Source organism: Sphaerisporangium dianthi (genome assembly GCF_042654065.1).
Lineage (GTDB): Bacteria > Actinomycetota > Actinomycetes > Streptosporangiales > Streptosporangiaceae > Sphaerisporangium > Sphaerisporangium dianthi.
On record NZ_JBHSFP010000031.1, the window covers coordinates 1 to 55,352 of the forward strand.

Sequence of the window (55,352 nt, forward strand, 5' to 3'; positions counted from 1 at the left end):
TCCTTGTGGCGGGTCAGGCGCCGCGGGCCGTCAAGGGCGGCCGCTTGCAGGAAGCGGAAGCGCCCCGGCAGCTTGCTGACCTCCCGATCCCTGTCTTCGGGAACGGCGCCGGGCGCACAGTGGGTCATGCGAGCTCAGTTGCCGAATGAAGGGTTAAGCAATGTCGAACGCACTGGCCTTACCTGTCCGCTCGAACGTCTCCGTCGACCTTGAGACCCTGCCCGACACGGCCGGTCTTTCCTGCGGGCTCGAATGGCCGGCCCGGCCGCCCCTCGTGCCGTTGGGCGCGCCGAGCCCCGCCGAACCTCATATCGCCCTGGAATCCGGCGAACCCGGGATCCGCGGCCTGTTCCGGTTCCGCCCGGAGGCGGCGCTTCCCTTGAACGCCCTCTCGGAGGTGCTGCTGTGCGGCGAGAGCACGCTGACCCGAGGGGAACGCGAGCTGATCGCGGCCTATGTCTCGGCGCTCAACCAGTGCCGGTTCTGTTTCTACACACACGCGGCGTTCGCGGCCGTGCGCACACCTGATGGCATGACGCTGGTGGAACACGTATGCGCCGACCTGTCGACCGCCCCGGTGTCGGAGAAGCTCAGAGCGCTGCTGGTGATCGCCGGGGCGGTGCAGGAGAGCGGGAAGAGCGTGACCGAGCGGCACGTGGCCGACGCCAGGGCCGCGGGCGCGACCGACGTCGAGATCCATGACGCGGTGCTCATCGCGGCGGCCTTCTGCATGTACAACCGCTACGTCGACGGCCTGGCGACGGTCGCGCCCGACGACCCCGCGGTGTACGCGGCGCGGGCGAGAATGGCGAACGGCTATCTCGCCGTGTTCGCCGAGTCGCAGGCCGGGAGTTGACGGTGGCGCCGCGACCACCCGGCCGCGCCGGCACGGCCGGCGAGGACCGGGTGATCGGCGAAGACCGGGTGGCCGGCCGCCAGGACAGGACGCCGGCCGGCGACTCCCCGGCCGGGGAGTCGCTCGGACCGGCGGCCGGGAGTCCGGCTACGCGAAGAACTCGTCGATGACGTGTGTGTCGTAGGGGAAGCTCCACCGCTCGGTTATCTTCCCGCCGGCGACGTGGAACACGTGAACACCGCGCTCGTCCAGCGACCTGCCGTCGCGGTCGCCTCTGATGCGCAGCAGCGCGGCGACGTGGCCGTCGCCGGCCAGGAAGGTGTCAGGATCGTACTGCAGAGAGTTACCGGTGTGCTGGGCGAGTTTCGCCAGGTATCCGAGCACTTCTTCCTTGCCTTTGTAGTCTCCGGCCAGCGGTCCCCGGCCGGGGACGTGGAAGGAGGCGTCGTCGGCGAGCAAGCTGTCACGGATGTGGTCCAGATCGCCCTTGGCGATCGCGTCGTAAATCTCGCGGACCGGGTTGACGTCGGGGTGTTCGGACATGGACGGCCTCCTCATGATGGTGCGGATCGTTTGGGGGCGACGTGGTGACGCTACGCGAGGGTCAACCCGCAAACAAGGGAGTGATGACAGACTCACCGTCAGGCCATACCGGTATGGACAACCGAATTTCAGGGGCGCGGTCAAGCGAGTTAGGGGTGTCCGAAAAGAGCCATTGACAGCGGGGCGGTCGAATGGCGAGCATGAACGTTTGTCGGACGAAAATACGCACGTGGGGCTGCGTGGAAGGCCTCTACTGCACAACGGCGAGGAAATTGCCATGCCCCACATCACCCTTAATGGCGACGAGCCCGGGATCCGGGGCCTGTTCGGGTTCCGGCCCGAGACCGCCCGTCCGCTCAACGAGCTGGTCGAGGTGCTGCTGCGGGCCGACAGCACGCTCACCCCTGGTGAGCGCGAGCTGATCGCCGCGTACGTCTCGGCGCTCAACGAGTGCCGCTACTGCTTCTCCTCGCACGCCGCCTACGCCGCGGCCCAGCTGCCCGAGGGCATGGAACTGGTCGAGCAGGTCCGCGCCGACCTCGCGAGCGCACCCGTCTCCCCCAAGCTGAGGGCCCTGCTGGCCATCGCCGCCGCCGTCCAGCGCGGCGGGCGCGAGGTCACCGACGAGCACGTCGCCGCCGCCCGCGCCGAGGGCGCCACCGACCTGGAGATCCACGACACCGTGCTGATCGCGGCGGCCTTCTGCATGTACAACCGCTACGTCGACGGCCTGGCGACCATCGCCCCCGACGATCCGGCCTCCTACGCGGCGCGGGCCAAGCGCATCGTCGCGGACGGGTACCTCGCTCTGCTGGCCGAAGCGCAGAACCGCTCCTGAACGCCGCGCCGGACGCCGGCGCGAACGGCCCCGACCCCCGCCGTGCGGAGCGCGGAGCGCGACGGTCGCGCCCGGCGGCGCCAACCCGACGACCGCGGAGGCACCATGGCCAGCCACTCGAGCGCCTTACCCCACAGGACCGATCTGCTCACCTCGCTGAACACCGACCACCACCGGCTCGGGCTCAACGTGTTCCTGTTCATCGTGCTCGCCCACTGGGCCGAGCACGTGGCGCAGGCCATCCAGATCTACGTCCTCGGCTGGCCGGTCCCGCAGGCGCGCGGCGTGCTCGGGCTGCCGTTCCCGTGGCTGGTGACCTCCGAGTGGATGCACTACGGCTACGCGCTGCTCATGCTCGTGGGTCTGATCGTGCTGCGGCGCGGCTTCACCGGCCGGGCCCGCACCTGGTGGACGGTCGCGCTCGGCATCCAGGTGTGGCACCACCTGGAGCACCTGCTCCTGCTGCTGCAGGCGCTGACCGGGAACAACCTGCTGGGCAGGCCGGTGCCGACCAGCGTCGTCCAACTGCTGGTGCCCCGTGTGGAGCTGCACCTGTTCTACAACGCGGTGGTGTTCGCGCCCATGGTGGTGGCCATGTGGCTGCACCGCCGTCCCCGTTCCGAAGAGCGCGCGCGGATGAACTGCGACTGCGCCGCCGTCCCGGCCTGACCCCATGACGACCCAAGGACAGGACGAGCCCGTGCACCGCTACCTGATCATCGGAGCCGGCCCGGCGGGACTGCAGCTCAGCTACTACCTCGAGCGCGCCGGAGCCGACTACCTCACGCTCGAGCGTGAGGACGCCCCCGGCGGCTTCTTCAGCCGCTACCCCCGCCACCGCAGGCTCATCTCGCTCAACAAGGTGCACACCGCCGAGAAGGACCCGGAGATCCTGCTGCGCTGGGACTGGAACTCCCTGCTCAACGACTCGCCCGAGCTGATGTTCCCCCGCTACTCGCAGGAGTACTTCCCCTGCGCCGACGACCTGGTGCGCTATCTGGCCGACTTCCAGCGCGAGCACGCGCTCAACGTCCGGTATTCCACGCCGGTCGAGCGCGTCGAGAAGGCGGACGGGGTGTTCCTGGCGCACACCGCGTCGGGCGAGGTGCTGCGCGCCGAATGCCTGATCGTCGCCACCGGCTGGGGCGGCCCGCACATCCCGGACATCCCGGGCATCGAGCTGGCCATGGGCTACGAGGACGTGCCGACCTCCGGCGAGCACTTCACCGGCAAGCGCGTCCTCATCATCGGCAAGGGCAACTCGGCGTTCGAGACCGCCCAGTCCATGCTCGACCGCGCCGCGATCATCCACCTGGCCAGCCCCAGTCCGGTCACGCTGGCATGGAACACCAAGCACCCGGGCAACGTGCGCGGCCAGTACGGCGCCCTGCTCGACAGCTACTGGTTCAAGACCCTGCACGGCGTGCTGGAATGCCGCGTGGACCGCCTCTGGCAGGAGGGCGACGTCTACAAGGCCGCCATCACCTACACCCTCGCCGAGGGCGAGCAGGCGCTGCTGGAGTACGACGCGGTGATCCGCTGCACCGGGTTCACCATGGACACCGGCCTGTTCGACGAGTCCTGCCGGCCGGCCCTCACCCCCAACGGGCGCATGCCGGCCGTCCGCCCCGACTTCCAGTCGGCCAACGTCGACGGCCTGTACTTCGCGGGGACGCTCGCGCAGGCCCGCGACTTCAAGCGCGCCTCGTCGGCGTTCATCGACGGGTTCCGCTACAACCTGCGCACCCTTGCCGCCCTGCTCGCGGAACGGTACGAATCAGCCCCGCTCGACCGGCAGGTGCTGCCACCGTCGGCCGACCGGCTGACCGCCACCATGCTCGAACGGGTGAACTACAGCTCGGCGCTGTGGACCCAGTTCGAGTACCTGTGCGACGCGTACGTCGTCGACGAGGACGCCGGGGTCGTCGTGCAGTACCAGGACCTGCCGGAGGACTACGCCGTCGAGCGGTTCGCCGCCCACCCCTTGTGCTTCACCGTCACCCTGCGCTGGGGACGCGACCGCCACGAGGACGTGTTCGCCATCCAGCGGCATCCGACCCCCGACCGGGCGCACGAGAGCGCCTTCCTGCACCCGGTCATCCGCGTATGGCAGCACGGCGAGCAGGCCGGCGAACGCCATCTGCTGGAAGACCTCCTGGCCCAGTGGCGCGACCCCGTACGCCACGTCGCCCCCCTCGAGGCCTTCCTCGCCCCTTACCTGTGACCACCGGGGAACTCGCCGGCGGAGGAAGGCCGCCGGCGAGGACGGTCATGTGGGGAGAAGGCCGTCGATGAGGTGGTCGACGACGTCGGTGAGGCTGCCGCGGCGCGAGTGGGCGGCGCGCTGGCGCGCGGCGCCCGTACCGACGGCGGCGAGGCGTTCGAGCCGCCGCGTGACCAGCTCCAGGTCGCCGGTGGCCTCCAGCGCGAGGCGCAGGTGGTCGAGCAGCACCCCGGGCAGCTCGGACGCGGGCCGCAGGCGGCCGGTGACGGGGTCGACGCCGTGCCCGTCCAGCCCGTCGCGGGCCGCCCGCCAGTAGGCGACGCGCAGCCGCTCGGCGGCCAGCGGCGGCCCCGGGTCGCCGCGCTCGACTCTTTCCAGCGAGACCACGACCAGGGCCCGCACGACGGCCGCGAGCAGCGCGGACTCCCCGGCGGTGGCCGGGACGTCGGTCACCCTGACCTCCAGCGTCGGCAGCCGCGACGACGGCCGGACGTCCCAGAAGATCGTCCCGGGGTCGACCAGCGCCCCGGCCTCGGTGAGCGCGGCGATCGTCTCGTCGAACTCGCGCAGAGAGCCGAAGTAGGGCGGCGGCCCGGCCACCGGCCACTTCCCCCACGTCAGCGTCCGCCAGCTCGCGTACCCGGTGTCACGACCGGCCCAGTAGGGCGAGTTGGCCATCAGCGCGATGAGCACCGGCAGCCAGGGCCGCAGGTGGTTGCCGACCAGCACGGCCCGCTCGCGGTCGGGCAGGTGGACATGGACGTGGCCGGCGCAGATGCTCTGCTCGTCGTGCAGCGCGCGGTAGTTCGCGATGCCCACCCCGTACCTGGGGTCGTCGGTGATCGGGGGCGGCACGGCCGCGCCGAGCACCGGCGTGCCGGAGGCGACCAGCGCCAGCCCTTCGGCGCCGGCCGCGGCGGCCACCTCGGCCCGCATGCGCCGCAGCTGGCCCTCCAGTTCGGCGACGCCCGCGCACGGGGCGGTCTTGGCCTCCACCTGGAACTTGGTGATCTCGGTGCAGACCCGGTCTCCCATCGCGATGGCGGCGCGCTCGACGATGTGCGTCCCCCAGGGGCTGACCTCCCGGGTCTCCGGGTCGACGACCAGGTACTCCTCCTCCACCCCCATCAGGGGGCAGATCGCGTCGAAGGGAACAGGGTGCGGTGCGTCCACCGTGACCGTCATCGTGTTACTCCATGGGAACTCCGCCCGCCCGGCGGGCACGTGCCGACACTCGCCACGCTACCCATCCAGATCTTCTTCCCGCAGGCTCACTGGGGTGACCCGGCGCGCCGATGGGGGTCACGCGGCCATCGCGGGGAGACCGCCGCGCCGCGAGGCCGGGAGTCACCGGTCAGGACACCACGGTCGTGCCGCCGGAGGCCAGTTCGCGGACGACCTGCGCGAACCCCCGCACGAGGGGCGTGTCCGCGCCGTCCAGCCAGGCCAGGGCCACCCGCAGCGGCTCGACGTCGGTGAGCGGAACCCAGGACAGATCGGGACGGGCGTAGTAGATGGCCATGCTGGCCGGGGCGAAACAGATGGCGGCGCCCTCGGCCACCTGCTCCAGCATCTCCTCCACGTTGTCGTTGGTCGGCCCCCAGCGCGGGGCCGACCCGTCCGGCCGGGGGTTGACCGCCCACCAGTCCACCCAGTCGCGCGGCGCCCGTTCGGTCCACATGAGCGGCTCGTCGTTCACCTCGAGGACCGAGACGCCGTCCCGCCCGGCGAACCGGTGCCCGGACGGCAGCCCGACGACCCGTCCCTCGGTGTGCACGATCTCCGCGCGCAGACCGGCGAGGTCGGCCGGCAGCCAGACGAAGGCCACGTCGACCCGGCCTTCGCGCAGGGCGGCGGCCTCCTGGCCCCAGTCGAACCGCTTGGGCTCCACCCGGACGCCGGGGTTGCGGCGGGCGAACTCGGCCCTGGCACGGGTGGTGAGCCGCCCGGCGCCGCTGGCCTCGAAGCCGACGCGCAGCACGCCGGTCTCGCCGCGCCGGTGCCGCTCGGCGGCGGCCATGACCAGCCCGGCCTGGACCACGGTGCGCCGGGCCTCGGCCACGACGTCCCTTCCGGCGTCCGTCGCGCTCACCCCGCCCGCGTGCCGGTCGAACAGTCGCACGCCGAGCTCGGACTCGAGGTTGCGCAACGCGTAGGACAGCGCGGGCTGGCTCACGTACAGCGCCTCGGCGGCCCGTCCGAGGTTCCCCGCCTCGTCGATCGCGACGAGATAGCGCAGCTGCCGTAGCTCCATCCTGGGATGATAAGTCCTCTTTATCGGGTCGCCGATCTTCTGTCTTGGACGGCCCGCCACGGATCACGGCATAACGGAGACCTTGAGACCCCTGACCGTGGAGTTGGACCTATGACTGTGGACAACGGCGCCCCCGCCCGGCCGGCGGCGGGCAGGGTATGGCTGATCACCGGAGCCTCCTCGGGCTTCGGGCGGGCGATCGCCGAGGCGGCACTGGCGGCCGGCGACACCGTGGTGGCCACGGCGCGCAGGCCGGAGGCGGTCGGCGACCTGGTGGCCGCGCACCCCGGCCGGGCCGCGGCCCTTCAGCTGGACGTCACCGACCCCGCGCGGATCGCGGCCGTGGTCGCGGAGGTCATCCTCTGGTACGGCCGCGTCGACGTCCTGGTGAACAACGCCGGGCGCAGCCAGATCGGCGCGGTCGAGGAGACCACCGACCAGGAGCTGCGCGACCTGATGGAACTGCACCTGTTCGGACCGGTCGCGCTCGTGCGGGCGGTGCTGCCGCACATGCGCCGTCAGGGCTCGGGCGCCATCGTGCAGATGAGCAGCATGGGCGGTCAAATGTCGTTCGCCGGCTTCGGCGCGTACTCGGCGACCAAGTGCGCGCTGGAAGGGCTGTCGGAGGCGCTCGCCGAGGAGGTGGCGCCGTTCGGCGTCAAGGTCCTGATCGTCGAGCCGGGCGCGTTCAGGACCGCCCTGTTCGGCGACGCCCTGTACCGGTCGGACGCCATGGACGTCTACCAGGACACCGTCGGAGCCACCAGGTCGATGGCCTCGGGCGCGGACGGCAAGCAGCCCGGCGACCCGTCCAAGGCGGCCGCGGCCGTCCTCGCCGCCCTGCGGGCGGATCCGGTGCCGTTGCGGCTGCCTCTGGGCGACGACGCGGTGGACGCCCTGGTGTCCCACGCGGACGGCGTCCGCGCGGAACTGCTGGCATGGGAGAGCGTCGCCCGCGACACCGCGTTCGACTGACGGCCGGGCCGTCTCCCGCGATGCGCCGGCGGACGGGGCGTCCTCCTCTTGATCGTATGCCTATATAGGCATACGATGTGGGCATGGCACGAGCGGCGACGACGGCGGACGCGTTCAACGCGGTGGCCGAGCCCCGGCGGCGAGAGATCCTCGACGCCCTCATCGGCGGCGAGAAATCGGTCGGCGGCCTGGCCGGGCTGCTCGGGCTCTCACAACCCCTGGTGTCCAAACACCTGCGGGTGCTCAGAGAGGTCGGGCTGGTCGACGTGCGCGACGAAGGGCGGCAACGCCTGTACCGGCTCAACGGCCACCCGCTCAAATCCATCCACGACTGGGTGAAGAACTACGAACGCACCTGGTCGCAGCGCTTCGACCGGCTGGACGTCGTGCTGGAGGAACTCAAGGAAATGGAGCATCGAGATGGCGACGACGGCAAGTAGCGGCACGGCGGTGGTGACGCTCCCGGCGGCCACGCAGATCCTGATCACGCGGGAGTTCGCCGCGCCCAAGCATCTGGTCTACAAGGCGTGGACCACCCCCGAGCTCATCAAGCGCTGGTGGGGCGGCGACCGGGGGGAGGTCATCCTCGCCGAGGTCGACCTGCGCGTCGGCGGCGCGTGGCGCTACGTGCTGGCCGCGAACGGCGGGTTCGAGGTCGGGTTCCACGGCGAGTTCCGCGAGATCGTCCCCGCCGAGCGCATCGTGTCGACGGAGGTCTTCGAGGGCATGCCCGACGAGGCGGCCCTGACCACCACCGACTTCACCGAGAAGGACGGCCGCACGACGCTCACGACGCTCGTCGAGCACAAGAGCCGGGAGTCCCGCGACGCGCACGTCAACTCGGGCATGGAAGGCGGCATGCAGGAAGCCATGGACCACCTGGAGCAGGTGGCACTCTCCCTGGCCTGACCGGCCCCATCCCCCCTGTGCGCGCGTTCTCACCTGTCCGCCGGCGGCCGGGCGTCGTAGACTGCTCGCATGCATCGTTCGCCGTGCCCGAGCTGGTGGCGCTCCTCGTAGGAGCGGCCACCTCTCGCGCACGTCGGGCCGTTCGGATGGACGGCCCTTCTTCGTGTTCTCCCTGAACCACCCGACAAGGGGCCGGCCCCGAAGCGCGCCGGACCACCTTGCCCATCAGGAGAGACACCATGACGACCAGCCTCGGCGCCACCGCCACCGCCGCTTCCTCCGCCTCCGCGGAACCAGGTCCCAGCACCCCGGCTCCCGCCGACGAACTCGGCGTTCGCGCCGCCCGGATCCGCAGCGCCGAACTGGAGGAGCAGATCCGGACAGACCCCCGTCGCTTCCGGGTGTCGACCGGCGACCGGCCGACGGGCCGGCTGCACCTGGGTCACTACTTCGGCACCCTCCACAACCGCGTCCGCCTCCAGGATCTCGGCACCGAGCTGTTCGTCGTCATCGCCGACTACCAGGTGCTGACCGACCGCGACGTCGCCGACGACCTGCCCGGGCACGTGGAGGAACTCGTGCTCGACCACCTGGCCGCCGGCGTCGACCCGGCCAGGAGCACGATCTTCACCCACAGCGCGATCCCGGCGCTCAACCAGCTCCTCCTGCCGTTCCTCAGCCTGGTCTCGGTCTCGGAGCTCGGCCGCAACCCGACGGTCAAGGACGAGATCGCCCACTCGCGCCAGGCGGCGGTGAGCGGGCTGATGTTCACCTATCCCGCGCACCAGGCCGCCGACATCCTCTTCTGCAAGGCCAACCTCGTCCCGGTCGGCCAGGACCAGCTGCCCCACCTGGAGCTCACCCGGGTCATCGCCCGGCGCCTCAACCACCGCTACGGCTCGGGCGGCGTCCCCGTGCTGCCCGAACCGGAAGCCCTGCTCTCGGCCGCCCCGCTGCTCCTCGGCACCGACGGCACGAAGATGAGCAAGAGCCGCGGCAACGCCATCGCCCTGGCCGCGAGCGCCGACGAGACCGCGAGGCTGATCCGCGGCGCGAAGACCGACTCCGAGCGGCACATCTCCTACGAGCCGGCGACCAGGCCGGAGGTCTCCGGCCTGGTGCTGCTGACCGCGCTGTGCCTCGGCCGCGACCCGCGCCAGGTCGCGGACGACATCGGCGGCGCGGGAGCGGCGGCGCTGAAAGCCGCCGCCACCGAAGCCGTCAACGAGTACCTGGCGCCGCTGCGCGCGCGCCGCGCCATGTACGCCCGCGACCGCGGTCATGTCCGCCAGGTGCTGCGCGAGGGCAACGAACGGGCCTCGGCCATCGCCGAGACGACGCTGAACGAGGTGCGCGCCGCCATGAAGACGCTCTACTGATGCCGAGCGTCACGCTGTCGCGAAGGCCGGTCGAGGCGCCCGGGGGCGCCTCGACCGGCTCTGCGGTGTCGCGGTGTCAGGGTGTGGTCATGGTGAACCGCGGGACGCTCACCGCACCGCCCAGTGACTGGGTGGCGTAGTTGAAGATGGCGTACCGGTGCCCCATGAAGAACTGCCAGGCGTTGCCCATGGTGAAGGCGGGGCCGAGCGTCGTGAAGGTGGTGCCGTTGGTGCTGTAGGAGAAGCGGACCTGCCGGCCGGTGCCGGGCCGGATGTCGGCGTTGGCCCGCAGCCAGATCTTGCCGCCGGAGACCGACGCGCTCGCGGCCTCGGTGCCGGTGCCGGTGGTGTTCCAGTTGGAGTCCATGCTCAGGCCGTTGGTCATGACCACCCGCGTCTGCCCGCTGTCGCGTTTGACGCCGATCCAGGCCGAGGAGTCGCGCAGGATCGCCAGACCGGTCCTGTCACCGTCGCGCATCGCCGAGTAGTCCAGCTCGATCGTCGCGGTGGACGTCGGGCCCTGGATCCTGCGGGTGAGCGTGTTGCGCGCCGAGTACAGGTCATTGGTGACGGTGGCGGTCTGCAGCCGCAGCCCGTCGTTCACGCTGTACTTGGTGGTGTCGGGGTTGTGGTTCCACTCCCACTCCGCGCCCAGGCTGGTGCCGGCGAAGGTGTCGGTCCCGACGGGGGACTTCACCTGGCGCGGCGGGCGGGGGACGTTGGGGTAGGGGTAGGAGGCGCCCCAGGCGCCGTTGACCGTCGTGATGGTGGGCCAGCCGTCGGAGGTCCAGGTGATCGGGGCCAGCACCGGCACCCGGCCGCCGGGGTAGGCGTCCTGGAAGCCCATGTAGTACCACGCGCCGTTCTGGGTCTGCACCAGCCCGCCCTGGTGCGGCACGCCGCCGCCGGAGATCGGGCCCGGCATGTTCAGCAGCACCTGCCGCATCTCATACGGTCCGAACGGGCTGGAGGACTTCAGGATGTACTGGCCGTTGGCCGGGCGGGTGAGGAAGATGTAGTAGGACCCGTTGCGCTTGTACATACGGGACCCTTCCAGGGTGCCGACGCTGGAAGGCGTCTGGAACACCTGCTGGGAACGCACCTCCGACTTCCCGTCGGCCGACAGTTCGGCCACGCTGATGCTGGTGTTGCCGTAGGCGACGTACATCTTGTCGTTGTCGTCGACCAGCAGGCCGGCGTCGTAGTAGCACTTGTTGATCGTGGTGTGCCGGTTCCACGGCCCCTCGACCGAGCCGGCGGTGTAGATGTAGGTCTTGCTGAAGTCGACGCAGCCGCCCCAGTAGAAGGTCTTGTTGCTCTTGCGGTAGTTCAGGAACGACGCCCAGATGCCGTCGACGTAGGCCCGCCCGCCGCTCATGTCGTACTTGGAGCCGAAGTCCAGCTTGGGCACCGAGTGACCGGCGTACTCCCAGTTGACCAGGTCATAGGAGCGCAGGATCGGCGCGCCCGGCGAGTAATGCATCGTCGAGGCCGAGTAGTAATAGGCGTCGTCCACCCGGAAGATGTCGATGTCCGCCAGGTCCTGCCACAACACCGGGTTGGAGTACGTCGACGACGGCGGCCACGGCCCCGTCGGAGTCGGCGTGGGAGTCGGTGTGGGGGTCGGTGTGGGGGTCGGTGTGGGGGTCGGCGTCGGCGTGGGGGTGGGGGTCGGCGACGGGGTGGGAGTAGGCGTGGGAGTAGGCGTAGGGGTCGGCGTCGGCGTCGGCGTGGGGGTCGGCGACGGGGTGGGGGTCGGACTGGCCGTGGTGCCGTCGCAGGTGGTGCCGTTGAGGGCGAAGCTCTCCGGCACCGGGTTGGCGGTGGTCCAGGCCCCGTTGAAGCCGAAGCTGGTGGTGCCGCCCGTGGGGATCGCGCCGTTGTAGGAGGCGTTGGTCACGGTGACCTGGGCGCCCGACTGGGTGTGGGTGCCGTTCCAGAGCTGCGCGATGGTCTGCCCCGCGCCGAAGGACCAGGTGAGTCGCCAGCCGTCGATGGGGTCGCCGAGGTTGGTCACCTCGACGTTGGCGCCGAAGCCGCCCCCCCATTGGTTGGTCACCGTATAGATCACCCGGCATCCGGCGGCGGCCTGAGCCGAGACCGCGGTGATGACGCCGAGGACGCTGAGCACGGCGGCCAGCGCGGCCACGAGCCGGCGCCGATGTCGTGAAAGACGCACGAAAATCCTCCAGAGTGGAGAGCGGGGTCGGGGAGTCGCCGGGGTCCGCGCGCGCGAGCTGTCCTCATCACGGTCCCCGGGCCTTTCAGGTCGCGGCGCAGCTCACCACCGGCACGCCTTTGGCGCCGTTCCAGACGCGGGAAAAGCCGGACCGCGTGCTCGCGGCGGCGCCCAGGGCGCCGTCACGGCTCACGTTCCGGGCGGTGACCCCGGATCCACCGGCGCCGATCCCGGCGAGACCGGCCGGGGGCGGCCGAAAGATCGGCGGCCGGCTTCCGGGCCCGGTGAGGGCTGGGTCGCAGCGTGGCGTCGTCCGGGCTTTACGATCGGCCGGCGAACAAAGAGGATATGTTAACGCTAACATTAAGCACTCCGGGCCGGGCGCTCCTTTTTCAGGTGGCGGAGACGGTGGTGGTGGGCGGAGCAAATACGACGTGGCGAACTCCCGTCAAGCGACCGGCTTCCGCCCGCCCCGGCGACGCCGACGAGCGAGCGGGCGCGATCTGCGCCAACGCGGCGGCGTCGCACTTCCCGGCGGGGACATGGTGCTGAAACGTTCATCGGCCCGGCGAGCACGAAAGGAAGGAGGCAAGGCGGGGCGGAAACCACGGTGAACAGGACGGCGCCGCACCGATCTGCCTGCCATTCGGCCAGCGGAAACGTCCGGAACGCAGCCTTGACAGGTTTCCTCCGGGTTTCCAGCCGTCCCGCACGGCGCCATGAGGGCAGGGGGCGGCCGGACGTTCCCCGGCGGCCACCTCGGCCCCTTCCGCGACTCGCGAGGAGGCGCCGTCTCCCCCGCCCTGCCGCGCGGCCGCGCCATCGGCGGATCCATGTCCGCGTCCACGCCGGCGTCCACCACGAGCACCGCCGGGCTCCGCCTCGGAAACGGCGCGAAGCGCCGCCGCCCCCCATCAAGCGCGCCTTCCGCGGCGCGCTCACAGGGCCGGAAGACCCGGACTCCGGTGCCGTCCCGACGCGCCGGCGATCCTCGCGCCGGGCAATGGCGCGCCCGCCGAGCGGGAAGCACGGCGCCTCGGAAACCCGCAAGGCGGCAGGTCGGAGGGCCAATCCTGGATGCGGCCAAAACCGGATGTAATACATTAACCTCAAAAAGGAATGTCCGGTACATATCCTCTCATCGATGGATCTAAGGCATAGTTGCTCGCATAGACACCAGTACTTAATCGACGACAGACGCAACATCTCGCCTATATCATCGTCGATCGTGGCTAAAGGTGACCTTTCCGTTCCGTCGTTGGCCGACGATCTGTTCTTTGTCATGCACGACGACGTGACGGGGCGTCCCCGGGTCCACCCGCGCCTCGCGAGCCTGGGACTGGCCGGCGCCGTGATCGGTGAGCTGATGCTCGCGGAGCGGGTCTCTTTCGAGGTCGCGCCAGGCCACGACCGTCCGTACGCGATCACGCGGGACGCCACCGGCGACCCGCTCACGCAGAAGGTCCTCGACCACATCGTTGCCGAGCCTCACCATCCGGTGAGCACCTGGCTCGTCTTCTTCGCCAATACGATCTACGCCGACGTCACGGCCAGGATGATCGCCGCGAAACTGCTCAACCCGCCGTCGAGGCACCTGTTGAAAAAGCAGCCGGCGACCCCCGCGGACGTGAACTCGGCGGCGTGGCCGCTCGCCCGCCTCAACCTCGCGGTCCAGCGGCGCGAGCCGCCCGCGGTGAGGGATCGCGTCCTGTACGGGCTCTTCGCCGCCACCGGTGGCGCCCAGCGGACCCTCTGGGACCACGATCCCGCGTTCGTGGCCGCCATGCTCGCAGGGCTTCCCCTGCCGCTGCGGAGACTCATCGTTCAAACCGAGGCTGTCGTCGGCGGAGCCGTCATCAGCCGCCGGTGAGACCCCCTTCCCCCACCTCACGGAGTACGGATGTCCCTCACAGAGCAACGACCCAGCGTCGTGTCCGCCGCACTGGCCAAGGATCGGCTCGGTGTCCCATCGGTCGTGTTCTTCGTCATCTCGGCGGCGGCGCCGCTGATGGTGGTCGCGGGCTCGGTCCCGACGGCGTACGCGGTGACGGGCGTCATCGGCGTGCCGTTCGCCTTCCTGCTGCTCGGCGCCGTCTTCGCCCTCTTCGCCGTCGGGTACGTGACGATGGCCAGGCACGTGGTGAACGCGGGCGCGTTCTACGCCTACGCCGCCCAGGGGCTCGGCCGGACGCAGGGGGTCGCGACCGCCTGGGTGGCCCTGCTGGCCTACAACGCGCTGCAACTCGGCCTCTACGGCATCATCGGCTCGGCCGCCGAACCGCTGCTCCTCGACTGGTTCGGCGGCTCGCCCGCGTGGTGGGTGATCGCGCTGGTGGCGTGGGCGCTGACCGGCCTGCTCGGCCTGCTGCGGGTGGAGGTCAACGGCAAGATCCTCTCCATCCTGCTCGTCAGCGAGATCACCGTCGTGCTGGTGTTCAACGTGGGCGACCTGCTGCACGCGTCTCCGGCCGGCATCGGCTTCGAGGGGTTCACCCCCGGCTCGCTGTTCGTGCCCGGGGTGGGCGCCGCGCTGGCCACCGTCGTCGCGGGTTTCGCCGGCATCGAGTCGTCGGTGGTCTTCGCCGAGGAGTCCAAGGACCGCAACAGGACCGTCCCCATCGCCACCTACGTGGGCATCGGGGTCATCTCGGTGCTGTACGCGGTCTCCGCCTGGGCGCAGACCGTGCCGACCGGGTCGTCCGGAATCGTCAAGGCGGCGACCGAGCAGGGGCCCGTGCTCATCTTCAACCAGGCGGCCGCCCACATGGGCTCGACCGTCGCGACGATCGGATCGGTGCTGTTCGTGACGAGCAGCATCGCCTGCATGATCGCCTTCCACAACACCACGGCCCGCTACATCTTCGCCCTCGGCCGCGAGAACGTGATCCCCTCGGTGTTCGGGCGCACCTCGGCCCGCACCGCGGCTCCGATGGCCGGGTCGCTGCTGCAGACGGCGCTCGGCCTGATCGTGATCGCCGTCTACGCGATCTCCGGCCTCGACCCGGTCACGAAGCTGTTCTTCACCTTCGGCGCGTTCGGCGGCCTCGGGCTGCTGAGCCTGCTCACCATCACCTCGATCGCGGTGATCGTGTTCTTCTCCCGCAACCCCTCGGGGGAGACGATGTGGCGCACCCGCATCGCCCCGGCCCTGGCGACGCTGGCGCTCTGCGTGATCATCGGGATGACGCTGATCAACTTCGACACGGTCCTCGGCGTCGCGCCCGACTCGGTTCTCCGCTGGATCCTGCCCGGCATCTTCGTCGTCGCCATCGTCTTCGGCGTCGTGTGGGGCCGGGTGCTGAAGGCCACCCGGCCGGCGGTGTACGCCAACATCGGCCTCGGCGCCCAGGCCGTCAGCGGAGGCTCCAAGTGACGGCCGAGATCACCCGGGTGACGGACCCGGCCGCGGCCGGCGAGATCATCGCCGGCGCGTTCAGCCACGACGCCATCTCCCGCTGGCTCATCCCGCCGCCCGAGGACCCGCTGCCGATCCAGCGGCGGTTCTTCACCATGCACGCGGAGCACGCGCTCGACCACGGCGACATCTACGGGATCAACGAGGACGGACGGCTCGCCGGGGTCGCGGTCTGGTTCGCCTCCCCGTTCCCCGACATCCCCGGCCAGGAGGAGAGGGTCGCGTCCATCGCCGGGGAGCACGCCGGGCGCTACGGCATCCTCGGCGAGCAGATGGACAAGCTCCATCCGCACGAGCCGCACCACTACCTGGCGTTCATCGCCCTGGTCGGAGGCCGGACCGGCCGCGGCCTCGGCAGCCTGCTGCTGGAGGAGCACCACCGCGTGCTCGACGCCCAGGGCATACCGGCCTACCTGGAGGCCAGCAGCGAGGCGAGCCGCCGACTGTACGTCCGGCACGGCTACGTGGACATGCCCGAGCCGCTCCGGCTGCCGGACGGCCCGGTGATGTACCCGATGTGGCGGGCCCCGCTCCCCGCCACCGGCGGCCGTGCCGAGCGGAGACCGTCCGACCCTGTGAAGTGACCGGCGCGGACGAGCGGGCGGGGACCGGCGAGGTGACCCCGCCCGCTCGTCCGTTCGTCCGTGCGGGTGGCGCCCCGGTCTGGAACTTTCATCACCTTCGACCCGGGCGTGATGTGACGAGCGGGAGTAAGGGCGGACGGCGAACGAGACGCCGGGACCGAGGCTTGACGGGACCCGGCCGCGTCATATTTGCTCCGCCGCACCACCACTATTTCCACAACAGAAGAGAACGCTCTCCTGTTAGCGCCAGCAGCCTCAGCCTTTTCGGAAGACCCCGCCTCCGGTGCCCGCGAGAACGTCACAGCCGGATGTGAGCGCTAACAGCCTCTTCGAGGACGCAGCTCCGGGAGTACTCATGAAGATCGCTAGAGTTCGGCTCTGGCTCGCCACCGGGATGGCCGCCGCGCTCGGCGTGGCCGGCGCGCTGACCGCGCCCGCTGTCCAGGCGGCGGCCGGATGCCGCGTGGACTACACGGTGAGCAGTCAGTGGCAGGGCGGCTTCGGCGCGAACGTGAACATCACCAATCTCGGCGACCCGATCAACGGCTGGCGGCTGACCTGGTCGTTCTCCGCAGGTCAGACCATCACCCAACTGTGGAACGGCTCGGTGGCGCAGTCGGGCGCCCAGGTCACGGTGACCAACGCCTCCTACAACGGGACGATCGGCACCGGGGCGAGCACGGCGTTCGGCTTCAACGGCGCCTGGAACGGCAGCAACCCGGCGCCGGCGGCGTTCGCCCTCAACGGCACGACGTGCACCGGCGGCGTGACCACGTCGCCCAGCCCGTCCACGACTCCCACGCCCAACCCCACCCCGACCCCCACCCCGACGCCCACCCCGTCGCCGTCGCCGACGCCCACGCCCACACCGGGCGCGAACCTGCCGTGTGACATCTACGCCGCGGGCGGCACGCCGTGCGTGGCCGCGCACAGCACGGTGCGCGCGCTCTACCGCTCCTACACCGGCAACCTGTACCAGGTCAGGCGCTCGTCGGACAACACGACCAGGAACATCGGCGTGCTGACCACGGGCGGCCCCGCCAACGCGGCGGCCCAGGACTCCTTCTGCTCCGGCACCTCCTGCGTCATCACGATCCTCTACGACCAGTCCGGACGCGGGAACAACCTCGGCTACCAGGGTTCCGGCGGCGTCGGCGGCGCCGTCTCGCCCGCCAGCGCGACCAGGGAGTCGCTGACGATCGGGAGCAGCAAGGCCTACTCGCTCTTCATCCCCGGGTCGAGCAGCTACTGGAGGGACGGCCACCTGACGGGCATTCCGACCGGTAGCGCGCCCGAGGGCATGTACATGGTGACCAGCGGCACGCACGTCAACAGCGGCTGCTGCTTCGACTACGGCAACAGCGAGACGACCCGGCGAGCCGACGGCGCCGGCGCCATGGACGCGATCTACTTCGGCACGAGCTGCTGGTTCGGCGGATGCTCCGGATCGGGTCCCTGGGTCCAGGCCGACCTCGAATATGGCCTCTACCCCGGAGGCAGCCAGTCCTGGAACCCGAACCAGAGGGCGTTCACCAGCAAGTTCGTCACGGCGACGCTGAAGAACAACGGGACGTCGCGATTCGCGATCAAGGGCGGCAACGCGCAGTCCGGCAACCTGACCACTCTGTGGGACGGCTCGCTTCCCCCCGGATACAGCCCCATGAAGAAGCAGGGCGCGATCATCCTCGGCAGCGGCGGCGACTGCTGCATCGACAACAGGAACCAGAGCGTCGGGACGTTCTACGAAGGAGCCATGGTCGCGGGCTACCCGTCCGACGCCACCGAGAACGCCTTGCACGCCAACATCGTCGCCGCCGGCTACAAGTAGACATCCGTCCTCGTCACCTACCAGGCGACATAGCTTCCCCACGGCTGCCCCGAATTTTCGGTACATGTACGGATGCCACTACGTATGTACTGCGGCTACCTGTGGCCCTACCGTCACGCACAAGTCGGTTCGCCCCCACGAAGTCAGGAGCGTCGTTCCATGTCGTAGCCGCACTGACGGTATAACGTCACTCCCGGCCCTGGGAGTCATGCCGGTGCCGCACGAGTCTTGGCCGCATCGGCGGGCGACCGGCGTATCCGGCGTGTGAGCACTCATTTCTCCACCCCCAGTCCCACATCATCGCGCCGTCCCGCTCTTCGGTGACGGCGCGGTGAACGCTGCCCGCGAACACGGCGAAAGCGCGGCGGTGGGATGCCGAGAAAGGAAAGCACATGAGACGCACGGCTGTCCTCACGGCGACCGTCGCCCTGGCCCTGACGGGCCTGCTCGCCTCCGCGACCCCCGCGAGCGCCCAGGCGCCACCGGAGAGCACCGGGCATCAGGCGCCCGTCAGCGCGCCCCGGGGCGCCCCCATCACCGCACTGGCGGCCCCCGATGTCAGCCTGCAGAACGTCAAGGCCCACCTGAGCCAGTTGCAGAGCATCGCCGACTCCAACGGCGGCACCCGCAGGTCGAGCGGAGCCGGCTACACCGCGTCGGTCGCCTACGTCGAGCAGAGACTGCAGGCCGCCGGCTACACCACGCGGCGCGTGACCTGCTCGCCGGGGTGCAGCAGCGGCGCCGGGCCCAGCCTGGTCGCCGACTGGCCGGGCGGGGACGAGAACCAGGTCATCATGTCCGGCGCCCACCTGGACAGCGTCTCGGCCGGACCCGGCATCAACGACAACGGCTCGGGGTCGTCGATGCTGCTGGAGGTCGCCCTGACCCTGGCCGCGCAGCATCCGACGATGGCCAAGCACGCGCGATTCGGCTGGTGGAGCGACGAGGAGCAGGGCCTTCTCGGCTCGCGCGCCTACGTCAGCTCGCTCGGCTCGTCCGACCGCTCCAAGATCAAGCAGTACCTCAACTTCGACATGGTCGGCTCGACCAACGGCGGCTACTTCATCAACAACATCACCACCACGGCCGCTGCCGACCTGCGCGCGTTCTACACCAACCTCGGCCTGCAGCCGGAGGAGAACACCGAGGGCGCCAACCGCTCCGACGACGCCTCCTTCCGTAATGCGGGCATCGCCACCTCCGGTGTCGCGGCGGGCGCCAGCGCCACCAAGACCTCCTCGCAGGCCGCCAAGTGGGGCGGCACGGCGGGACGGGCGTACGACTCCTGCTACCACCGGTCGTGCGACACCACGGCCAACATCAACGACACCATCCTGGACCGGGCGGGCGACGCCCTGGCGTACGCCCTCTGGACCCAGGCCGTGGGCACCCCCACGGGCCAGGACTTCTCCATCGGCGCCAGCCCCGCGTCCGGCTCCGTGCAGGCGGGCCAGGCGGTCACGACCACGATCAGCACCGCGACGACGTCGGGCGCCGCGCAGACGGTGAACCTCACGGCGTCCGGGCTGCCGAGCGGCGCCACGGCGAGCTTCGCCCCGGCGTCGGTGACCTCGGGCGGCTCCTCGACGCTCACGCTCTCGACCTCGGCGTCGACGCCGGGCGGCACCTACGCCGTCACCGTCACGGGCACCGGCGAGACCACGGCCCACACCACGACATGGACGCTCACGGTCAGCGGCACCGGCGGGAGCCGGACGTTCACCAACGACGCCAACTTCACGATCAACGACTTCGCGGCGATCAACAGCTCGGTCACCTCGACCGCGAGCGGCAGCGCCGTGTCGCCGGTCCGGGTCAGCGTGACGATCTCGCACACCTGCGCGGAGGACCTGCAGATCCGGCTGCGCGGCCCGAGCGGGACGTACTACACCATCGACAGCAGCGGCGGCTCGTCCTGCACCTCCTACGGAACCCGCACCTACTCGGTCGCGGTCAGCCAGGCGGCCTCGGGAACCTGGACGCTGCAGGTGACCGACAACTACCGGCTCGACACCGGCTTCCTCGACAGCTGGAGCGTCACCGTCTGAGCCGGGCCGCGCACGTCCGGACCTGAGCGGCACGGCGAAGGGTCCGCACCCCGACGGCACGACACCCCCGCCGGAAGGTCTCCGGCGGGGGTGTCCCATGTGCGGCGTCGCCGTCGGCGCTCCCCCGCTCAGCCGCCGGCGGGCCGGGGGCCGGTGCCGAAGGCCCGCAGGAACGTGTCCACGCCCGCGATGACGACCTGCTCCACCTCGTCGGGGTGCAGCGGGCGGGTGGTGCTGAGTGCCGGCAGCTCCTCGTAGACCAGGGCGATGAACTGGTTGGCGGCGCGGACCGGGTCTTCGATGCGCAGGTGGCCGGCGTTGGCGAGGCGGGCCAGCCGGCCGGCGAGTGCCTCGATGAACTGGTCGGGCCCGTTGGCGCCTGACCGTGGTCGCGGGCGCGGCGGGCCCGCGGCGCATGGCCCGGGTCATGGGCCTGATCTCCGTCCCGATCACGCTGGGCCCGGTCGTCGGGCCCATCATCGGCGGCCTGATCCTCCAGAACCTCTCCTGGCAGTGGATGTTCCTGGTCAACATCCCCTTCGCGATCGCCGCGATCATCCTGGCGCTCGTCGTGCTCCCCGCCGACCCGCGGGGAAGCGGTCGACCGGCGCCCCTCGACTGGCTGGGCGTCTTTCTACTGTGCCCCGGATTCGCGGCCATCGTCTACGCCCTGTCACGGGCCGGTGGAGACGGCTTCGGCAGCGGCGGAGTGATCGCCGGGCTCGCCGTCGGCCTGCTGCTGTTCGCCTGCTACATCGCCCACGCCCTGCGCACCGCCGGGACTCCGCTGCTCGATGTGCGCCTGTTCCGCGCCAAGGGCTTCACCGCCAGTATGACCACGATGTTCCTGATCGGCGGCGGCCTGCGCGCCCACCGCCGGCTCGTTCGGCGACGCCTTCTGGTGGCCGTTCGCCGCGGCGATCGTGGTGTTCGCCGCCGGGCCGGCAGGCCGCAGCCGCCTGCGGCCGCCCCGGTCGCGGCGCCGTCCGAGCCGGTCGCCGGCGATTATCAGTGAGCCGCTTCGTATTGCTGCACGACGTGTGAGGCGATCCGGCCGCGTTCGCTCACGTTCAGGCCTTGTCCCTTGGCCCAGGCCCTGATTTCCGCGCTCTTGTCGCGGGCTGAGGGTTGGCTACCGCCGCGCTTGCGTCCCCGGGCGGGGGCGCTCTCGCCTCGGCGAGCGCTGGAAACAAAGGGGGTCAGCACCTCGCGGAGCTTCTTGACGTTTTCGCCGCTCAGGTCGATTTCGTAGCTGGTGCCGTCAATTGCGAAGGCGACGGTCTCCTCCGCCGTACTACCGTCGAGGTCGTCGATGAGGAGCTTCTGGATCTGCGTGGCCATCTCATATTCCTTCGTACGAGTGCGTTCAAGGGTCAAAATATACGTCTTGCTCATGTTTGGCAATTCCGTCGCGTTAAACCTCTCTCTGATACCGGGAATGCGTACGTTCCATTCGGCCGGAAGCTTCGGCGTTGCCGGTTGTGAGAGCGTGCCGCCCCTGCTCGCGTACACGATGGCGGGATATGACGGCGCGCCGTTAAGACGTTCGGCGCCCGTCCCGTCCCTCCGCCGGCACGGCATTCGCCGGCCCGGTGCGCTCGCGCCGGTGCCGCACGGAGCCCTCGGATCATGCATGCATAACCTCGCGGCTTCGCGCGATGCGCCGGTTAGGCCGATGTCCCCACCGGCCGCCTGGCGGTCGCAGGTGATGATACAGCGAGCAGAGCGCATAGGGTCGGCAACCGGTAAGGTTGCTTTCCTCTTTTGGGTGTCCGGTCGCGTTGAACCGCGCCCGCCATCGACGGAGACTCCGATGTTCGCCGGTTTACGTGACGCCCTTTGGCCGGCGTGCGCGCCCGGAACAGCCGAGGAGTCAGGGTCTTCCGGGTTGCGGGGCACGTTGTGACGGTGCGGTGGCGCAGCGGATATTCCCGCCCGCGCCCGCGTTCGCATTCGAGCGGGCCGACTTCGCCGAGGGTCGAGTGGCGGCGGCCCGCGGAGCCCTACGCCCCCTGAGCGGTCCGCCAGGGTTGGCCGCGGCTCTGCTGGGTAGCCGCACCGCGCATGACGGAGTATGGAATCCACGCCTCCCACGAGCAGATCCCGCCCGCCGACCTTCTCACCGCGATGGTCGCCGCCGAAAACGCCGGCTTCCAGGCCGCCATGTGTTCCGACCACTTCTCCCCGTGGAGCGAGCGGCAGGGGCAGTCCGCCTTCGCCTGGTCCTGGCTCGGCGCCGCCCTGCAGGCCACCGGGCTCACCTTCGGCGTCGTGAACGCGCCCGGCCAGCGCTACCACCCGGCGATCATCGCCCAGGCGATCGGAACCCTCGGCGCGATGTTCCCGGGCCGCTTCTGGGCCGCGCTGGGCAGCGGCGAGTACAGCAACGAGCACATCACCGGCGGGCCATGGCCGCGCAAGGAGGTCCGCGACGCCCGCCTGCGCGAGTGCGTGGACGTCATCCGCGACCTGCTCGACGGCGAGGAGGTCACCCGTGACGGCCTGGTGACCGTGGACCGCGCCCGGCTGTGGACCCGCCCGGAGACGCCGCCGCCGCTGATCGGCGCGGCGGTGAGCACCGGCACGGCGGCCCGGTGCGCGGAGTGGGCGGACGGTCTGGTCACGGTCAACGGCCCCGAGGACCACCTGCGCGAGATGATCGCGGCGTACCGCGACGCGGGAGGACGCGGACCGCTCTGCCTGCAGGTGCACCTGAGCTGGGCGCCGACGGAGGCCGAGGCGGAGGCGATCGCCCACGACCAGTGGCGCAGCAACGTCTTCCGCCCGCCGATCTGCTGGGACCTTGAGATGGTGGAGCACTTCGACGTGGTCTCCGAGCACGTGACCGTGGAGCAGGTGCGCGGTGTGGTCAACATCTCCTCGGACCTCGACCGGCACACCGACTGGCTGCGCGGCTACGCGGCTCTGGGCTTCGACCGCATCTACCTGCACCACGTGGGCCAGGACCTGCTGCCGTTCATCGAGACCTTCGGCGCCAAGGTCCTGCCCGCGCTGCGCTAGGGCCGGGGGGCCGGTGCCGGCCCCGGCGTCACCGTGACGGCCCCCGGCCCGCGAGCCAGATGCGAGCGACTCGCAATAGCGATCACCCCGCAGGTGTGTCAGACTTCGTTCCGAGTGATGTCGTCGCACCTGCCCGGCGGCACGTCGTCGTCGCTTGGGAGGCACTCATGCGTTCGCCCGCCGAGGACGCCGCGCAGAGTCGCGGCCCGGGTGACCCCACCGCCGGGCCCGACGGCCCGTCGCGGGCGCACCCTCACCGGTCCCGCGGTCATCGCGGAAGCCCTACCCCATGAGCGCGACGCCCGGCTACCGGCCTTCCTCGCCCGGCCGTCCGTCCGGACGGCCGGGCGTGGCACGCACTCGTGTCCGTCTGGTCGGCGCGTCGCAGGCCACGGCCTACCGGGCGGTGCTGGCGGACGTGGGGGGCCGGGTCTTCACCGAACCACCGTGGCACGAACCGTACGGCTTCGCCCGTACCGTGGCGGTCCGCATGCTCATCGACCGCCACCAGCCCGGTTTCGTACTCGCCCTCGCCCTTGAGAGCGAGGGCGAGGGCGAGGGCGGACAGGTGTGCGGGTTCGCCTACGGGCATCTCGCCTCCCGCCTCGCGGCCTGGGCGGGGCAACCGGGCACGGACGACTTCACCCTCAAAGAGATGGCCGTCCTGCCCGAGATGCGCGGACGGGGAACCGGCGCCGCCCTGCACGACGCCCTCCTGACGGCCGCGCGCGGCGGCCCGCGATGGCTGGCCACGCACCCCGCGGCGACGGCCGCCCTCGACCTCTACCGGAAGCGCGGGTGGCGCACGGTAGCCTACCGGCCCGAACGCGCCATGACCCCTCTCATCATGCGAAAGGCGCACGGGTGAACGGTCCACAGGTCACGGTGGAAGTGATCCTCCTCAGGTTCGACGACCGGGGATGGGCCTATCGGCGGTCGACGGCACCGCTCGACGGCACGACCGTCCCGTGCGACCTGGCGAGAACCCTGGCGGGCCGCCCCGCCCTGCTGCACTCCACCAGCTGGCGCCACACCCCCGGGCATGGGCTGATCCTCACCTACGCCGCCTACCCCGACTCCGCGCCCGCCGCGCCCGCCACCCCGCTGGACGAGCTCACCATCGCCTTCGGCGACCGGCCGGACGCGCCCAGCCCCGCCGAGGTGACCACCGACCACGTCGCCGCCCACGCCATCAGGCACCTCGCCCACCTGGCCGGCGGCGACCCGGTGGCCGGCGTCGCGATCGCGAGTGACGAGCCCCTGGCCGCCATGCTCGGCCAGGTGCCGGCGGAGCTCGCCGGCAAGATCTGACACCCGGCGGACCATGGCGGGCGTCCGGTTATCATCGCCCGCGTGGAATCCGTCGACACGTTGCTCGCCGCGCACCGCGCCTACCTCCTGGGCTGGGACATCGGCGCGACCGGGAGCCCTGACCTGGTGACCTACCGCAGCGAGGTGCCGCACGTCTCCCTCAACGGCGTGCTGCGCGTGCGCGGGCGCGCCCCGCGGGATGCGCTCGCCGAGGCCCGCCACCGCCTCGCCGGCCTGCCCCGCATCTGGTGGGCCGGCCCCGACAGTGACGCCGGCACCGCCGAGGCGCTGCTGTCTCTCGGCGCCGTCCAGGTCGCCCGCATGCCGATCATGACCATGGCGATCGACCGGGCGGCCTCCCCGCCCCCGCCCGCCGGGCTGCGCGTCACCGAGACCACCGACCTGGCCGAATTCGTTCCTGCCTACGCCCGGGTGTCCGGAATCGTGCCGGACGGCTTGGCCGCCGCGATCGACCGGGAGAAGGCGTTCTCCGGAGACGGCACGGTGATCAGGCTGGCCGGCCGCCTCGACGACGGCCGCATCGCGGGCACGGCCGTCGCCTGGCTGAGCCACGGCGTGCTCACGCTGTACTTCGTCGGCACCCAGCCCGAGCATCGCCGGCGTGGCATCGGCACGGCCATGACCAGGGCCGCGCTCGACCTGGCCCGCGAAACAGGCGTGCGCACGGCCGCCCTCACCTCGAGCCCCGCCGGCGAATCGATCTACCAGCGCATCGGCTTCCGCACCGTGGGCGCGTTCCAGCTGATGTCGTTCTAGCCCAGAGCCCTGCCGGGCCGCCTCCACGGCATGGGGCCCGCCACCACGTGGTGCGGGAAGCCCACCCCCAGCACGGCGGCGGCGACGGCCGCGGCGAGCACCACGACGGAGGCCAGGATCAGCGCCTGGTGGTAGCCGTGGCGGAGCAGCGGGGCGACCACCAGCGGGCCGAGGATCTGGCCGGCGGAGTATCCGGTGGTGAGCAGGGCGACCGAACGGGGAAACCGCAGGTGGGCGCCCGCGGCCAGCGCCAGGGTGCTGACACCGATGAAGGTCGCGCCGAACAGGACCGCGGAGACCAGGGCGGAGGTCACTCCCCCGGCGAGGGCGGGCAGGGCGATGCCGGCGGCCTGGATGACGAGGGCGGCGAGCAGGAGGCCGGGGCGGGACCAGCGGCGTCCCAGCCAGGCCCACAGCGCCGACGACGGCACGGCCGCCAGACCCACCAGCACCCATGCGCCGCTGCCGGCCCAGCCAGGGGCGCTCTGCCCGATCGCGGCCACGAGGAAGGTGCCGGCGACGATGTAGCCGACGCCCTCAAGCGTGTAGCTGACGAACAGGGCGCCGAACCAGCGGTGCGTGCGCGTCCCGGGCCGAGTGGCCGCCTCGGACGGGCCGGGTGCGGGGGTCTCCTCGGGGCGCAGCGTCCACGAGACGACGCCGAGGAGGGCGCAGAGCGCGGCCGCGACCCACCAGGCGGCCTGCCAGCCGGCGATGCCGCGCAGGACGAGGATCAGCGCCCCGGACAGGGCGATGCCGGCGCCGACGCCGCCGAAGGCCCAGCCGGGCAGGTGGGCCGGGTGCTCCCGCAGATGGCCGAGCAGGGAGTTGACCGCGATGACGAAGATCAGGGCGCTGGCGACTCCGGCCAGCAGTCGCAGCCCGGCCCACGCGGTGGTCGCGTGCGTGGCGGGCATGGCGGCCAGAGTGGCGGTCAGCACGACCAGGGAAGCGCGCAGGACGGCGGGTGAGCGGACCAGCGCCGGGGTGAGGATGCCCACGAGCGCGCCGAGGAGGTAGCCGACGTAGTTGGCGGTCGCCAGGCTCGCGCCGGCGCTCGCGGACAGCCCGGCCTGAGCGTGCATCAGCGGGAGGATCGGGGTGTAGACGAATCGGCCGACTCCCATGCCCGCGGCGAGCGCCGCGGCGACCTGGACGACGTGGCCCCAGGGCGAGTGGAGCGGCCTGCCCGTCCGGGCGGGAGAGGCGTGCCGTGCCCGTGCGCTCATGCCGGAGCCGACGTGGCGTCGTCCTTGCCCGGGTCGTTGGGGTGGGACTCCAGGGCGGTGACGGCGAGGGTCATCCAGGGGCGCAGCGGCAGCGTGCCGAGCACCTTCTCGCGCAGTTCGTCCTCGTCGGCGGCCCGCCAGACGCCGATGCCGCGCTGCTCACCGATCGGGCGCCACAGCCGGGTCAGGTTGCCGGCGGCGGCCAGTTCCCGGGCGCGCACCGCCTCGGCGGCACGCAGCCGGTCGACCTCGTCCTGCCCGGCGCCCTGCGGGACGGTGATGGTGATCTCGACCAGGAACTCTCGCAACGGCCTTGCTCCTTTCGGCGGGATGCCCGGCGGGGGCGTTTCCATGTCCTCCATCGTGTGCCCGCCACCGGAGTCGACGCCACGACCGGTTTCCTCCCTTCTGCGAGGCTTGTCCTCCTACCGCAGGTAGCATGGCGGATGTGGAGCTGCGCCAACTGCGGTACTTCGTCGCGGTCGCAGAGGAACTGAACTTCGGCCGGGCCGCCGCGCGCCTCCTCATCGCGGGCCCCTCCCTGTCTCAGCAGATCAAGGCGCTCGAACGCGACCTTGGTGTGCGGCTGTTCGACCGCGACCGCCGCTCGGTGACCCTCACCCCGGCCGGCGCGGCCCTGCTCCCCGACATCCGCGCCCTGCTGGGCGGGGCCGAGGACCTCCGGCGCCGCGCCGGCCGGCTGTCCGGATCGGAGCCGGTCCGGCTCGGCTACGTCAACTGGCTTCCCGCGGACCTGGCCGCCCGCGTCTCCGCGGTGGCCCGGCTCAACCTCGACGCCTGGATCGCGCCCTCCCACACCCAGGCCGCCCGGGTCGCCGAGGGCGGTCTGGACCTCGCGGTGTGCTGGGTACGGACCGAGGACCTGGAGCGGCGCGGCCTGCGCGCCCGGCTCATCGGCGCCGACCGGCTGTACGCCGTCGCCGCCGGCGACGACACCGGTGACGTGCCCGCCAAGGACACCGCGGTCCTCCTGGAGGAGGACACCACCTCCTGGTCGTCCTGGAACGCCTACGCCGAAGAACTGGTCCGTGACACCGGAGCCCGAGGGGTGCGCGTCTCCGACGGCGGCATCACCGGCCCCGCCTTCTTCGACCATGTCCGCCGCGGCGGGCGCCCGATCGTCAACTCGCCCAAGGGCCAGACCGCCCCGCTCCCGCCCGACCTGGTCAAACGCCGCGTCGTCGCGCCCGAGATCTACTGGACCTGGTCCCTGGTCTGGCGCCGGGACGAGGCGCGCGCCGCGGTCCTCGCCGCCGTCGAGACCCTGTGCGACGGCGTCGGGGACCTCGGCGTCCACGCTCCGGACGCCTGGCTGCCCAGCGGCGACCCGCACCGCGGGTAGACGCCCCGTCCGAGACGTCCTCGCCCTTTCGGGCCGGCGCCTCAGACGAGGTTGGGAAGCCTCCATCGGAGCCGGGTGGACGCGGGGACGTGGAGTGACTCGACGGCGTCGACGAGTGGCACCAGCGCCGGGTTCGCCGCGGCCTCGCCGAGGGCCTCGCGCAGGGCCGCGTCGTTGGTGGGCCTGGCCTCCTCGACCAGCCGGAGGCCGGCCGGGGTGACGTTGGTGTAGATGCCGCGGCGGTCCGTCGGGCAGAGGTAGCGCTCGAGCAGGCCCCGGTCCTCAAGCCGGGTGACCAGGCGCGTGGTGGCGCTCTGGCTCAGGACGACGGCGTCCGCGACCTGCTTCATCTGCAGGTGACCGCCCTCGCCGTCGTGCTGGCGGCTGAGCACGTCGAGCAGGGAGTACTCGCGCACGCTGAGATCGTGCCGGCTCTGCAGGGCGCGCTCGATGTGCGCCTCGATTCTGTCGTGCAGCCAGGAGAGGGCGCACCAGCCCTGGGCCAGGCCGATGAGCGCGGGGTCCGTCGCAGTCATGGGCTTTCCTCCGTCCGCGGGCCGCTCCCCCAAGGATAGACCAGCACCGCGAAAGCCGGTTTCCGCACATAGACGGCGTCGACCTTCAAGCTGCGAGCACCAGCATCACGCGTATGCAACGAGAGTCGGCAGGTCGTCCGTCAGCGCGGGCATGGCAGATGCTTCCTCGTGCGTCCGGAAGGCCGGCCTGCAGAGATCACGGCCGGGTGAGGCGTCCCCAGCTAGGGCGTGTCTCCTGGATCACGACCTAGATGTCCTGTGGATCCTGATATGCATCCAAGGAACGTCGCCGTCGTCGCGGTTCATTCGGGGTGCAGGGCGGTCCTTGCTTCACCGGTGGCGGGGTCGAACGGCACGGACAGGTGCTGATGGATCATCACCCATGTGCCCTTCGTCCGCCGGAACACCCGCGTTCCGCGTGACCAACCGTCGAACGCCTGGGCGTCGGCGTGCTCGACCCGAACGTGGTTGAGCCCCCATGCGACTGCGAGGCCGTCCCGTGCGATGACCTTCAGCTCCGGAACCTCCCAGGTCACCATGGCATCGGCGGAGGCGTCCAAGCTACGTTCACAGACGTCCCGTACGGCCTGGACGCCGAGGTGCTGAAGGGGTTCTTCGTGCTCGTAGGAGACGACGTCATCGGCGATGGCGGCCATCATGCCGTCCAGGTTCTTGGCGGCGGTGTCGTCGGACCAGCGCTGGTGCAGCCGGCGTATCTCCTGCTCGGCGGCGTCGTCGCGCGCGAGGTCGGCGACAGGGAACGAGTGGTGTTCGTGAGCGACAACCCACTGGCCGTGTTCCTTGCGCAGGCCAAGGGTCAACCGTAGGCGCAGGTCGGGGTTGTCGGCGAACTGCTCAGGCATGCCGCACCGCAGCAGGGCGTGCGCGAACGCGACATCGTCACCGACGGTGATGTCCAGCGACCCGATCTCGAACGAGGCGCCTTGTGCCTGCCATTCGAAGAAGGGCGGCCAGGTCTCGCGGTAGGCGTCCAAGCCGCGTACGCCCTCATACGGCGGCGGCACATCGAACATGACGATGTCGCCGGCGTGGTCGGCCACGACCTTGTCGACGTCACCGGCATGGACCGCCTCGGCCCAGCGCTCGATCAGGGTGCGGATCTGTTCTTCGTCAGTGGCCATGGCTCAACCGCGTCCTTCCGGGTCAACGGGTTCGTCACGACTACAACCCGCCCGGATCGCCGAAATCATCGCACGCCGCGAGATCGGTTTCCCTCAGCTCCGCCGGCAGGTCGAACATCGAGAAATCGGTGTCCAAGAAGGAGACCACCTCGGCGATCCGCCCCCCGCGCAGAACGAGCAGATCCAGACCTGCGGCGACGTAAACGCCCCGGTCCTCGTCCCACAGGTACGTGCCGAACGCCAGCTGCGCGTTCGCCCGCGCGGGCAAGAAGCGCCAGCGTCGCGTCGCCGCGGTTCGAGCCAGGAAGCCGCGGATGCCGTCATGGCCCTCATACCAGGCCGTCAGCGGCGGCATCGAGTACTTCGCGTCCTCGGTCAGCATCGCCACAATGGCGTTGACGTCCCCGGCCTCCCAGGCGGCCACATACCGCCGGGCCACATCCCTCCGCGCCGCCTCACTCAGCGAGCTCAACACCTGCTGTTGGGTCGTCTCCGGCAGCAGACCGGCGACGGCCTTCCGGGCCCGTTGAAGCGCACTGTTGACCGCCGCCACCGTGGTTTCCAACAGCTCGGCGACCTCCCCAGAGCCGTACCCGAGAACCTCACGCAGCAGCAAGACCGCCCGCTGCGACGCCGACAGATGCTGCAGCGCCGCGACGAAGGCCAGCTCCACGCTTTCTCGCGCCACCACACGAGCCTCCGGGCCCAGATCCGCCGTCCAGCTCATCAGCCTGTCCGGGTACGGTTCCAGCCACGCGGCCTCGGCCGGCGATGTGCCGTGGAGGCTCAGATCGGTGGGGAGCTCTCGCCGCCCCCGCCGCTCGATAAGCGTCAACGACCTGTTCGTCGCGATCTTGTACAGCCACGGTCGGATCGATCCGCGGTCCTCGAACCGCCCCAGGCCGCGCCACGCCCGATCAAAGGTGTCCTGCACCACGTCGTCCGCATCATGCGCCGACCCCAGCATCCGGTAGCAGTGCGCCCGCAGCTCCTCCCGCAACGGCCCCACCAGACGTCCGAACGCCTCTCCATCACCCTCCCGCGCCGCGGCCAGCAGGTCGCCCGCGGTGGCCTCGTCCACCCAGCCCGACTCAGTACGCATCCACACCCCTGACTGCTGAAACTCATGCCGGCGACTGCTACTCCGATGTCTGAGGAGTCCTGTTCCTCCCCTGGAACCCCCGCCTTTCATCCGGTGAGGCGGTCACGGCCGCGCCCCGGAGGAGCGGGTCCGAAGGTCCGGGCCGGCGACATGCGGGCGGGAGACTCAACGGTATCCGGGCGACGAAGCGGGCGCCCCGTGGCGCGTCCTCGACGGTCAGCGTCCCGTGGTGGGCGGCCACGATCGTCCTGCAGATCGCCAGCCCCAGTCCGGTGCCGCCCGGATCCCTGCTCCGGGCGTCCGCCAGTCGCACGAAGGGGTCGAAGACCTGTTCGCGATCCTGCGGGCGGATGCCCTCCCCGTCGTCGGTCACGACGAGGACCGCCTGGTCGCCATCCCGCCCGACGCTCACCTCGACGTGTGACGCCGCGTGCCGCCTCGCGTTGTCCAGCAGGTTGGTCAGAAGCTGGACCATCTGCAGGCGGTTGCCCTCGACGGTGGTCCCGCCCTCGGCACAGAGGCGTACCGGTACCCCGGATCGGGTTCCGGCGATCTCCTGACGCACCAGCGGGCCGAGATCAAGCCGCTCCGGACCCACCGACGCGTCGGTCCGGATCCGCGCGAACACGAGCATGTCCTCGATCAGGGCCCGGAGCCGTTCCGTGGCGCACACGGCCACGCTCAAGGTCTCGCGCGGGTCGATCTGGCCGGGGTAGAGCAGCGCCTCCTCCATCTGCGCGCGCATGCCGGCGACGGGCGTCTTGAGCTCGTGGGAGACGAGATAGGCGAAGCGCCGCTGCTGTTCCACGGCCTCCTCCAGGCGGGCCAGGGTCTGGTTGGCGGTGCGCGCGAGTCGCCCGATCTCGTCGTCGCAGGACGGTTCGGGCACCCGCATGCTCAGGTCGCTGACGGTGATCTCCGACATCCGCGCCCGGATGGCCGCCACGGGGCGCAGCGCCCGGCCGGCCATGATCCAGGTCACCCAGGCCGCGAAGGCGGTGGCCAGAAGGACCGCCACCGCGATGAGGAGTTCCGTCCAGCCGATGGACAGCGTGCGCGGGCGGATCGTCCCGGCGTAGACGATATGCGACTCCCCCGCCCAGATCAGGCGGGCGTGCAGCCCGACGTCCAGCCCCACTCCGATCACCGCGAAGGCGACCAGCATCAGCGACGCCACCGCCGCGGTGAAGCGCGCCTGTATGGAGCACCGGCGAAGAATGACGGTCAACTTCCCCCCTTGGAGATCTTCCGTGGTCCGCCCGGCTCCGGCCTCGGAGGCGGTCGCGGTCGGCCATGCGTAACGGTGACAGCCCCACTGTCGGACGAGGGGGCCGGTGATCGCGCCTGTAAGAGCCCCCGGTATTCCCCCCCGGGGGCCGGCCCCGGGTGGCCCGGGGCAGGGGCCGGGGACCCGGGACCACCCCGGGGATGCGCGTGGGGCACACGGGGGTGACCCTGGCGAATCCAGGTATGAGACGGGATTAGATCTTCATAACGGGCATTAAGCGCATATGCCCCAACAACGCACTAAACGCTGCCTGTTCGGGCGTTCCCACGAGTGCGATGTGCTCGACCGGCTGCTCGGCCAGGTACGGGCCGGTGGCTGCGCCACGCTGGTGATGAGGGCCGAGGCCGGAGGAGGGAAGACCGCGTTGCTCGACTATGCGGCCGAGCGGGCGACGGGATTCCAGCGCGCCCGTGCCGGCGGCGTGGAGACGGAGATGGAGCTGGCGTTCGCGGGCCTGCAGCAGCTGTGCGCACCGATGCTCGGCCTGCTGGACCGCCTGCCGGCGCGGCAGCGGGAGGCGCTCCAGGTCGCCTTCGGCCACGGCGAGGGACCCGCTCCTGACCGGTTCCTGATCGGGCTCGGACTGCTGACCCTGCTGTCCGAGGCCGCCGCCGAGAAGCCGCTGATCTGCCTCGTGGACGACGCCTCATGGCTGGACCGGGCGTCCCTTCTCTGCCTGGCCTTCGCCGGACGCCGCCTGATGGCCGAGCAGGTCGCTCTGGTGATCACCGTCCGCGAGCAGGACGCCGCGTGGGAGCTGGCCGGGCTGCCCGAGCTGAAGGTGAAGGGAATCGCCGACAACGAGGCGCGCCTGCTGCTGGACACGATCATCCCCGGAAGGCTGGACCAGCAGGTTCGTGATCGGCTCGTCTCCGAATCCCGCGGCAATCCGCTCGCGCTGCTGGAACTGCCCCACGCCATGACGCCCGAAGAACTGGCCGGCGGCTTCGGCCTTCCCAACACCCGGCCCGTCCCCCTCCGCGTCGAGCAGAGTTACCGGCGCCGGCTGGACGCCCTCCCGGACGACACGCGTCTGCTCCTGCTCGCGGCGGCGGCCGACCCGCTCGGCGACGTGCCGTTGCTCTGGCGCACCATCGGGCGCCTCGGCATCGCCCCCTCCGCGGCGACACCCGCCAAAGCCGCTCAGCTCCTCGAGATCGGCACCCGAGTACGCTTCCGGCACCCGCTCGTGCGCTCGGCCGTCTACGGATCGGCCTCGCTGAGCGACCGCCAGCGGGCGCACAGGGCACTCGCCGAGTCCATCGACCCCGCCACCGCCCCCGACCGCCGGGCATGGCACTTCGGACAGGCCGCGAGCGGACCCGACGAGACGGTCGCCAAGGAGCTGACCCGCTCCGCCGTCCATGCCAAGGCGCGCGGCGGCGTCGCGGCGGCCGCCGCGTTCCTGCAGCGGGCGACCGAGCTCACTCCCGAGGCCGGCGACCGAGGGGTGCGGGCCCTGGCCGCCGCCCAGGCCAAGTTCGACGCCGCCGCCCTGGACACGGCCTGTGAGCTGCTGTCGGTCGCGGACACCTGCCCGCTGGACGCTCTCCCGCATGCGCGGCTGGAGCGGCTACGCGCCGAACTCGCCTTCCTGCGCGGCCACGGGCCGGACGCGCCACCGCTGCTGCTCGCCGCCGCGCGGCTGCTGGTCCCTCTGGACGCCGCCCAGGCCCGCGACACCTATCTGGAGGCGATCCTCGCCGCACGCTACGCCGGCAACGTGGACGGCCAGCTCCTGGCGACGGCACGGGCGGCGCGGTCGGCCCCTCCGCCTCCGGACCCGCCACGGTCGGCGGACGTCCTGCTGGACGGGGTCGTGACCCGGCTCACCGAGGGATACGTCCAAGCCGCGCCCCTCCTGCGCCGGGCCCTGGACATGTCCAGGAAGGAGCGCGGCGACCTGACCCCGAACGGCCTCATGTGCACCCTCGCGGCCATGGACCTGTGGGACGACCGGGCGTGGGAGGAACTGGCCCACCTGCAGGTCCAGCTCGCCCGGGAGGCGGGGATGCTCAGCCTGCTTCCCACGACGCTGGACTTCCTCGCCGAGCTGTACATCCAGTCCGGCGACACGGCCGAGTGCCAGGCCCTGCTGGACGAGGCGTCCACCCTCGTCACGCCGCACAGCAGCCAGCCGCCGATCCTCTCACCGATCGTGCTGGCCGCCTGGCAGGGCGACCAAGCCGGGACGTGCCACCTGTTCGACAAGATCGTCGGCGATGCCACCGCGCGCGGGGAGAGGGTCGCGGCCATGCTCGGGGAGTACGCCAAGGCCGTCCTGAACAACGGCCTGGCCCGGTACGACCTCGCGCTGACGGCCGCGCGGCACGGAGGAGAGGAAGCGGCGATCATCCTGGCATCGTGGTCGCTGCCCGAACTGATCGAGGCCGCCGCCCGGAGCGATCGGCCCGACGCCGGGCTACCGGCCCTGGAGCGCCTGTCGGAGTGCACGAGCGCCAGCGGAACGGACTGGGCACTGGGCACCGAGGCGCGGGCACGGGCATTGCTCAGCAAGGGCCCGCAGGCCGAAGCCCTCTACCGCGAGGCGATCGAACGCCTGGGCCGCACCCGGCTGAGCGCTCAGCTCGCCCGTGCGCAACTGAACTTCGGCGAATGGCTGCGGCGGGAGAACAACCGCTGTGCCGCCCGCGAACAGTTGCGCAGCGCCTACGACTTCTTCGCTCATATGGGAGCCGCCGGGTTCGCCGAGCGCGCCCGCAGGGAGTTGCTGGCCACAGGCGAGACGCTGATCGTGTCCCCGGCGCCGTCCGCCGACCGCCTCACCGCCCAGGAGATGCAGATCGCCCGCCTGGCCGCGTCCGGCAGCAGCAATCCGGAGATCGCGGCCGAGCTGTTCATCAGCCCGCGCACCGTCGAATGGCATCTGGGCAAGGTGTTCGGCAAACTCGCCATCACCTCACGCCGCCAGCTCAGCGGCGCCCTCCCCCAGCTCACCCCCACCCCCGTCTGACCCGGCAGCCGAGGAGGCCTCCGCGAACAGGAGGCGCGTGTTCTGCCGGGCGCCGCCGCCTTGCCCGCCCGGCCGGATGACAGGTCGGGCCGCTCGCCCTGCACCCGGCTCAGCCGGGACGACCACCGATCTTCGCCCCGGAGATTCTCCACGGCCCGGCGTGAGCCGCCCGCCGGGCCGAACCGCCTCGCCAGAGGCTGATGATCATGTGAGCCGTTACCTGAACGTTTCATCCTCCGCACCTCGCGGACGACCGGTCTCAGCCCTGGTAGAAGCGACCGGGGAACACCCGGCGGCGTGATGCGATCACGGAGAGGCACTCCGGACCTTGACGGGACTCCGTCGCGTCGTATTTGCTCCGCCGCACCAGCACCGATGCGAAGAGGACCGCGGCGACACCGCGAGTGTTATCGATAACAGCCTGTGGTCGACAACGACCGTGCGACCTGCCATATCCGACCTGCACAGAACCCGATTCGACCTGATGTTAGCGCTAACAGCCGCTCTGTCCCGAGCACTTGGGACGGATCCCGACCGGGATCCGCCGATGGCCGCTCACGTGGCACGCTGATGCGCGCCGCGGCCGTCCGCGCCCGCCGATCCGGCGGGCCACGACCGCCGGTGCGCCGCTGCCTGCGCCGGCTCCCCCGGACCGGCGTCCCCGCCCGTTCCTGACAACACCCGCCTTTCGCCTGTAGGAGGAACATTGCGCAAAGTGAGATCTCGGCTCCTCTCGGCCGCACTCGCCACCGGGGTGCTCGTGGGCGGCCTGATCGCCGTCCAGCAGGAGGCCGGCGCCCTGGAGAACGGTGTGGCGCGTACGCCGCCGATGGGGTGGAACAGCTGGAACACCTTCGGCTGCAACATCAGTGAGTCGCTGATCAAGCAGATGGCCGACGCGATCGTCAACTCGGGTCTGCGTGATCTGGGCTACCAGTACGTGGTGGTCGATGACTGCTGGATGAACTCCACCCGCGACTCCTCGGGCAACCTGCAGGCCAACTCCTCGCGTTTCCCCAGCGGGATGAAGGCGCTGGGCGACTACCTGCACGGCAAGGGACTGAAGTTCGGCATCTACCAGGCCCCGCTGGACAAGACCTGCGCCCAGTACTTCAACTCCTACCCCGGCGCCACCGGCGCCCAGGGACACGAGACCCAAGACGCCCGCCAGTTCGCCGCCTGGGGGGTGGACTACCTCAAATACGACTGGTGCTCCCCCAGCGGCACCATCGACGACCAGGTCCGCACCTTCGCCAAGATGCGCGACGCGCTCGCGGCCACCGGCCGGCCCATCCTGTACAGCATCAACTCCAACAGCGTCCACGACAAGACCGGACCCCGCCGCAACTGGGGCGACATCGCCAACATCTGGCGCACCACCGAAGACATCACCAACAAATGGGACACCGGCCAGACCAACGGCTACCCGATGGGCATCCAGAACATCGTCAACGTCACCGTCCCGCTCGCCTCCTACGCCAAACCCGGCCAGTTCAACGACCCCGACATGATGGAAATCGGCCGCGGCGGCATGACCGACACCGAAATGCGCAGCCACTTCGCCCTATGGGCGGTCATGGCCTCCCCGCTCATCATGGGCAACGACGTCCGCAGCATGGACACCGCCACCCAGACCATCCTGAAGAACCAGAACCTCATCGCCATCAACCAAGACACCCTCGGCCTGCAGGCCACCCAGATCAGCAACGACGGCACCCGCCGCGTCCTGGCCAAGAAACTCAGCAACGGCGACGTCGCCGTCGCCCTGTTCAACCAGAGCGCAAACACCACCACCATCTCCACCACCACCTCCGCCATCGGCCTGTCAGGAAGCTCCTTCACCCTGCGCGACGCCTGGACCAACGCCACCACCAACACCACCGGCACCATCACCGCCAGCGTCCCCGCCCACGCCACCGTGGTCTACCGCGTCAGCGGCGGCACGTCCCCCACACCGGAGCCCACCCCCACGGTGACTCCGACTCCGACCCCCACCCCCACTCCCGGGCAGTCGAGCACGCTGGTGAGCGCGGCGTCCGGTCGTTGCCTGGACGTGCCCAACAGCAGCACCACCAACGGCACCCAGCCGGTCATCTGGGACTGCAACGGCCAGGCGAACCAGCGCTGGACGTTCAGCGGGCAGACCATCCAGGCCCTCGGCAAGTGCCTGGACGCGCCGAACGGAGCCACGGCCGGTTCGAAGGTGCAGATCTGGGACTGCAACGGCGGAACCAACCAGCAGTGGACCCTCAACTCCAACGGCACGATCCGCAACGTGCAGTTGAGCAATCTGTGCCTGGACGTCTACAACAACAACACCGCCAACGGCACCACCGTGATCCTGTGGACCTGCGGCTCCGCCGCCAACCAGCGGTGGAGCAGGGTGTAGGCAAGGAGCCTCCCCCTGACCGATCGGGGCGCCGCGGCACGCCAACGCGCGGCGCCCCACCCGGCGGTACTACGAAGCGCGGCGCCCCACCCGGCGGCACGACGACACGGTCAGCGCGCGCTGATCTCCCAGACCTGGTCGAGCCGGCCGCTCAGCGGCGTGTAGTCGATCTTCGCGGCGACGGGGCGCTTCGCCGACTTCAGCGCCTTGGTGAAGTCGGCCGTCGAGCAGACCTTGCGGCCGAGGCCGCGCTTGTCCGCATTGGAGCGGCCCGCGGACCAGGCGGCGCCGCAGGAGCGGGTGGTACGACCGAACGACAGGCCCGTGTAACCGAGCTTGATCGACTTCCCGCCCCGGGTGAACATGACCGTCGTGTCGTTCACCCGCTTGATCGTGCCGTAGGCGGTCCTCGCGGAGCCCGGCATGGCGAGGACCTCGTAGACGCGCTTGGCGGCGCCCAGCGAGATCTTGACCGGCGTGGGGCCCAGGCTGAGCGCGAACGCCAGGTCGGCGGGCTTGCACCGGGTGGCGCCCAGCCCCTTGGCGTCGACCTTGACGACGCCCTCGGTCTCCTTCAGGTCACAGGCGGAGGTGACCCTGCGGAAGCTCGCGCGGGAGTAGTCGACGCGCCGCTCCTTGGCGCCGGGAACGGCGGTGAAGGTGTAGCGCGGCGGCCCGCTCTTGCGGTGGAGAGTGGCCCTGACCGGTATGACGCGCAGCGCGCCCTTCCCGTCGGCCCACGCGAAACCATAGACCGCCGTGGTCCCGGGAGCCTCGGACGTAGCGGAGGCCCTGGAGGACGCGGAGCCCCCGAACGTCGCGGAGGCCGCTGGGGACGCGGACGTCAGGGACGTCGCGGCGCCCTGAGCGGAGCCCGTGAACGAGGCCACGGCGCAGAGCGCGGCGAACGAGATGACGGCGAGCGGGCGAACCATGAAGACGATCTCCTGACAGCGAACCTTGTCGAACGTTTGCACTATGGCATCCCCGATAATGCACTAAATAGGAATAAGTACACATTCGTCGCCTTTGCCGGAGGCGTACGGCTCACGCCGCAAGCCCCGGCGGAGATCATTGCTGACCGTCAGTGACGGCTTACCGCTCGCAGGCGTTCGCCGTCCGACGCGCTCGCCTTGCTCTCGACGCTGATCGTCGCCCGCACATCGACCAGCGCTCGTCCGAACTCGATGGGTCACGAGTCGGTCAGCCGGTGTTCCAGCCAGGACTTTCCGGCTGTCGCCGCGCGGGCGCGGAACATCCGGTCCTTCTCTGGGCCGTACATGGCCTTGTAGGTGCGGAAGAGGGTCCACAGGGCGACCAAGCCGGTTACCGTCGCCGGTGGTGCGGTCCTCCACGAGGGAATTTCCCGCAGCAACTCCTCCACCCGGCCGGGAGCATGGCCGGCTTCGATGAACCGCGGGCCCAGCATCGCCGCGTCGATCCAGGCGGCCCCAGCGGCGGCGAACCCCCAGTCGATGATGAAGAGTCGCTCGCGCGTCACATGCAGGTTGCCGGGGTGCAGGTCGTAATGGAGGAGCGTGTTGCCGGCCAGCGCATCGACGGTGAAGCCGTCCAGTGCTCGGACATACAGGGTCCTATGCGGCAGTACGCCCTCAGGCTTGTCGAGCAGGTGCCTGCCCTTGGCCAGAAGGAAGCCGACGTTGTCGGCGACGAGCGGTGGGTCCGACGCCGGGCAGGGGGTGAGGGTGTCGCCAAGGCGGGCGACGAGGTCGAGTACCGTCGGCACGTCCGGTGACGCGGGGGACAGGTCCGCCTCGCGGCCGTCTTCGAGGTGGTCGAACAGCATCACGATCCAGCCGTCGGTGTTCGCGCTCCAGTGGAGGCGAGGCGAGGCGAGGGCGGCTGGAAGGATGCTCGAAGCCCAGCGTTCACGCTCGTACAGGTGCGCGGCGGTGCTTTCCACGGGGACGGCCTTGAGGAAGAACCGGTCACCGGCCCCGGTGTGCAGGCGTGCCGTGAGGCCGGGCATCAGCCCTTCGTTGACCGGCACGCTCTTGAGAACTGTGCCGCAGTGCTCTTGGACAGTGTCCCGGATGGTGTCGGGAAGGTCTTCCCATTGCGGTCGGGGCATGGTCAGCCCTCCGTTCCCGGGTCGTCGTAGCAGCCCTGGTGGCATTGGCTGCACGCGGTGGAAGGGATCCACAGTTCGGCGTCGACGGGGAGGCCGGCCGCGCGCATGGTCTCGATCGTGCGGCCGATGCGCTCGGTCTCGGGGCGAGAAGCCGATTCGGCATCGGGAGCGTCATCGGGCGTGTGGTGGATGAACCGGCCCGCCACCCGCGAGCAGAACGCGGCGTACTCGCGGGTGTAGGTGAGGAAGGTGTGCCAGCCCTTGTCGATCTCCGGCGAAGGAGACAGACGGGCGCCGGGGTTGAGTCCGCAGGCCAGAAGGAAGGCGAGTGCCTGTTCCATGATCCGTTCAGCGTGCCCGGCTGTCAGATTCTCGCGCCGGGCGAGGCTTTCGGCCAGCCGGGAGAACAGGTCGGGAGGAATCAGGGTCCGGGGATCGGCTGTGATGGCGCTCCGATCCGTGAGGGCGGTCATGCAAGCTCCGATCGGTCGTTGACGCGCCGAGCACATCGTCCATGGGGTGGATGACGAGCGCGCATACCGTCGACGGTAAGAACCGCTCTACCTGGGAGCCAACGAGATTGCTCGCTATTTCTCGTCATCGCCTGGAGTGGCGGGTGGCTCGGGAAAGAACCGGTCGGCCAGGTCGTCCAGGACGCCGGTCATGATCGTGCGAGCACCTTTGCCATATACGGCCGTCTTGTGCATCAGATCGAAGATCTTGCCGTAGAGGGAGATTTCTTCCGGCTGGATCAGGGACAGCTCCGCGGAGAAGGTCTCGACGGTGACCAGTCGCTCGCCGTACAACCAGAACCCGTGCACCGGGGTCTTCGGCAGACGGGATGTCCAAGGGATCACGCCCAAGGCGACGTTGGGCAAGGTCGCAGAGGCGATCAGCCGCTCGATCTGCCCCATGAGGACCTCCGGCGGGCACATCAGATTGCGCAGCGCAGTCTCCGTGAGGATGACGTGAAACCGGTGGCCCGGCCTGTAGAGGATCTGCTGGCGATCCATGCGGGCCTGGATGCCGTCCTCCAGATCGTCGGGCACCTGGTGAACGGCTATCGCCTGGCCGAGGATGTGCCGCGCGTACTCGCGGGTCTGGAACAGGCCGGGGACGGTGGCAGGTTCGAAGGCGCGGATGAGGTCGGTCTTCGCCTCGATGTCCTGAATCTTCTTCTGCTGGTCACGAGTGCCGGACCGCAGCTGCCGTTGCCATGCGGCATAAGCCAGTTCCAGACTGTTGAGCTGGGCGATCAGGGATGGGACCTCCCCGGCGGCATGACATGTCGCTGCCCAGGCGCGGATGTCATCCTCGCTGGGAGTCTGCCGGCCCAGTTCGATCTTGGACACCTTGGTGGCCACCCAGCCGACCGCCTGCGCGAGCTGCTTGCCGTTGAGGCCGGCGGCCTTGCGCAGTTCGCGCAACCGGACTCCGAGCGCTTCACGCGCCTGGCGTACGTTCGGCACCACCGGCCCACTTCCCGGCATAGATCGGGTAGGGGATGGCATTATGCCAGGCCGTGTCCCAGCCTGAGGCGAACGCAACCACGGTGGCGGGGTCGTCGACCAACTCCATGTCGAGCAGCACGTCGTCCTCGTCGAAGGGCAGTACGACGGCGTACCGCGAGTCGAAGAGCCAGTAGTCGACCCTCGGGAGGTCCAGCCCGGCCGTCTGGTGACGGGGGAGGTAGCGGATGTCCTCACCCGCTTCCGCGTTTCCGGCGTTCAGCGTCAGTTCGAACCGGATGTAGTCGGTAGGGGGTTCGGTCACCACCCTGACCCGTTCCACCCGCTTGCCTGCGAAGGTGGCCGCCCGGATCACGCTCATCCAGGTGGCGCGCTGCTCGGCGTTCAGGCGTTCCAGCGTGGCCGTGTCACCGGAGAGGAACGCCTGCCAGCGCTCCTGCTCCGCCGGCACGTTGTAACGGTCGCGCAGTTCGAGGCGGAACGCGGTGTGCCGGAAGCGGGTCATCAGGGCGAGGAACTCCTCGCCCGTCACGACCTGCGTCACCGGTGCTCCAGGGCCAGCGCGAGGACGTCTGCGGGAACCTCGACCACCGTCTCGTCGGCGGCGAGGTCACGCACGTCACTGAGCGCGAGAGCGTCGGTCACGATCTTCCCCTGTACGACGTACGTGCCCCGATCGGTCCTGTAGAGCGCGGGACAACTGCCCTCGTTGCTGCCGCCGGTCTTCCCGATGAACGTCAGCCGCATCGCCGCCTCCAAAGTCGTGGGGATTGCTCGCCATTTCTCGGTGACTCGATGGTCCAGCGGATGCCCGGCCGCGTCAATCCGTGGCGGCTGAACTTCTATGTCACAGGTGAGCAGCTCAGAGCGAAGGACGAGGTGCCGGGCGCAGGGCGGCGCGGGGGATGGGACGGCGTCGGCGTGCACCTTGCGCGGTGCCAGGGGCGGGCGAGCCGGCCTGGCGTTCGTTCGCTTGCGCCCGCCACACCAGTTCGGCGAGCTCTTCTGGGCCGCCCGCCTCGATCAGACCGGCCTGCCGTCGATGCCAGGCCGGTGCGAGCGCCCACCAGTGGCCGGTGGCGGTGCCGTGCCAAAGACTCCAGCCGGTGAACCGTCGCGCCAGCGCCCGCGCGATGTCCTGGCGTGTGGACGGGCCGGGATCGGTGGAGGCGGGCGACGCCGTCACTCGGGGGCTCCTTGTGGAAGGGCCGGGGAGAGTTCGGCCCAGGTGGTCGTCCTGTGGTGGCCGACGGCGAAGCCCCAGCAGGTCGCCAGCTCTTCCACCAGGAGCAGGCCCCGGCCTCGAAGGCCCACCTCGTCAAGATCACCGGTCCACGCAGGGAACGCCTCGGAACCGGCGGGGCGCATGCAGGGGACGCCGTCCGCGCCGTCGTCCTGCACCTCGACGCGCACGCGGGCGCCGGCGTGCAGCACGTAGAGCGTGACCGTGCCGCCAGGCAGGGACGAGCGGGAGTGCTGGACGCTGTTGGAGGCCAGTTCGGAGACCACCAGCAGCGCCTCCTCCAGGAGTGGGCACCCGGCCAGGAGTTCGCGCGCGAACGCACGGGCCACGCCCACCTGATCGACCCGGCTGGCGAGCGTGACGAACCCCGCGACGGTTCGCGCGTGCGGCGCCATGGCCCGGTCACGGTCGATGTCCGGGGCGGTGTCATCTGCCTCCTCGCGGCCGGTGGCGGTGTCTGCGACGACCATCCCCGGCGCCTGCCCCGCGCTCCCGTCCGAGGCCGCGCAGCCCAGTGCCCTCTCGGCCACCTTCAGGACCTGCGCCGTCGCCGCTCCGATCTCCGCGGCGACGAACTGCGCCGACGCCTCCTCCCACAGCGGGACGCCGACCCTCGTCACCTCCCGCTCCAGCACCTGAAGCACCCGCGCCCCAGCCCCCAGCAACTCCACCCGCCCCGCCTCACGTCTCACTACTGCCCTCCGGGCTCACCTCGGCAGCCGCCTACGCGCTGCATCGTCATGCCACTACTTGCGATTCGTGACCAGGACCTCACTTGGTGTCACGTGACGAATCTGCACCTGCAACTTCTGAACCTGCAACCGATTCGGCGAAAAATCTTTACAGTGAGTAGTGTTTTGAGCGCGTAGAGCTAGGAGGATTTCCCTAATGGCAAGGTTCTCCCCGACTGTCCGGCATCGGCGTCTGCTCCAGGAGCTCCGGCGACTGCGCATCGACTCTGGGCTCAAGCAGGAGGAGGTCGCCGAGCATCTCGGATGGTCGCCGTCTCGGATGACCAAGGTCGAGGGCGGCACTCTTCGGATCTCGGTCAGCGACGTTCGCGCAATGCTGCATCTCTACGGTGTGGGGCAGGGGGCGGAGCATGACACGCTCGTCCAGTTGGCTCGGCAATCTCGCGAGAAGGGCTGGTGGCATGCGTACAACGACGTCATCCCTCAGTGGTTCCAGGTCTATATAGGGCTGGAAGCCGAGGCTCTATCGCTTCGTAACTACGAGTCCGAGCTGATACATGGGCTGCTGCAGACCGAGGACTACGCGCGGGCCGTCTATCAGGCGGCGCGCCTGACTGACAGCGTGGAAGAGGTGGAGCGCCATGTGGCGCTTCGCATGGCTCGCCAGGACATCATCATGAAGAGCGAGGATCCTCTGCAGTTCTGGGCCGTGCTCAACGAGGCGACGGTGCGCCGAGTCGTCGGAGGTGCGGCGGTGATGCGCGAGCAGCTTCGCCGGCTCGTCGATGTGGCTGCTCTGCCGAACGTGACACTGCAGGTCTTGCCCTACGCGATCGGCGCACATGCCGCGATGCTCGGTCCCTACGCGATCCTGTCGTTCAGCGACCGCGGGGGAGACGACGTCGCCTACCTGGAGCACGCTACGGGGAGTCTGTACCTCGAGAGACCGGATGAAGTGCGGCGTTATGCACTTATGTTCGACCACTTGCGTGCATCAGCGCTCGATCCTCGAGATTCGCTGACGTTGATAACACGGGCGACTGAGGCAATCCTGTAGGAATCGCTATGAAGGGTGATTCAGGTGTCTGATTCCAACGTATCCGAGGTCAGGTGGCGTAAGAGCCGCTACAGCGGTGGCAATGGTGGGAGTTGCGTCGAAGTTGCCGGGCTTGCCGACGGTCGTATCGCGGTGCGCGACAGCAAGAACATCGGGCCTGTCGTTACTTCGGCTGACGCCGACTGGCGATCGTTCCTCGGTGGACTGAAGAGCAGAGGACTCGAGGGTGAAGGCGGTATGGAGTGAGCTGACGGTCAGGGCGAGTTCTTCCCAGCAAGAGGTCGCCGGACGCGCTCGGCCTGGTCGTCATCGAACCTTGGGACGTCATCTCCCCGCTCGTCCACCGGCGTGACACCACCGCCCGTGTGATGGGGGAGCCTGGAGCCGTCCTAGGGCCGCCAAAGTGCTCAGCCTGCGCACGCACCGCGCCAATGTTGTGCATTAACTTGCCTGTTGGAGGGCTTTGCGCAAGGTGGCCATGCCACGGGCGGTGTGAGACTCCACCGCGCCGGTGCTGATGCCCATGGCTTTGGCGATCTCGGTACTGGATAGATCGCCGTAGTAGCGGAGGACGAGCGCTTCACGCTGCCGCAGAGGCAGATTGCGCAATGCCTCGATCACCGCAGTTCGTTCGAGCCCATCGAGGGCATCGGTCGCCGGTCTTGGCCGAGACTCCGGTATGCCGGCACGAGCACGGATCTCTGCCGCCACATCGTCTTCAGTGCGATCTTGGAGTGTACGGGCACCGGCGGAACCCAAGGAGGACTGGTCGAGGAGATGTGCGATATGACCAGCGTCAAGAGGCTCTCCTTCGTCGGCCCGAGGCCCTTCAAGCGGCGCACGAGGGGCGTACTTCGCCACGATGGCGCGGTGGCGGAGCACGCTCCTGGAACGGACGACAACGGATTGGCGCAGGTAGGCGAGAGCTTTGTCGGTGTCTCGCAGACGTGACCATGCACTGTGGAGCGCAATGAACGCGTCCTGGACGACTTCTTCGGCCGTTTCCGTGTCACGGACCATGAGCGTCGAGAGACGCACAAGAGCTCGATAATGGGCGCTGTAGAGCGCGGTGACCGCCATATCGGCGTCCCAGCGAGTGGGCACTGCCAGGGTGTCGGTCAAGATCTTCTCGACTGAGGGAGTGTGTCGCGACCTGCTCGTCTCCTGGTGGCTTTCACCCATTGTCGTCACCTCCCCCTTCATGGTCGGCGCGTCGGCTCAGACGGTGACGGCGCAACATGCCTTCCACCGCTCGCCGTGTGGTTCCCTCACCGAGGATCTCCGCGATCTCGCCTTGGTCATACCCCTCTGCCGTGAGCCAGAGCGCCAATTGCGTTCTTGGGCTCGGCACCGTGCGCAATCCCTCGCGGACCTCGTCCCGCTGCACGACGATCTGTTCGGGGCCCGGTCGGGGGCAGGGGACGGACTCCGGTACCTCATCTGGAGTGGCGGTCTGATGTTTACTCTTCAGCCAAGAGCGATAGGCGTTGGCGAACTGGTAGGGCAGCCCGCCCACGAAATACGTGGTCAAGGTGGCGCCGCGTTCCGGCCGCCATCCTCCCTGCACCAATGCCTTCTCCCGAAAAGCGGGTAGACCCGCCGCCACCGTGTCTATGGCCAACTGCGCTTGATCTTCCTCGTCCGTGGGGCGGGGAGAGGCGGCGAGGCCGATGCCGAGTTCTCGGCACTTGAGGAAGATGAATCCCGACCTGATCCACGCCAGCACGATCGGATAGGCGTATCGAGCGAGACGATCCTGCAACTCGGCGTAGGACTCGCCGGTGAATCCGTTTCTTGCCAGGGCGTCGCGTAACTCGGTGTCGGCCTGCAGACGCTCCTTCGCGTCCAGATCGTGTGTCGAGAAGTTCTCTCTGTCGTCATCCGAAGGAAGGGGGACGGAAGCCCCCTCATTGGTCATGTTGGCCGTTCGGGGGGAGATGACCCGGCACCGGGGCCCGATGCCCCATGCGACGGGAGCGTGTCCATGTTGCTCTCTTGTTTGTTGGTGGGCGGAGTCAGCCTATCTGGCAGCATTGACCTGGCACAGGCGGTTGTCACGACCTCATATGTCCCGGATTCACGGCGAACCCACGGCCTCTCTCCTCATGCTGCTGACAGACGGCGTGGGTTGAGCCTTGTTCAGGCACTTACACAGGGATGTCGAACGCCCTGGTAGCCGAGTGGGGGTACAACGCCATGCTTATGGCCGGGACACCTCGAAGCGTCGAATGCGGCGCAAGATCGCTGAGACCCCGTGACTAGTCTTCAGCCCGGAAGCGGGCAGCCACCGACTCGGCCATGGAGGACTTGGGTGGGAGGTGGAAGCGTGAGCGCTGTCCTGGTCGGGGGGACTTGGGCCCATCCTGCTTTCATCTGGGTGATCGCAGGCGGGGCCGCCTTCCTCGTACTGCTCGCCGGATTCGTCGTCATCTCTCCCGACAGCCTCTCGCCGTTCGAACGGCTGATGCGACTGCTCGGTTTGCTGTTCAATCGCGGTCCTGACAGGTTCCTGCCCGGGCCCGCCCCAGGAGGAGAGGCGGGAAAGCGGCGTTGAGCGGCACGTAGACGCGCGGCGGCTGAGCTCTCCTTGTCGTGGTGGTTGCCGGTCTCTGGGTTCAAGGGAAGGTCGGTCGTCGGGCGGAGCGGGGGATGGGTGCGACACCCCCGCCCGCGTACCTCCAGAGGCGCGATGGCCCCCACGGTGGGGGTCAGAAGCGTGCGACGGCTATGACGTTGTAGGGGGTGGTGGGGGTCGGGGGGGTGGTGAAGCGGCCGTTGGGGAGGTAGAGGCGGTCGCCGAAGGCGGCGACGGTGGTGGGGACGTCGAAGCGGTCGTCCACGAGCTTGCGCACCACCTTCCCTGAGGTGGCTCCCCGGTCGAGGAGCAGGGACGTCACGGTGTTGAAGCTGTTCTGCACGACGTGCAGGACGCGGCCGTCCAGCAGCAGGCCGTCGCCGTTGACCACGGACTCGCCGCCGAGGTCGATCGTGGTGGCGACGCCCGTCGAGGGGGCGACGCGGAACAGCTTGCCGGTGCCGGACTGGACGATGATCAGGCCCGTGCCGTCGGGGGTGGGGGCGATGCCGTTGACGTTGAAACCGGCCGTGTAGACGATGTCGCCGGTCAGGGGCACCCGCACCACCTGGGTCGGCAGCGCTCCGCCGCGTCCGAACGGCAGCTTGTACAGTACCGGGTTGACCGAGTCGGTGAAGTACGCCGCGTCACGGGTCAGTATGACGTCGTTGACGAACGAGGCCTCGGTGGCCAGGCGGTAGCTCGCGAGCACCGCGCCGCTGCGCGTGTCGATCACGCGGGCGTCGCCGCCGGTGCCGCCGGCGACGAACAGCCGGCCGCTCGCGTCGATCTTGAGGCCGAGCGACGGGGTGCCGGTCGCGGGGCTGATGACGCGGCCCTGTCCCGTGCGCAGGTCCGCCCGGTAGATCTCGCCGGTCGCGCGTGAGCCGAAGTAGGCGACAGGGCCAGGGCCGATGGCGATGCCCTCGGGCTGGAAACCGTCGGGGAGGGGGAAGTCGGCCGGATAGGCCGAGTGGGCCGGCCCGCCCACGGGGGTGGAGGTTCCGGAGGCGGAGGTCACGGACGTTCCGGGGCTCGCTCCTGTCTCGGCCGTCGCGGCGGCCGGCGCTCCGACGAGCAGGCCCAGGAACCCGGCTAAGAGAACTGCCACCTTCATCAGTGAACATCCCATCTGTAGGCGTCGCGGATCGGCTCGAAGCGATCTTGCTGTGTCACGGATTCTCCCGGCCGAAAATACCGGACGCCTTTGCAGATGTCCGGCATCTCCGGATATATCGCGCGTCGGTCTCTGGTGAACGAGGCGGCGGGACTTCGGCTCTCGCGTGCTCCCGGCCGGCGCCGGCCGCGTGGCCGCGGTGTCCCGTCGTCCTGCCGCCCCGGCGAGGGGCCATTACCGCCGCCGGCGAAAGGATCTCGGTGTAGGGTCGCCGGCTTTGTGATGGCCTGATCTTGACGGTGTATTCGCCGGTCGAAATCATCCTGGCGGGCCGATCGGACATATGCGGCAATTGCCTATAAATTGGGGTTGCTGGAGAATCTCGGCCCAGGGTCGGAGCGTGATCGAGTCCCGTTCCGGTCGCGCGGCGGCCGGGCGGTCCCCAGGGCAGGGGATTCCGTTGTACGAGCTGAACAGGGGATACGTGCGGTGATCAGGAGGGTGGCGTAGCGGTGGGCGATCGCGGTGCCGTCGTTTCCGGCGAGGCGGGACGGCGCCGCGGCTTTCGCCCGACGAGGCGTCCCGGTGTTCAGGGCAGCCGATAATTCCGATAAAAGCGACCGCTCGACCGCCGGTGCGCTTCCGGAGCGTCTTTAATGAGGGGATTTTCGGTTTCCGATTGCGTACGCTCTATCCCAGAATGGTCTTGCACACCTGTTCTTGGAGATGGGTATGGCGACCTCACGTACACGCGTCATCGTCATGGCCGCGATCCTCGGGCTCGTCGCGATCTTGGGTGTGGTGTGGCTGGTCGGTGTCGCCACGGGGGGCGGCGCGCCATCGGCCGGCTCGGCCGGCGCCGACGACGGGTACGCCGGGGACACCTCGTCCTCGGATCCCGCCGCGACCGACGGCACCGGCGGCACCGGCGGCACGGACGGCACCGGCGGATCGTCGTCCCCCGGCGCCGGTCCGTCCGCCACCTCCGGCGCCGGCTCGTCCTCGTCGGCCCGCCCCAGCTCCCAACGGCGCAGCATCCGGGTGAACGGCGTGCGGCTGGACGGCACTCCCAACGACGACGGCTGCGCGACCATCATCAACAAGACCTCCGCCCCCGCGGTCGTCACGAACGTGACCTTCACCCTGAAGAGGAGCCCGGCCCCGGTGGGCTTGGCGCCCGCGAGTTCGGCCTGCGACAACGGCGGCGATCCTCCATGCGAGGGCGCGCGGGTGCGGGAGGGCGGCCAGTGCCTGGCCGGGGTGAGGCTGACCGGACGGCCCGCTCCTGGTGAGTACCTCATCGGGGTGAACGTCTCCTACCGCTACACCTGCACCTCGCCGGACGACGATCCGTGCAACTATCCGAGTCTGCGCGGCGTGCCGATGTCACCGGAGAACCCCGTGGAGGTCTACGGGACGACCTCCAACAACGTGCCCGACATCCAGATCTTCGTGGAAGGGTCCGCGTCTCCCGAGGCCAGTCCCGCCGATCCCGGGCCGGACGAGAACTCCCCGCCACCTCCCACCGACGAGCTCCCCTCTCCGGCCGCCCCCGAGGACGACCCGGCACCAGAGGAGACGTGAGACCGCGCCCGTGAGCGAGACCGCGCCCCCGCACCCCACGGCCCCGGAGCCGGCCCCGGCCGCATCCGCGTCCCGACCGGCGCCGGTTCCGCCGCCGCCGTCCGGGACCGAGCCCCGGGAGCCGGATCCGCTCGCCACCAGGATCAGGCAGATCGCCGAGGTGGTCGCGCCGACGACCCTGGCCACGGCGCTGCTGCTCTACTACGGCTACGTGGCGACGCGTTCCCGGTTCGAGTACTTCGGCGTTCCCCTGGACATGGCCGACCTGTCCAACCGGACACTGATCCTGTACGGACTGGAGGTCGTCTACGTGCCGGCGGCGCTGGCGTTCCTCAGCGTCCTCGCCGTCGTCGCCGTCCACGCCGCCGTCATCTGGCGGCTCGGCGCCGCCCCCGGCTCGCAGGTGAACCTCTTCCTGGAGGCGCTCATCGGGCTCGTGGGGCTTCTGCTGATCGGCCGGGCCCTGATCGGCATATTGGTCATCGATCCCGACCAGGAATACCCCGGCACCACTGCGATGGCCCTGGCCGCGGGACCGGCCGCCGTCGCCTACGCGATCTGGATCTTCGGCAAGGAGCGCGAACGGCCGCTGGTCCCCGCACGGCTGCGCAGGATCGCTCTGGCCTGCGTTGTCGGACTGGCAGTCGCCGGGCTGTTCTGGGCCTCGACGGAGTTCGCCTGGGCCGCCGGCACCGGGCGGGGCCAGGAGGACGCCGAGAAGATCGGAGAGCGCATCGAGATCGTCCTGGACATCAAGGAACCTCTGGTGGGCCTGCCCTCCGGCGTCACGCAGATCCCCCTGCCCACGGTCGGGAAAGACCCGGCATTCTCCTACCGCTATCGCGGATTCCGGATCCTGCTCACCTCGGCCGACCGCCTCTTCCTGATCTCGGGGACATGGAAGCACGGCGTCGACCAGACCATCGTCGTCCCCCACGACGACACCGTCAGGATCCAGCTGATCCCCGCGCCGTGACCAGGCCGCACCCCCGCCCTGCCCGATCAGGCGTCGAATCCACCGGAGCCCGGGAACACAGAGGAATCGGTTGCGTCCGGAGAGTGATGGCGTTTAGCCTTTACTTGTGATGGCTACAGTAAAGGTTATGGAGCCCCCGAAGCGGAGACGTGCCAGGCGTGCGGGGCCGGCGCGCATATCCAGCAAGAACCAGGTCACCCTTCCGGCGGCCGTATTGCGGAATCTAGGACTTCGGCCGGGCGACGCCATCGACATAACCGAAGAAGAGGGTCACATCGTCATCCGGCGGCATCGCAGTCGTTTCGACGGGGTCATCGGCACCATCCCCGGTTTCACCGAGGTCGTGGACGTCGAGGCCAGCCGTGAGAGCTGGACCTGACACATGCCCATCGTGATGCTCGATACCAATGTGGTCGCAAGTCTCCTTGATCCCGACGACGCGCTCCACCTCGACGCACGCGATGCGGTGCGCCGCTGGGAAGATCTGGCGGCCTCTTTCGCCATCTCCGTGGTGACATGGAGCGAGCTGCGGGTCGGCGCGATCCGCAAAGGAGCCGCGGCGGAGAAGGCGCTCGCGGCCTTCCGCGCCGCCGCGATCGATCGCGTCGTGCCGGTGGACGAGGAGACGGCCGAGAGGGCGGCGGCGATCAGATCGGCCGATCTGACCATTCGAGTGCCCGACGCGCTCATCATCGCCGGCGCTCACGAGACCGGCGCCGATGTGCTGCTCACCGCCGATCGGAAGTTCCCCCGCATCGCTCCAGGTCTGGTCGAGCTCGTATATCCGGGTTGACGGACGGCGACGCGGGCGACCGTGCCGGTCGGCGCCATGGCCTCATGCTCGCCCTCCGGTCGGCTGAGTGTGCGGTCGTGGAGTCCAGGAAGGGGAGACGCTCGTTCGGCGCGCGGTGCTCGCGCGAGGGAAGAGGCGCGGGGGAGGTGGTGTTGTGGGGGCGTCGGTGCCCGGCCGGGTGGCCGGGGAGCCGTGAGGGGAGAGGCTCGATGAGCTACGAGGAGTACCAGCGCGGGTGCCTGTTCTTCGAGGCGAGGGACTACCCGGAGGCGGCGCGCATCCTGACGCCGCTGGTGGAGGCGGAGCCGGGTAACCGGGCCGCCGTGGAGCTGCTGGCGCGGGCCTACTTCCACAGCGCCCAGCTCGGCCGCGCCGAGGAGGCCTTCCGCCGCCTGCTGGAGCTGGACCCGGCGAACGGCTGGGCGTACGAGGCGCTGGCCCGCACGCTGGAGCGTCGCAGCCGCCACGGCGAGGCCGAGCGCTATCGCAAGCTGGCCCAGGCCATGGGGGCCGACCAGGTCGCCGAGGTCGACGTGTCGGTGTACGCGGCGAACCTCGCCTAGTACTCCGACCGTAGATCGTGATCTTCACGTCTGAGCGGCTTGTCGCCGGTAGTGGCTGTCCTGGGATCGGGCCTGGTGGCGGCGTCGCCGGTCGGGCCAGCCGAGCCGGCGGGCGGCCGCGTGGATGGGTTGGACGACGAGCGCGATGAACAGGCGTCGGCTCTCATTGGGGGTGGGCTCACAGCCCAGAACCGCCCGTCGCGTCGATCACCCGGCCGGTCACCCAGCGTGCGTCGTCGGAGGCGAGGAAGGCCACGATGTCGGCCACGTCTTTCGGCTGCCCGACCCGGCCCAGCGCGGCCAGGGACGCCGCGTGGGCTTCGGCCTGAGGATTGCCGCGTAGCCAGCTTGCGTTGACGTCTGTGTCGATGATGCCGGGCGCCACCGAGTTCGCGGTAATGCCTCGGGGCCCCAATTCCTTGGCGAGGTTGAGGGTGAAGGTGTCGAGCGCGCCCTTGGTGGCGCCGTAGGCGATGATCTCTGGCATGGCGAGGCGAGCCGCGCCGCTGGAGATGTTGATGATCCGCCCTCCGTCGCGCAGCCGCTCCAGCCCTTGCTGCACGATGAAGAACGGTGCGCGGACGTTCACGGCGAAGACCTCGTCGAAGTCGTCCTCGGTCAGCGACGCCAGATCAGAGCTGCGGCCGATGCCGGCGTTGTTGACGATGATGTCGACGGCTCCGCCAGGTGTGTATTCGTCGGCATGGGCGTCGAAAGCAGCCCACAGGGAGGCGGCGTCACCGTGCTGTCCCAACTCCGCATGCAGGGCGAAGGCCCGGCCGCCGTCATTGCGGATGCGTTCGACCACCTGGTTCGCCGCTGTCTCGTCGCGGGCATAGGCGACGGCGATGGTGGCGCCGTCCAGGCCGAGACGTTGCGCGATGGCCCGGCCTATGCCGCGGCTGCCGCCTGTGACCAGGGCGATCTTTCCCTCAAGCGTGCGTGTGCCCATAGCTGTCGACCACTCCACGATTTATTGAGCGATAACTCAATAAAGAAGATAGCACGCCTTCTTGAGTGAGCGCTCTAAAATGGAGGAGTGACTGAGACACGCGCGAAGCGAGGGCGGCCGAGGGGGTTCGACCGCGCCGCGGCACTGACCGCGGCCACCCGTCTGTTCTGGGAACGCGGCTACGAGGCCACCTCCATCGGCGAGTTGACCGAGGCGATGGGCATCAGGCCCGGCAGCCTGTACGCGGCCTTCGGGGACAAGAAGTCTCTGTTCAAGGAAGTGGTGCACGCCTATGGGCGCTCACCCGTGGGCGCCTTCATGGGCGTTGCCCTTGAGGAGGAGCCCACCGCCCACGCCGCGTTCGCCCGCATCCTGCGTGAGGCGGCGATCATCTATCCCGACCCCGCCCACCCGGCCGGATGCCTGACGATCAGCGCAGCCACCAACGTCACCCCGCAAGACGCCGAGGTGGAGGCATTCCTGCGCGACCTACGCAACGAGAACCTGGGCGTCTTCGTAGCCCGTCTGCGCATGGCGCAACAGGCCGGCGAGCTATCCGACGCGGCCAACCCCCGTGCGCTGGCCGCGTACTTCGCCGCGGTCATCCAGGGCATGTCGCAGCGCGCCCGCGACGGGGCTGCGGCGGCAGAGCTGACCGAAACCGCCGAACTGGCCCTGGTCGCATGGCCCGCGGCACGACACTGATCCCACGCGGCGGAAGTCCGCGGAAGTCCAGCGGGCTCGGCTCGCCGGCCTCTGGCCCTTGTTCTTCTCTGGAAGAAAATCTCTTGTCGTCGCTGTAGACATTCGCATCGAGTGCGGGTATAGTTCTTGCCATCGTAAGAGACGGATCCACGAGGGCAGAGCAGTACGCGAGCACCATGACGAACTGCCCGGACGAAGTGTGGACAGCAACACAGAACGAGCAGAAGGCAGAAGGCCGGACTGCCGGGGCCGATGCAGTGGAAGGGTCCCGACGGTGGGCGCGCTGCCGCTGTGCGTAGTCGAAGTAGCGGCGAAACGGACAAGTCGAAAGGAGTGTTGACGCCATCAGGATCGCCCGTCGCAGGCCACATGTGGCCGCACGGGTGCCGCAGCTCCCCGGATAGGACGGTGGTCTACGGTCACGCTTACGCGATCCCCGCATCCCGCCCGATCGGGCAGGCGCATGCGGAACAAGTGAACCGGCCGATTGGCCGGTCGATGGTGTTGAACTCATCTGGGCCCCGGCGCATCATGGCGCCGGGGCCCCTGTCAGCGTGTGGGAAGGTTTTATGGAACAAGTGCACCCGACGCCGGCCTCCAGGCGAGACCGGTCCCGTCCTCCCCAGGAGATGCCGGCCGCCGCGTCCGGCGGCACACCCGAGCTCCGGCTCGACGACGAGGACTATCCCGCCTACAGCATGGGCCGCGCCGCCGAGATCCTCGGCGTCACCCCGGCGTTCCTGCGCAGCCTCGGCGAAGCGCGGCTGATCAAGCCGCAGCGTTCCGAAGGCGGCCACCGCCGCTACTCCCGCTACCAGCTGCGCCTGGCCGCCCGCGCTCGCGAACTCGTCGACCAGGGCACCGCCCTGGACGCCGCCTGCCGCATCATCATCCTGGAAGACCAGCTCGCCGAAGCCCTGCGCATCAACGCCGAACTGCGTGAGCGCGACTGACCGGCCGGCCGGGGCTGCTCCGGCCGCCCCTCGCTGATAGGGACGAAGGGCCTCTATAGGCTAGGAGCGGCGGATACGGGGGCATACCGCAGGAGGCGGACCGCGATCATGTACTCAGAGGACCGGCAGCCGGCGAGCGCGCTCGATCAGGCCGCTTCGGTCTTCGCGGCTGTTCGTCCCCGGCTCTTCGGCATCGCCTACCGCATGCTCGGCGTCTCGGCGGAGGCCGAGGACATCGTCCAAGAGGTGTGGGTGCGGTGGCAGAGCACCGATCGCGCGGCCGTGTCCGACCCGCCGGCGTTCCTGGCCACGGTGGCCACGCGGCTGGCCATCAACGTCGCCCAGTCCGCCAGGCGGCGGCGCGAGACCTACGTCGGCCCCTGGCTTCCCGAGCCGGTGGACACCGGCACGAGCCCCGAGGCCGGGGCCGAGCGGGGGGAGGAGCTGGAGCTGGCGGTCCTGTTCCTGCTGGAGAGGCTCTCGCCCACCGAACGCGCGGCGTACGTCCTGCGCGAGTCGTTCGACTACCCCTACGGAGAGATCGCCTGCATCCTGCGGGTCAGTGAGGCGAACGCCCGGCAGGTCGTCAGCCGCGCACGCAAGCACATCGCCGCCGAGCGCCGCAACCCGGTGAGCTCGGCCGAGCACCGGCGCCTGCTGGAGGCCTTCGTCGCCGCCGCGCAGGAGGGTGACCTCGCCGCGCTGGAAGAGCTGTTCGCCGCCGACGTCGTCAGCTACGCCGACGGCGGCGGGGCCGTGCGCGGCGCCTCCAGGATCCCCGTCGCCGGCCGCGAGCGCGTCGCGAAGGTCGTCGTGGCGTACGCGCCGAGGCTCTGGCCCGGCACGACGACCGAGTGGGTCGAGGTGAACGGGCGGCCCGGCGTGCTGATCCTGCACGACGAGAACGTGATCGCTCTCGTGACCGCCAGCGCCTCGGCGCAGGGCATCGACCAGCTCATGTGGGTGATGAACCCGGCCAAGCTCGCCTCGATCTCACCGGCGCCCGGGCGGTAGCGCACCCCCGCGGGGCGCCGATGAGGCCGTTCGCGTGCCGGTCGAAGTCCTCGCCTGACACGGGTGCAGCCCGGCGGCGCCTTCACAGTGTGAATTATGGGGAAATGTCATTTGTCATAGCGAGGAATCGCGCAGGGTGAAGGCGCGGTTACGCTGTTTTGTTCCGGATGGAACGGTTCCGAAACCTCCGGGAAGTGGACTGCGACCAGTGGCGAACCGCTGGCCCGGTGAGCCGCTTTCCTCGACAGGAGGCCGGCGTGCCCGAGATGTACTTCCAGGTGAGATGGCCCGACGGGTCGCGGTCGCGCTGTTATTCCCCGTCCCTTGTCGTCGCCGATTTCCTGCGCCAGGAGGAATCCTATCCGCTGGCCGAATTCGTGGACCTTAGCGGGCGGGCGCTGCG

At 69.9% G+C, this 55,352-nt stretch carries 56 protein-coding genes and 2 pseudogenes (1 of these 58 running past the window's edge); 33 read left to right on the forward strand and 25 right to left on the reverse strand.

Annotation, left to right across the window (positions count from 1 at the left end; all coding sequences use genetic code 11):
- Positions 1-160: 160 nt before the first annotated feature.
- Complete coding sequence (locus ACFO60_RS31845; protein ID WP_380847836.1) at positions 161-856, forward strand: carboxymuconolactone decarboxylase family protein; 696 nt, start codon at positions 161-163, stop codon at positions 854-856.
- Between the two features lie 147 nt (positions 857-1,003).
- On the opposite strand, the gene ACFO60_RS31850 is transcribed toward ACFO60_RS31845, so the two are convergent.
- Positions 1,004-1,399, reverse strand: a complete 396-nt coding sequence (locus ACFO60_RS31850) for a nuclear transport factor 2 family protein (RefSeq protein WP_380847839.1) — start codon at positions 1,397-1,399, stop codon at positions 1,004-1,006.
- A 277-nt stretch (positions 1,400-1,676) separates the two neighbouring features.
- Between ACFO60_RS31850 and ACFO60_RS31855 the strand changes: the two genes are divergently transcribed.
- From ACFO60_RS31855 to ACFO60_RS31865, 3 genes are all read left to right on the forward strand, one after another.
- On the forward strand, positions 1,677-2,237 hold the full coding sequence (locus tag ACFO60_RS31855) for a carboxymuconolactone decarboxylase family protein (protein ID WP_380847842.1): 561 nt from the start codon (positions 1,677-1,679) through the stop codon (positions 2,235-2,237).
- Between the two features lie 105 nt (positions 2,238-2,342).
- Positions 2,343-2,906, forward strand: coding sequence for a hypothetical protein (locus tag ACFO60_RS31860; RefSeq protein WP_380847845.1), 564 nt, complete (start codon positions 2,343-2,345; stop codon positions 2,904-2,906).
- A 4-nt stretch (positions 2,907-2,910) separates the two neighbouring features.
- Positions 2,911-4,461 (forward strand): NAD(P)-binding domain-containing protein, encoded by a 1,551-nt coding sequence (locus ACFO60_RS31865; protein ID WP_380847848.1) that lies wholly within the window; start codon positions 2,911-2,913, stop codon positions 4,459-4,461.
- A gap of 45 nt (positions 4,462-4,506) precedes the next feature.
- On the opposite strand, the gene ACFO60_RS31870 is transcribed toward ACFO60_RS31865, so the two are convergent.
- Both ACFO60_RS31870 and ACFO60_RS31875 read right to left on the reverse strand, forming a co-directional pair.
- Positions 4,507-5,646 carry a carboxylate-amine ligase gene (locus ACFO60_RS31870; RefSeq protein ID WP_380847851.1) on the reverse strand — a complete coding sequence of 380 codons (1,140 nt, stop codon included), beginning with the start codon at positions 5,644-5,646 and terminating at the stop codon, positions 4,507-4,509.
- A gap of 169 nt (positions 5,647-5,815) precedes the next feature.
- On the reverse strand, positions 5,816-6,715 hold the full coding sequence (locus ACFO60_RS31875; RefSeq protein WP_380847854.1) for a LysR family transcriptional regulator: 900 nt from the start codon (positions 6,713-6,715) through the stop codon (positions 5,816-5,818).
- A 111-nt stretch (positions 6,716-6,826) separates the two neighbouring features.
- On the opposite strand from ACFO60_RS31875, the gene ACFO60_RS31880 reads away from it, so the two are divergent.
- From ACFO60_RS31880 to trpS, 4 genes are all read left to right on the forward strand, one after another.
- Positions 6,827-7,690: an oxidoreductase gene (locus ACFO60_RS31880; RefSeq protein WP_380847857.1), complete on the forward strand. Its 864-nt coding sequence runs from the start codon at positions 6,827-6,829 to the stop codon at positions 7,688-7,690.
- Positions 7,691-7,773: 83 nt separating this feature from the next.
- Positions 7,774-8,130 carry an ArsR/SmtB family transcription factor gene (locus ACFO60_RS31885; RefSeq protein ID WP_380847860.1) on the forward strand — a complete coding sequence of 119 codons (357 nt, stop codon included), beginning with the start codon at positions 7,774-7,776 and terminating at the stop codon, positions 8,128-8,130.
- Positions 8,111-8,599, forward strand: a complete 489-nt coding sequence (locus ACFO60_RS31890) for an SRPBCC family protein (protein ID WP_380847863.1) — start codon at positions 8,111-8,113, stop codon at positions 8,597-8,599. Before ACFO60_RS31885 ends, ACFO60_RS31890 begins: the two co-directional genes overlap by 20 nt.
- Before the next feature lie 239 nt (positions 8,600-8,838).
- On the forward strand, positions 8,839-9,978 hold the full coding sequence (trpS, locus tag ACFO60_RS31895; RefSeq protein WP_380847866.1) for a tryptophan--tRNA ligase: 1,140 nt from the start codon (positions 8,839-8,841) through the stop codon (positions 9,976-9,978).
- 76 nt (positions 9,979-10,054) lie between these two features.
- On the opposite strand, the gene ACFO60_RS31900 is transcribed toward trpS, so the two are convergent.
- Positions 10,055-12,157: a family 43 glycosylhydrolase gene (locus ACFO60_RS31900; RefSeq protein ID WP_380847869.1), complete on the reverse strand. Its 2,103-nt coding sequence runs from the start codon at positions 12,155-12,157 to the stop codon at positions 10,055-10,057.
- Between the two features lie 1,144 nt (positions 12,158-13,301).
- Between ACFO60_RS31900 and ACFO60_RS31905 the strand changes: the two genes are divergently transcribed.
- From ACFO60_RS31905 to ACFO60_RS31925, 5 genes are all read left to right on the forward strand, one after another.
- Positions 13,302-14,027: a GOLPH3/VPS74 family protein gene (locus tag ACFO60_RS31905; RefSeq protein WP_380847872.1), complete on the forward strand. Its 726-nt coding sequence runs from the start codon at positions 13,302-13,304 to the stop codon at positions 14,025-14,027.
- A gap of 30 nt (positions 14,028-14,057) precedes the next feature.
- Positions 14,058-15,530, forward strand: coding sequence for an APC family permease (locus ACFO60_RS31910; RefSeq protein WP_380847875.1), 1,473 nt, complete (start codon positions 14,058-14,060; stop codon positions 15,528-15,530).
- Entirely contained in the window at positions 15,527-16,156 is a 630-nt protein-coding gene (locus tag ACFO60_RS31915; RefSeq protein ID WP_380847878.1) for a GNAT family N-acetyltransferase, read from the forward strand. The genes ACFO60_RS31910 and ACFO60_RS31915 overlap by 4 nt, the downstream gene beginning before the upstream one ends.
- Positions 16,157-16,511: 355 nt before the next feature.
- Positions 16,512-17,984 carry an arabinofuranosidase catalytic domain-containing protein gene (locus ACFO60_RS31920; protein WP_380847881.1) on the forward strand — a complete coding sequence of 491 codons (1,473 nt, stop codon included), beginning with the start codon at positions 16,512-16,514 and terminating at the stop codon, positions 17,982-17,984.
- A gap of 392 nt (positions 17,985-18,376) precedes the next feature.
- The gene (locus ACFO60_RS31925; protein ID WP_380847884.1) at positions 18,377-20,032 is read left to right on the forward strand and encodes a M28 family peptidase; all 1,656 of its coding nucleotides are present in this window, start codon (positions 18,377-18,379) and stop codon (positions 20,030-20,032) included.
- A gap of 128 nt (positions 20,033-20,160) precedes the next feature.
- On the opposite strand, the pseudogene ACFO60_RS31930 reads toward ACFO60_RS31925, so the two are convergent.
- A pseudogene (locus ACFO60_RS31930) lies at positions 20,161-20,397 on the reverse strand (TetR/AcrR family transcriptional regulator C-terminal domain-containing protein); the annotation flags it as partial.
- Positions 20,398-20,417: 20 nt separating this feature from the next.
- Here ACFO60_RS31930 and ACFO60_RS31935 point away from each other — a divergent pair.
- Positions 20,418-21,047: an MFS transporter gene (locus ACFO60_RS31935; protein WP_380847887.1), complete on the forward strand. Its 630-nt coding sequence runs from the start codon at positions 20,418-20,420 to the stop codon at positions 21,045-21,047.
- Here ACFO60_RS31935 and ACFO60_RS31940 read toward each other — a convergent pair.
- Positions 21,041-21,373 carry a histone-like nucleoid-structuring protein Lsr2 gene (locus ACFO60_RS31940; protein ID WP_380847890.1) on the reverse strand — a complete coding sequence of 111 codons (333 nt, stop codon included), beginning with the start codon at positions 21,371-21,373 and terminating at the stop codon, positions 21,041-21,043. The genes ACFO60_RS31935 and ACFO60_RS31940 overlap by 7 nt on opposite strands.
- A gap of 723 nt (positions 21,374-22,096) precedes the next feature.
- Between ACFO60_RS31940 and ACFO60_RS31945 the strand changes: the two genes are divergently transcribed.
- The 4 genes from ACFO60_RS31945 (at position 22,097) to ACFO60_RS31960 (ending at position 25,141) form a co-directional block, all read left to right on the forward strand.
- Positions 22,097-23,053 carry a TIGR03885 family FMN-dependent LLM class oxidoreductase gene (locus tag ACFO60_RS31945; protein ID WP_380847893.1) on the forward strand — a complete coding sequence of 319 codons (957 nt, stop codon included), beginning with the start codon at positions 22,097-22,099 and terminating at the stop codon, positions 23,051-23,053.
- A gap of 289 nt (positions 23,054-23,342) precedes the next feature.
- A complete protein-coding gene (locus ACFO60_RS31950; RefSeq protein ID WP_380847896.1) occupies positions 23,343-23,921 on the forward strand; it encodes a GNAT family N-acetyltransferase in 579 nt (192 codons plus the stop codon).
- Entirely contained in the window at positions 23,918-24,364 is a 447-nt protein-coding gene (locus ACFO60_RS31955; RefSeq protein ID WP_380847899.1) for a hypothetical protein, read from the forward strand. The genes ACFO60_RS31950 and ACFO60_RS31955 overlap by 4 nt, the downstream gene beginning before the upstream one ends.
- A 42-nt stretch (positions 24,365-24,406) precedes the next feature.
- A complete protein-coding gene (locus tag ACFO60_RS31960) occupies positions 24,407-25,141 on the forward strand; it encodes a GNAT family N-acetyltransferase (protein WP_380847902.1) in 735 nt (244 codons plus the stop codon).
- Here the strand turns inward: ACFO60_RS31960 and ACFO60_RS31965 are convergent.
- On the reverse strand, positions 25,138-26,370 hold the full coding sequence (locus ACFO60_RS31965) for a YbfB/YjiJ family MFS transporter (protein ID WP_380847905.1): 1,233 nt from the start codon (positions 26,368-26,370) through the stop codon (positions 25,138-25,140). The genes ACFO60_RS31960 and ACFO60_RS31965 overlap by 4 nt on opposite strands.
- Positions 26,367-26,678, reverse strand: a complete 312-nt coding sequence (locus ACFO60_RS31970) for a muconolactone Delta-isomerase family protein (protein ID WP_380847908.1) — start codon at positions 26,676-26,678, stop codon at positions 26,367-26,369. The genes ACFO60_RS31965 and ACFO60_RS31970 overlap by 4 nt, the downstream gene beginning before the upstream one ends.
- Before the next feature lie 131 nt (positions 26,679-26,809).
- Between ACFO60_RS31970 and ACFO60_RS31975 the strand changes: the two genes are divergently transcribed.
- Entirely contained in the window at positions 26,810-27,733 is a 924-nt protein-coding gene (locus tag ACFO60_RS31975) for a LysR family transcriptional regulator (protein WP_380847911.1), read from the forward strand.
- Between the two features lie 41 nt (positions 27,734-27,774).
- On the opposite strand, the gene ACFO60_RS31980 is transcribed toward ACFO60_RS31975, so the two are convergent.
- The 4 genes from ACFO60_RS31980 to ACFO60_RS31995 form a co-directional block, all read right to left on the reverse strand.
- Positions 27,775-28,269: a MarR family winged helix-turn-helix transcriptional regulator gene (locus tag ACFO60_RS31980; protein ID WP_380847914.1), complete on the reverse strand. Its 495-nt coding sequence runs from the start codon at positions 28,267-28,269 to the stop codon at positions 27,775-27,777.
- A 302-nt stretch (positions 28,270-28,571) separates the two neighbouring features.
- Positions 28,572-29,411, reverse strand: coding sequence for an SgcJ/EcaC family oxidoreductase (locus ACFO60_RS31985; protein WP_380847917.1), 840 nt, complete (start codon positions 29,409-29,411; stop codon positions 28,572-28,574).
- 40 nt (positions 29,412-29,451) lie between these two features.
- Positions 29,452-30,513, reverse strand: a complete 1,062-nt coding sequence (locus tag ACFO60_RS31990; protein ID WP_380847920.1) for a sigma-70 family RNA polymerase sigma factor — start codon at positions 30,511-30,513, stop codon at positions 29,452-29,454.
- Positions 30,514-30,550: 37 nt separating this feature from the next.
- A complete protein-coding gene (locus tag ACFO60_RS31995; RefSeq protein WP_380847923.1) occupies positions 30,551-31,741 on the reverse strand; it encodes a sensor histidine kinase in 1,191 nt (396 codons plus the stop codon).
- Positions 31,742-32,024: 283 nt separating this feature from the next.
- Here ACFO60_RS31995 and ACFO60_RS32000 point away from each other — a divergent pair, with 283 nt between their 5' ends.
- Together ACFO60_RS32000 and ACFO60_RS32005 are read left to right on the forward strand one after the other, a co-directional pair.
- The gene (locus tag ACFO60_RS32000) at positions 32,025-34,775 is read left to right on the forward strand and encodes a helix-turn-helix transcriptional regulator (RefSeq protein WP_380847926.1); all 2,751 of its coding nucleotides are present in this window, start codon (positions 32,025-32,027) and stop codon (positions 34,773-34,775) included.
- A 715-nt stretch (positions 34,776-35,490) separates the two neighbouring features.
- The gene (locus tag ACFO60_RS32005) at positions 35,491-37,164 is read left to right on the forward strand and encodes a glycoside hydrolase family 27 protein (RefSeq protein WP_380847929.1); all 1,674 of its coding nucleotides are present in this window, start codon (positions 35,491-35,493) and stop codon (positions 37,162-37,164) included.
- A 110-nt stretch (positions 37,165-37,274) separates the two neighbouring features.
- On the opposite strand, the gene ACFO60_RS32010 is transcribed toward ACFO60_RS32005, so the two are convergent.
- From ACFO60_RS32010 to ACFO60_RS32045, 8 genes are all read right to left on the reverse strand, one after another.
- The gene (locus ACFO60_RS32010) at positions 37,275-38,099 is read right to left on the reverse strand and encodes a hypothetical protein (RefSeq protein ID WP_380847932.1); all 825 of its coding nucleotides are present in this window, start codon (positions 38,097-38,099) and stop codon (positions 37,275-37,277) included.
- Between the two features lie 257 nt (positions 38,100-38,356).
- The gene (locus ACFO60_RS32015; protein ID WP_380847935.1) at positions 38,357-39,256 is read right to left on the reverse strand and encodes a phosphotransferase; all 900 of its coding nucleotides are present in this window, start codon (positions 39,254-39,256) and stop codon (positions 38,357-38,359) included.
- 2 nt (positions 39,257-39,258) lie between these two features.
- A complete protein-coding gene (locus ACFO60_RS32020) occupies positions 39,259-39,729 on the reverse strand; it encodes a glycine-rich domain-containing protein (RefSeq protein WP_380847937.1) in 471 nt (156 codons plus the stop codon).
- 114 nt (positions 39,730-39,843) lie between these two features.
- Positions 39,844-40,728 carry a helix-turn-helix domain-containing protein gene (locus tag ACFO60_RS32025; RefSeq protein ID WP_380847940.1) on the reverse strand — a complete coding sequence of 295 codons (885 nt, stop codon included), beginning with the start codon at positions 40,726-40,728 and terminating at the stop codon, positions 39,844-39,846.
- On the reverse strand, positions 40,700-41,269 hold the full coding sequence (locus ACFO60_RS32030) for a DUF6879 family protein (protein ID WP_380847943.1): 570 nt from the start codon (positions 41,267-41,269) through the stop codon (positions 40,700-40,702). Before ACFO60_RS32030 ends, ACFO60_RS32025 begins: the two co-directional genes overlap by 29 nt.
- Positions 41,266-41,472, reverse strand: coding sequence for a hypothetical protein (locus ACFO60_RS32035; protein WP_380847946.1), 207 nt, complete (start codon positions 41,470-41,472; stop codon positions 41,266-41,268). Before ACFO60_RS32035 ends, ACFO60_RS32030 begins: the two co-directional genes overlap by 4 nt.
- A 115-nt stretch (positions 41,473-41,587) precedes the next feature.
- Positions 41,588-41,911, reverse strand: coding sequence for a hypothetical protein (locus ACFO60_RS32040; protein WP_380847949.1), 324 nt, complete (start codon positions 41,909-41,911; stop codon positions 41,588-41,590).
- Positions 41,908-42,660, reverse strand: a complete 753-nt coding sequence (locus tag ACFO60_RS32045; RefSeq protein ID WP_380847952.1) for an ATP-binding protein — start codon at positions 42,658-42,660, stop codon at positions 41,908-41,910. The genes ACFO60_RS32040 and ACFO60_RS32045 overlap by 4 nt, the downstream gene beginning before the upstream one ends.
- A 196-nt stretch (positions 42,661-42,856) precedes the next feature.
- Between ACFO60_RS32045 and ACFO60_RS32050 the strand changes: the two genes are divergently transcribed.
- Both ACFO60_RS32050 and ACFO60_RS32055 read left to right on the forward strand, forming a co-directional pair.
- On the forward strand, positions 42,857-43,717 hold the full coding sequence (locus tag ACFO60_RS32050) for a helix-turn-helix domain-containing protein (protein WP_380847955.1): 861 nt from the start codon (positions 42,857-42,859) through the stop codon (positions 43,715-43,717).
- 24 nt (positions 43,718-43,741) lie between these two features.
- A complete protein-coding gene (locus ACFO60_RS32055) occupies positions 43,742-43,963 on the forward strand; it encodes a DUF397 domain-containing protein (protein ID WP_380847958.1) in 222 nt (73 codons plus the stop codon).
- Between the two features lie 195 nt (positions 43,964-44,158).
- Here the strand turns inward: ACFO60_RS32055 and ACFO60_RS32060 are convergent, their stop codons facing one another.
- Both ACFO60_RS32060 and ACFO60_RS32065 read right to left on the reverse strand, forming a co-directional pair.
- Positions 44,159-44,839 (reverse strand): sigma-70 family RNA polymerase sigma factor, encoded by a 681-nt coding sequence (locus tag ACFO60_RS32060; RefSeq protein ID WP_380847961.1) that lies wholly within the window; start codon positions 44,837-44,839, stop codon positions 44,159-44,161.
- A 52-nt stretch (positions 44,840-44,891) separates the two neighbouring features.
- Complete coding sequence (locus ACFO60_RS32065; RefSeq protein WP_380847964.1) at positions 44,892-45,635, reverse strand: RNA polymerase sigma factor; 744 nt, start codon at positions 45,633-45,635, stop codon at positions 44,892-44,894.
- Between the two features lie 408 nt (positions 45,636-46,043).
- Here ACFO60_RS32065 and ACFO60_RS32070 point away from each other — a divergent pair, with 408 nt between their 5' ends.
- Positions 46,044-46,271 (forward strand): hypothetical protein, encoded by a 228-nt coding sequence (locus ACFO60_RS32070; RefSeq protein WP_380847967.1) that lies wholly within the window; start codon positions 46,044-46,046, stop codon positions 46,269-46,271.
- A 154-nt stretch (positions 46,272-46,425) separates the two neighbouring features.
- On the opposite strand, the gene ACFO60_RS32075 is transcribed toward ACFO60_RS32070, so the two are convergent.
- Positions 46,426-47,409 (reverse strand): NHL repeat-containing protein, encoded by a 984-nt coding sequence (locus ACFO60_RS32075; protein ID WP_380847970.1) that lies wholly within the window; start codon positions 47,407-47,409, stop codon positions 46,426-46,428.
- A 732-nt stretch (positions 47,410-48,141) separates the two neighbouring features.
- Between ACFO60_RS32075 and ACFO60_RS32080 the strand changes: the two genes are divergently transcribed.
- The 5 genes from ACFO60_RS32080 (at position 48,142) to ACFO60_RS32100 (ending at position 51,325) form a co-directional block, all read left to right on the forward strand.
- On the forward strand, positions 48,142-48,993 hold the full coding sequence (locus tag ACFO60_RS32080; RefSeq protein WP_380847973.1) for a hypothetical protein: 852 nt from the start codon (positions 48,142-48,144) through the stop codon (positions 48,991-48,993).
- Positions 48,994-49,003: 10 nt separating this feature from the next.
- Complete coding sequence (locus ACFO60_RS32085) at positions 49,004-49,969, forward strand: hypothetical protein (protein ID WP_380847976.1); 966 nt, start codon at positions 49,004-49,006, stop codon at positions 49,967-49,969.
- Between the two features lie 127 nt (positions 49,970-50,096).
- Complete coding sequence (locus ACFO60_RS32090) at positions 50,097-50,348, forward strand: AbrB/MazE/SpoVT family DNA-binding domain-containing protein (RefSeq protein ID WP_380847979.1); 252 nt, start codon at positions 50,097-50,099, stop codon at positions 50,346-50,348.
- Positions 50,349-50,351: 3 nt separating this feature from the next.
- Positions 50,352-50,762: a type II toxin-antitoxin system VapC family toxin gene (locus ACFO60_RS32095; protein WP_380847982.1), complete on the forward strand. Its 411-nt coding sequence runs from the start codon at positions 50,352-50,354 to the stop codon at positions 50,760-50,762.
- A 209-nt stretch (positions 50,763-50,971) separates the two neighbouring features.
- Positions 50,972-51,325 carry a tetratricopeptide repeat protein gene (locus ACFO60_RS32100; protein ID WP_380847985.1) on the forward strand — a complete coding sequence of 118 codons (354 nt, stop codon included), beginning with the start codon at positions 50,972-50,974 and terminating at the stop codon, positions 51,323-51,325.
- A gap of 24 nt (positions 51,326-51,349) precedes the next feature.
- On the opposite strand, the pseudogene ACFO60_RS40880 reads toward ACFO60_RS32100, so the two are convergent.
- Both ACFO60_RS40880 and ACFO60_RS32105 read right to left on the reverse strand, forming a co-directional pair.
- Positions 51,350-51,499 (reverse strand): annotated as a pseudogene (locus ACFO60_RS40880) (IS701 family transposase); the annotation flags it as partial.
- A 4-nt stretch (positions 51,500-51,503) separates the two neighbouring features.
- Positions 51,504-52,277: an SDR family oxidoreductase gene (locus ACFO60_RS32105; protein ID WP_380847988.1), complete on the reverse strand. Its 774-nt coding sequence runs from the start codon at positions 52,275-52,277 to the stop codon at positions 51,504-51,506.
- A gap of 87 nt (positions 52,278-52,364) precedes the next feature.
- Between ACFO60_RS32105 and ACFO60_RS32110 the strand changes: the two genes are divergently transcribed.
- From ACFO60_RS32110 to ACFO60_RS32125, 4 genes are all read left to right on the forward strand, one after another.
- Positions 52,365-52,982 (forward strand): TetR/AcrR family transcriptional regulator, encoded by a 618-nt coding sequence (locus ACFO60_RS32110; RefSeq protein WP_380847991.1) that lies wholly within the window; start codon positions 52,365-52,367, stop codon positions 52,980-52,982.
- A gap of 629 nt (positions 52,983-53,611) precedes the next feature.
- Positions 53,612-53,935 carry a MerR family transcriptional regulator gene (locus ACFO60_RS32115; RefSeq protein WP_380848117.1) on the forward strand — a complete coding sequence of 108 codons (324 nt, stop codon included), beginning with the start codon at positions 53,612-53,614 and terminating at the stop codon, positions 53,933-53,935.
- Between the two features lie 108 nt (positions 53,936-54,043).
- Complete coding sequence (locus ACFO60_RS32120; protein ID WP_380847994.1) at positions 54,044-54,949, forward strand: RNA polymerase sigma-70 factor; 906 nt, start codon at positions 54,044-54,046, stop codon at positions 54,947-54,949.
- A 266-nt stretch (positions 54,950-55,215) separates the two neighbouring features.
- On the forward strand, positions 55,216-55,352 hold the 5' portion of the coding sequence (locus ACFO60_RS32125; RefSeq protein WP_380848120.1) for an MSMEG_0570 family nitrogen starvation response protein. Its footprint extends 136 nt past the window's final position; 137 of the gene's 273 nt are visible here — the first part of the coding sequence; its start codon is at positions 55,216-55,218; the stop codon falls past the right edge of the window.

Coding starts and splice junctions, on each gene's coding strand:
- ACFO60_RS31980 (WP_380847914.1), bottom strand. CDS start 28,269: ATGACTGCGACGGACCCCGCGCTCATCGGCCTGGCCCAGGGCTGGTGC.
- ACFO60_RS32065 (WP_380847964.1), bottom strand. CDS start 45,635: ATGACCAATGAGGGGGCTTCCGTCCCCCTTCCTTCGGATGACGACAGA.
- ACFO60_RS32035 (WP_380847946.1), bottom strand. CDS start 41,472: ATGCGGCTGACGTTCATCGGGAAGACCGGCGGCAGCAACGAGGGCAGT.
- ACFO60_RS31860 (WP_380847845.1), top strand. CDS start 2,343: ATGGCCAGCCACTCGAGCGCCTTACCCCACAGGACCGATCTGCTCACC.
- ACFO60_RS32100 (WP_380847985.1), top strand. CDS start 50,972: ATGAGCTACGAGGAGTACCAGCGCGGGTGCCTGTTCTTCGAGGCGAGG.
- ACFO60_RS32120 (WP_380847994.1), top strand. CDS start 54,044: ATGTACTCAGAGGACCGGCAGCCGGCGAGCGCGCTCGATCAGGCCGCT.
- ACFO60_RS31885 (WP_380847860.1), top strand. CDS start 7,774: ATGGCACGAGCGGCGACGACGGCGGACGCGTTCAACGCGGTGGCCGAG.
- ACFO60_RS31905 (WP_380847872.1), top strand. CDS start 13,302: ATGGATCTAAGGCATAGTTGCTCGCATAGACACCAGTACTTAATCGAC.
- ACFO60_RS31920 (WP_380847881.1), top strand. CDS start 16,512: ATGAAGATCGCTAGAGTTCGGCTCTGGCTCGCCACCGGGATGGCCGCC.
- ACFO60_RS32105 (WP_380847988.1), bottom strand. CDS start 52,277: ATGGGCACACGCACGCTTGAGGGAAAGATCGCCCTGGTCACAGGCGGC.
- ACFO60_RS31855 (WP_380847842.1), top strand. CDS start 1,677: ATGCCCCACATCACCCTTAATGGCGACGAGCCCGGGATCCGGGGCCTG.
- ACFO60_RS31990 (WP_380847920.1), bottom strand. CDS start 30,513: ATGCGTACTGAGTCGGGCTGGGTGGACGAGGCCACCGCGGGCGACCTG.
- ACFO60_RS32015 (WP_380847935.1), bottom strand. CDS start 39,256: ATGCCCCGACCGCAATGGGAAGACCTTCCCGACACCATCCGGGACACT.
- ACFO60_RS32010 (WP_380847932.1), bottom strand. CDS start 38,099: ATGGTTCGCCCGCTCGCCGTCATCTCGTTCGCCGCGCTCTGCGCCGTG.
- ACFO60_RS32000 (WP_380847926.1), top strand. CDS start 32,025: ATGCCCCAACAACGCACTAAACGCTGCCTGTTCGGGCGTTCCCACGAG.
- ACFO60_RS31925 (WP_380847884.1), top strand. CDS start 18,377: ATGAGACGCACGGCTGTCCTCACGGCGACCGTCGCCCTGGCCCTGACG.
- ACFO60_RS32020 (WP_380847937.1), bottom strand. CDS start 39,729: ATGACCGCCCTCACGGATCGGAGCGCCATCACAGCCGATCCCCGGACC.
- ACFO60_RS31880 (WP_380847857.1), top strand. CDS start 6,827: ATGACTGTGGACAACGGCGCCCCCGCCCGGCCGGCGGCGGGCAGGGTA.
- trpS (WP_380847866.1), top strand. CDS start 8,839: ATGACGACCAGCCTCGGCGCCACCGCCACCGCCGCTTCCTCCGCCTCC.
- ACFO60_RS32080 (WP_380847973.1), top strand. CDS start 48,142: ATGGCGACCTCACGTACACGCGTCATCGTCATGGCCGCGATCCTCGGG.
- ACFO60_RS31910 (WP_380847875.1), top strand. CDS start 14,058: ATGTCCCTCACAGAGCAACGACCCAGCGTCGTGTCCGCCGCACTGGCC.
- ACFO60_RS31875 (WP_380847854.1), bottom strand. CDS start 6,715: ATGGAGCTACGGCAGCTGCGCTATCTCGTCGCGATCGACGAGGCGGGG.
- ACFO60_RS32050 (WP_380847955.1), top strand. CDS start 42,857: ATGGCAAGGTTCTCCCCGACTGTCCGGCATCGGCGTCTGCTCCAGGAG.
- ACFO60_RS31965 (WP_380847905.1), bottom strand. CDS start 26,370: ATGAGCGCACGGGCACGGCACGCCTCTCCCGCCCGGACGGGCAGGCCG.
- ACFO60_RS31870 (WP_380847851.1), bottom strand. CDS start 5,646: ATGACGGTCACGGTGGACGCACCGCACCCTGTTCCCTTCGACGCGATC.
- ACFO60_RS32090 (WP_380847979.1), top strand. CDS start 50,097: ATGGAGCCCCCGAAGCGGAGACGTGCCAGGCGTGCGGGGCCGGCGCGC.
- ACFO60_RS31845 (WP_380847836.1), top strand. CDS start 161: ATGTCGAACGCACTGGCCTTACCTGTCCGCTCGAACGTCTCCGTCGAC.
- ACFO60_RS31985 (WP_380847917.1), bottom strand. CDS start 29,411: ATGGCCACTGACGAAGAACAGATCCGCACCCTGATCGAGCGCTGGGCC.
- ACFO60_RS31940 (WP_380847890.1), bottom strand. CDS start 21,373: ATGGCCACGCAGATCCAGAAGCTCCTCATCGACGACCTCGACGGTAGT.
- ACFO60_RS31865 (WP_380847848.1), top strand. CDS start 2,911: ATGACGACCCAAGGACAGGACGAGCCCGTGCACCGCTACCTGATCATC.
- ACFO60_RS32075 (WP_380847970.1), bottom strand. CDS start 47,409: ATGAAGGTGGCAGTTCTCTTAGCCGGGTTCCTGGGCCTGCTCGTCGGA.
- ACFO60_RS31945 (WP_380847893.1), top strand. CDS start 22,097: ATGACGGAGTATGGAATCCACGCCTCCCACGAGCAGATCCCGCCCGCC.
- ACFO60_RS31975 (WP_380847911.1), top strand. CDS start 26,810: ATGGCGGATGTGGAGCTGCGCCAACTGCGGTACTTCGTCGCGGTCGCA.
- ACFO60_RS31850 (WP_380847839.1), bottom strand. CDS start 1,399: ATGTCCGAACACCCCGACGTCAACCCGGTCCGCGAGATTTACGACGCG.
- ACFO60_RS31890 (WP_380847863.1), top strand. CDS start 8,111: ATGGCGACGACGGCAAGTAGCGGCACGGCGGTGGTGACGCTCCCGGCG.
- ACFO60_RS32115 (WP_380848117.1), top strand. CDS start 53,612: ATGCCGGCCGCCGCGTCCGGCGGCACACCCGAGCTCCGGCTCGACGAC.
- ACFO60_RS32095 (WP_380847982.1), top strand. CDS start 50,352: ATGCCCATCGTGATGCTCGATACCAATGTGGTCGCAAGTCTCCTTGAT.
- ACFO60_RS31950 (WP_380847896.1), top strand. CDS start 23,343: ATGAGCGCGACGCCCGGCTACCGGCCTTCCTCGCCCGGCCGTCCGTCC.